This window comes from Sphingobacteriales bacterium (genome assembly GCA_016699615.1).
GTDB lineage: Bacteria > Bacteroidota > Bacteroidia > Chitinophagales > JADIYW01 > JADJSS01.
The window spans coordinates 519,042-576,712 of record CP064984.1; the positions used below are offsets into that span (position 1 = coordinate 519,042).

The window sequence follows — 57,671 nt, forward strand, 5'->3', positions numbered from 1 at the left end:
TGCTCCTTCTTGTATTGCATTTTCTAACACTGCATCATTATACCATGTAAAAAGCTGCATTTGCTATTCCTGTTGCTGTAATACTTGCACTTTGACCGCTACATACTGTAGTTCCACTTGCTGATGGTGTTGCTACTGTTGTAACATTTACTACAAAATCATCAAGTTCACTTTGACATGTGCTTCCTTCATTTCTTGCGTAATATGTTGCAGTTGCTTGTACATTGGTCAATGTCAATGTAGCTCCTGTTCCTACTTGTGTTATTCCCGCATCACTATACCATACTGTTCCTGAGTTGCCTCCTGTTATCGTTACATCTCCATTTTTACATACTGTAACATTTTCAATCTCTGGTGTAGGTAATACATTTGATACTTGTACTGTTACACTTGATAATGCGCTACAGCCAATTGTTGTATCTTGTGCATAATATGTTGTTGTACTTGTTGGCATTACGTCTATACTTCCGCCTGTACCTATTCTCGTTTGTCCTGCATCGCTATACCATATTGTCGCTTCACTGTTAGATGTTAATGTTCTTTGCATCTTCATTACAGATAACTGTTGGATCTGCACTTACTATTGGTGCATTACCACTTGGTGTTACTGTTATTACAACTTCTGTTGCATCACTCTCACATCCGTCTACTGTTTGTGTAACATAATATGTGGTATTGCTTGTTAATACTGGTGTATTTAACATTGCTCCTTCTTGAATCGAATTCTCTAATGCTACATCATTATACCATGTAAAAGCTGCATTTGCTATTCCTGTTGCTGTAATACTTGCACTTTGACCGCTACATACTGTAGTCCCACTTGCTGATGGTGTTGCTACTGTTGTAACATTTACTACAAAATCATCAAGTTCACTTTGACATGTGCTTCCTTCATTTCTTGCATAATATGTTGCTGTAGCTTGTACATTGGTCAATGTCAATGTAGCTCCTGTTCCTACTTGTGTTATTCCCGCATCACTATACCATACTGTTCCTGAGTTGCCTCCTGTTATGCTTAGATCTCCACCTTTACATACTGTAACATTTTCAATCTCTGGTGTAGGTAATACATTTGATACTTGTACTGTTACACTTGATAATGCGCTACAGCCAATTGTTGTATCTTGTGCATAATATGTTGTTGTACTTGTTGGCATTACGTCTATACTTCCGCCTGTACCTATTCTCGTTTGTCCTGCATCGCTATACCATATTGTCGCTTCACTGTTAGATGTTAATGTTGCTGCATCTTCATTACAGATAACTGTTGGATCTGCACTTACTATTGGTGCATTACCACTTGGTGTTACTGTTATTACAACTTCTGTTGCATCACTCTCACATCCGTCTACTGTTTGTGTAACATAATATGTGGTATTGCTTGTTAATACTGGTGTATTTAACATTGCTCCTTCTTGAATCGAATTCTCTAATGCTACATCATTATACCATGTAAAAAAGTCGCATTTGCTATTCCTGTTGCTGTAATACTTGCACTTTGACCGCTACATACTGTAGTCCCACTTGCTGATGGTGTTGCTACTGTTGTAACATTTACTACAAAATCATCAAGTTCACTTTGACATGTGCTTCCTTCATTTCTTGCATAATATGTTGCTGTAGCTTGTACATTGGTCAATGTCAATGTAGCTCCTGTTCCTACTTGTGTTATTCCCGCATCACTATACCATACTGTTCCTGAGTTGCCTCCTGTTATGCTTACATCTCCACCTTTACATACTGTAACATTTTCAACCTCTGGTGCTGGTAATATTTCTGATATTTTTACTGTAACACTTGATAAGGCACTACAACCTATTGCGGTATCTTGTGCATAATATGTTGTTGTATTTGTTGGCATTACATCTATACTTCCGCCTGTACCTATCCTAGTTTGTCCTGCATCACTATACCATATTGTCGCTTCACTATTTGATGTCAGTGTTGATGCATCTCCAAAACAAATAGCTGCTGGATCTGCACTTATTACTGGGGCACTACTTGAAGGAATAATTGTTACATTAAAAGAACTAGCTGGACTTACACAGCCTAGAACAGTTTGAGTAACATAATATGTTTTATCTTCTGTTAAAATTGGTGTAATTAATACTGAACCAACTTGAACTGCATTTTCTAAAGCTGCATCATCATACCAAGTTACGATTGCTCCTGGCTCTGTATTATCTAAAGAAATACTTGAACTTAATCCATTACAAACTTCCACATCACTTGCTTCTGGTGCTGGTGGAATTGGATTTACATTAACAGTAACTGAATCATATGCTGTACCACAACTACTTGGAACTTGTAAATAATATTTAGTAGTTGTTGTTAATGCTGTTGTTTGGTATGTAGAACCAATATGTAATGTATCTGTTAGTGCTGCATCTAAGTACCATTCTGTAGTTGCTGTACCACCAGACAATAAAATTGAATCACCTGCGCAGATTGTTTCGTCTAATACATTTGCTACATCTGGTGCTGGAGCGACATCTATTGTAATTGCTGCTAAAATACCTGGGCATGAAGCACTAGATGTATCAGCTGCATAAAATGTAGTTGTAAATGCTAAGTTTCCTGTAGAAACAGATGTTCCACTACCTAATCTGCTAGTTCTAGAATCATCTCTATAGAAAACTGTAGAAAGTACATTAGAGTTTAACATTGTACTTTGACCAGCACATATACTTTGATCGTCTGCAGTGATTATTGGCGCAGCTGGTGCAGGTAAGGCTGTAAGATTTACTCTTGTAGCTCTACTAATACAACCATCTATTTGTTGATTAACCCAAAAAGACGTATCTGAATTAATGGTAGGAGAATAAGTAACGCCTGTATTAACTAAATTTGTTAATGCTGCATCAGAAAACCATCTGATAGTTGAAGCAACTGGAGCATTTGCGGTTAAAGTAGTTTGGCTTCCAGTACAAACATCTAAATCACCATTTATTGTTGGTGCTGCTGTATCTGAAATTACAGTCCATATATATTGTGTCCAAGCACTTGCATCGCAACCATTTGTACATGCTTGAACTCTTAGTCTAATTCTATTATCTGTACCTGTAGAAGTTATAGCAGGAATTGTAGTTTGAGGAATTGCAGGCAACCATGTTCCTCCTCCATTTGTACTGTATTGATATTCAAAAGGACAAGATTTTCCTGGGTTAGTGCCATATTGTGGTGTAGTTAAAGTTAAATTTGTACCTAAACATACACTTGCAGAATTTGGCGATTTGCTTGCACTTGGTGGATTTGGATCTGCCACTACATCTATCTGAATAACATTTGAGAAAATTTCCTTATTAATTGCTGCACCTAATAAATCACCAGTACAGAATTCTATTTTTCTTCTAAATCTATAAGTGCCTGGTGTGAGTAATACTCCAGGATCGTATGTAAGTCCACCTGCACCGCCAATATCTCCCCAAATAAATAATGGCCCTTGAGCTGATTGCCATTGAATATTTTCAATTACAGCTGTACTTGGAATTGGGTCTCTAGGATTAACTGTGCTATTAATTACAGCAGGATTGCCACCAGCACATATTGTTGCATCTGACGCTGTTGATAAGGCAATAGCACCTCCACTATTGGCATCCGTAATTGAATTTGCATTCCAAGACCATTTCCATTGCCATCTTGTTAAAAATCTTTCCGTTGTAGCATCACCAGAACATTCTCTAAATGTTACTTGGTTTGATGAAAACTCACATGGAACTATAGATGTAACAGTATTTGTTCCACTAAGAGTTGATGGATCAAAAGCATTACCATCACCATCACCATCACCGCAAGTAGCATCGTCACCATCTATACCTAAAAAAACATCATCTTCTTCATAGCCTCTCATTGATAAATCAATAGTAGAACCAAATGCAATATTATTGGCAATGTAATTTGGTGCTCCTAATCCCCCTGTAAGTGGTGCCATAGGTGTACCACAAGCTACATCATTTAGCTATCTACAATTGGTGTAAGGTTAGAATACGTTTGTGACCAAGTACCTGTTCCGCTATGTTTTACACGAAAAAATATTCTTGGATCTGGTTGAGAACAACCAATACCGAGTACACAACCATCGTTATTGCCACAATTGGAGTTTCCAACACCTTCCATATAAAACTCTACCACTTTTACTTCTAGGTTAATGGTTTGGGCATGTGCTTGTTGTAGCAATAATAATGCTAGCATCATGCTAAAGATTTTTAATAATTTTGTTTTTGTTTGACGTATCATATAATCAATTTTTTACGTTATAATAGTATTAAGCACAATATAGATTAACTTAATATTATGCAAATATTGCGAAAATTGTTAAGAAATGTAAATTTAATTTTATAAAGATATGAACAAAAACTAGGTGGTTATCCACAAATTAATGTGCAAAAGAGTGTAATTATGTGTTATGAAAGTCTATTTTTATAATCTTGAAACCCAAATTGATTGATTATTTGATATTGATCATCTTTCCATATTCCGATATCTGGCAAATTAATACCATTAAAAGTAGTTGTTTTAACCATTGTATAATGAATCATATCTAAAAATATAATTTTTTGACCAACATGCAAGGCGTCATTAAAATACCAATCGCCCATAACATCTCCTGCTAAGCAACTTAACCCGCCCATCCTGTATTTGTGTTTTGGTTGTTTTACGCTACCGTAAATTTTGGGTTGGTAGGGCATTTCTAAACAATCTGGCATATGGCATGTAAAAGATACATCTAACATAGCTGTTTTTATATTACCATTTTCTACTATGTCTAAAATTGTTGCCACTAAATATCCTGTTTCCCAACCAATAGCACTGCCTGGCTCTAGAATAATTTCTTTGATATTTGGATATTTTTGCTTAAAATTTTGGATTACATTTATGCCATATTCAACATTATAGTTTTCGTTTGTAATAAGATGACCGCCGCCAAAATTTAGCCATTCTGCTTGTTGAATTTGATGATGATATAATTTTGAAAATGAGGTTAAAACATTTTCTAATGTGTTTGCATCATTTTCGCACATAGCATGAAAATGTAAGCCTGTGATACCTTTTGGTAAATTTTTAGGCAATAAACTAGCTTCTATACCTAATCTAGAATTGGGTGATGCTGGATTGTATAGCTCTGTTTGAATTTCGCTGTAGCCAGGATTTACTCTTAAACCGCATTTTACGCCATTAGGAATATTATTTTTATACCTTTCCCATTCTGACATTGAGTTAAAAGTAAGGTGCGATGATATTTTTGATATTTCTTGGAAATCTTTTGGAATATAGACTGCACAATAAGTGTGTGGTTTTGTTTTCATTTCTTCGTACACTAATTTTGCTTCGTGTAAAGAGCTTGCTGTGGCACCAGATAAATATTTTTTTAATAATGGAAAAGTTGCATGAAATGCATAACCTTTGAGTGCACAAATAATAGAAATACCTGCTTGCTTCTGAAAATATTGTAATTTTTCTAAATTCTGAATTAACAAATCTTCTTGTAATACAAAAGCTGGCGATGTGATTTTATCAACATCTATTTTAATTTCTTTTGGCATGTACAAATATAATAAAAAAGAAAATAATTTTAGTTTCTACTTAATTTTAAGTTGTAAATTTGAGCAAATGCACACATAATAGCACCAAAAATATTAATACTTTGTTGTATAGTATTATGCATATCAAATGCAAAATGTAAAATGGTTGATGTTGTTAAAAAACCAATGCCTAATACAAATAAATATGCTGGAATTTTGTTTTGATGGTGATATTTGTACCCATGCAAAATTGAATTTGTACCTAAGATAATGGTAGAAAAAACAATTAAGATTTCTACCCAATGATATTGCTCAAAATATACAGAAAGAAACGGTAGAAATACAACAACAAATGGCATCATTAAACAATGTATAGCACATGCTATAGACAAAAATATGCTTAATTTATTTGCTTGATGTTTGTGGTTATGCATGATTGTTGTATATTTACTTATGCTAAAATGTTTATGAAACTGAGTTGCAAATATACGTTTTAAAATGCATCAAATATGTTAAAAAATGGAAAATTTTGAAAAAAAATTAAAAGCGCATCATTTAAGAATTACGCCAATAAGAGTAGAACTACTTTCCTATTTTAGCAAAATAAAAAGAGCTATTTCGCACACGGAAATAGAAGCACATTATAATCATCAGTTTGATAGAGTTACGATATATAGAACATTAAATTCATTTATAGAAAATGGTATCATACATAAAGTTTCTGACAATAGTAATATAGCAAAATTTGCATTGTGTAATCATGATGCATGTGAGCATACACACGAAGATAATCATGTTCATTTTAAATGCTTGAAATGTGAACAGATTGAGTGTTTGCATCAGCTTGTAGTGCCACAATTTAAGTTGCCAAAAAATTATACAATTTCTACTGCAAATTTATTGATTGAAGGAACATGTGCCAATTGTGCGTAATATTTTAGTTTTATCCAAATGTCAAACATTACAAGAAATAATAAAGAAAAAATTTTTGAAGGAAAGATAGAACGTCGTTATAAAAACTACACTCTTTTGATGATTTTTTGTTTGGCATCAATTGGTTTATTATTCTTAAGTTTAAGTCTTTCATATTTTTTTAATGTGCGAACAAATAGACAAGCAAATCTGAATTTTCCAATATTGATATATGTAAATACAATTGTAATAATTTTTTCTAGTATTGCATTAGTGTTTCAAGAAAAATATTTTGCTCATAATATTTTCAAAAAATATATAATAACAAATATTATATTTTATATACTCGTATTCTTATTTATAACATTACAAATTACTATATGGTTTACTTTATCTAACAATGGTTTTAACTTTAAACATAATAGTTCTGCGTTTTTATTTTTAATATCTGGTTTTCATGTATTGCATTTGTTAGGTGGCATTATTTTTCTATCTTATTTTACGAAAAATCATTGGCATAATTTACACAATAACATTACTGCTCTTGTTTTTTTACTAATAAAACTGCTTATTTTCAATTAAAATTATTTGCCTATTATTGGCATTTTCTGACGCTTGTTTGGATATATTTATTTTTCTTTTTTCTAATTGTCAAATAATATAATTAGATTAGTAAAAAAAATGATATGAAAAGATTATTTAAGCTAATTCTAACTATTGCAGTAATTTATGTTTTAGCATTATTTTTTGCACCAAAGTTTGTGAGCAATGGATTAAAATATTGGTTTTCTAATGTAGATGATTATAAAAAATTCACAAACAATACAATTGAAAAATCGAGTACTCCAATAGCTTGGCAAAAAGCAGAAAACTACAATAAAAAAGAACTTGATAAAGCTACTGAACAATATATGAACGAACGAAAAACTTGTGCGTTTTTAGTAATTCAGAATGGAAAAATATTGACAGAAAAATATTATGATGACTATAACGAAAATACTATCTCTGCTTCATTTTCTGTAGCAAAAACTGTAAATGCAATGTTGGTTGGAAAACTAATTGAGCAAGGAAAAATACAATCTTTGGATGATGACGTAAAAAAATACATTCCTGAATTAACGCAGATTCCTGATGGGAAATTAAAAATTAGAGACATTATAACGATGAGTGGAAGTATTGATTGGAAAGAATCATATTGGAATATATTTTCATTGACAGCAGAATCATACTATGGTGAAGACTTAAATAAAATGATGAGCAAATTGAAACTTAAAAGCAATGAAAAACCTGGAACTATTTGGGAATACCAAAGTTGTTGTACACAAATGCTTGGTTACATTATAAAGAAAGCAAGTGGCAAAACTATAGCAGCATATACACATGAAGTACTTTGGCAACCATTGGGCATGGAAAATGATGCACTTTGGAGTACTGATAAAAAAGATGGTATAGAAAAATCATTTTGTTGTATTAATGCAACAGCAAGAGATTATGCAAAGCTTGGCTATTTTATGTTGAATAAAGGAAAAGTAGATTCAACACAAATCATAAACGAAGCATGGATAAATGCGATGACACAACCTGCTACGCACTTAAAAACTGCTGATGGTAGAATTTGTGATTGGTATGGCTATCAAACATGGATTATTAATCATGAAAATATGCAAATTCCATATTTTCGTGGTGTGCATGGACAGTTAATTTATGTTGTAAAAGAAAAGAATGCTGTAATTGTAAGATTGGGTAAAAAAATAGAGAAGAAAAACATTGATGCTCATGAGCAAAATGATGATATCAAAGCATATTTAAAATTTGGATTAGATATGTTGGAATAGATATTTACCATCTTCCGCTGGCACCACCACCACCAAAACTGCCTCCACCAAAACCTCCGAAGCCACCGCCACCTGAACTTCCGCCCCAAGATGAGCCACCACTCCAACCTGAGCCAGAACCTGAAGTCCATGTCCAGCCACCACTTCCGCCAGTGTAGTTTCCGCCACCACCATTTGTTTTTGATGATATAAATATAATAAAAATCAATATTATAATAAAAATTATTATAAATGTAGTAAAATCACCATTGTTAGAATTTAATTCATCATTCTGATAGGTACCTTGTAACATTGCTATTAAGTCTGATGTTGCAATATCAACACCAGTAAAATATTCACCTTGTTTAAAGTATGGTATCATTACATTGTCTATCAGTCTTTTTGCGTCTGTGTCTGTGATATAGCTTTCAATACCATAACCTAATTCTATACTTATTGCACGTTCTTCTTTCGATATTAAAACTAATATTCCATTGTTTTTTCCTTTTTGACCTATGCCCCATTTTCTTCCTAATCTTAATGCATAGTCGTCTTCTGCATATCCACTCAATGTTTCTACTGTTACTACAACAATCTGAGTTGATGTAGAATCATCATAAGCAACTAATTTTTGTTCTAACTTATAGACATCATAGTCATTAAACATATGTGCAAAATCATTGACAAGTTTTGGAGGATTTGGTCTTTCAGGAATATTTTTATCATCACTAAAATCTTCTTGTGCTTGTATTGATATTGAAAGAATAAGCATTAACATTGTAAAAAAAACTTTTACAATATTGCGCTCATAATTAATATTTAATTTTATTATATTCAATTATTTATTATTTATCCAAAAGATATATCATCTGATAACTCGTTATCATTTTTAAGCTCATTTATTGGAAAATATTGGTGTAGTGTTTGTCCTATTTTTTCAATAACATGTATGATTCCTGCTTCAAATTCTTGTTTACTGAAATAACCATTCATTTCAGCAGCAATGGTATCCCAAAATTGTTGATGTACAATTTGATTGATTGCTGTATCGCCAACAATGTAATAGGTTTTATCTTTGACTGCAATGTATAACAAAACACCATTATTGTACACTGTTTTATCCATTTTTAATTCATAAAAAACTCTTGTTGCATCATCCAAAATATTTTCAGTTTTTGTATGTGCATCTATTCTAATTCTAATTTCGCCAGTAGTATTTTTTTCTGCTATTTGTATAGCTTTTGTAATACGTTGCTGCGCATCTTTAGAAAGAAAATCTTTTACAGAATTGCTCATTTAGAATTGAACTTTAGGTGCTTTTTCTGCTCCAGGATCAGCTTTAAACATTTCTTTTTCTTTAAACTTAAATAGCATTGCTGTGATATTTGTAGGAAAAGAACGTATTGTTGTGTTGTATTGTTTTACTGCACTATTATAATCTCTTCGTGCAATATTTATTCTATTTTCTGTTCTGTTCAGTTCATTCATCAACTCAGCATATTGTGCAGTAGTTTTTAATTCAGGATATTTTTCTATCGTTACTAATAATCTTGAAAGTGCGCCACTCATTTGTGATTGAGCTTCCTGAAATTTTGCCATATTTTCTGGTGTAATATCATCTGCATTTAGTTGTACTGATGTTGCTTTTGATCTTGCATTGATTACTTCTGTTAGCGTTTCTTTCTCAAACTTTCCACTGCCTTTAATCGTTTCTACTAAATTACCAATTAAATCTAAACGTCTTTGATAGGCTGCTTCTACATTAGACCATGCTTCTTTTGTGCTTTCATCTAAACCAATAATGCTATTGTAAGAGCAACCAGATAGCATAGTGCTTGCCAATGCTATTATTAAAATTTGGAATATTTTTTTCATTTGTTGTAATTTTATGTGCTAATATAAATATTTTATCTTCTGATAAAGAATTAATTGTATAAAAAGTATATTTTGTGGTATGAATACTATAATCGACAAATTGATTAAAGAAGCTGAAAGTATTATTGCATCTGATGGAAAAATCTCGCAACTAATAGATGCTTTTTTTCTAAAATTGGGTGAAACTTCTGAGAAATTTTATTTATTACAAGATAATCTTATTGCTCTTGGAAGAATGTTAAAAGCATGGTTTGATGGTGAGTATAAAAATATTTCTACAACATCAATTATTGCTGTTGTAGCTGCAATGGTTTATTTTGTAAATCCTTTAGATTTAATTCCTGATTTTATTCCAATTATAGGACAAATTGATGACATGCTTATACTTGGCTATCTCATAAAAATATTAAACAAAGAGATAGAAAAATTTATGGCATGGGAGCAAGAAAGAGCTGTGTAAATAAATTAAACTAATCCTTTCTTGTAAGCTATTTTCAATAATGCTGCGGTGTTATTCACATTGAATTTTGATAACATATTTTTTCTATGTGTTTCAACTGTATTTTTACTAATGAATAATTTATTAGCAATATCTTGACTAGTTAATCCAAGTGCAATTAGTTGTAATACTTCCAATTCTCTTTGAGTAATTTGACTAACTAAATGGTCATATTGCTTGTCATCTTCATGTTCATCAACAGAAGATACTGCATTAATTAATTGTTCTTGTGCAATGCTATCTAAGAATGACTTATTATTGTACACATGTTGAATGGCATTTAATAAATCATCTTTAGAAATATTTTTAAGCACATATCCTTTTGCACCAATTTCAATACATTCTTTAATAAATCTTGGTTCGCTGTGCATTGTCAGCATTAAAATCTTAATATCTGGATGAGTAATTCTCAATTGTTTTGTTGCTTCGATACCATCCATTTCTGGCATATTGATATCCATAAGTACAACATTTATATTCTTAATATTATTTATTTTCTCTAATGCTTCTTTTCCATTATGCGCTGTACCAGCAATATGGATCATATCTTCATCTTCCAACAAAGAAACAATACCATCTAAAAATATTTGATGGTCATCAACAATAAAAACATTAATCATACTCATGTAGTTTTTTGTGCAAAGTTATGAAATATATTATAGGTATTTAAGAAAACTCCAAAAATTCCTGTTTTTTAAATATTCTAAATCATTTTCATTGACATAGGCTTCTCTCTCAAAAGAAATATTCTCATATGCCTTGTAAAATTTTTTATATTTAATTAGTTTAATCATAAATTCTATGATATACCAAGAATAGAAAAATACAATTATCAATTCAGCTTGCTGTCTAATGTGTATTTTCTCATGATTGATGAATACTTTATTCTCTTTAATTGTATTATTTGCTACAATAATAAATGGGAAAAGTGAGATGCCACCAATATATTTTGGCGTAAAATATTTTATAAAAAATTGACTCACTATAAGCATCTATATCTGAAATTACTAAAAAAGTATCTAACTAAAACATTCAAATTAATCATCTATTCTGTAGCTAGATATTATTTTTTATAAAAATATGCATTTCACATACAATGTTTTACATTTTTTTGTATTTTTACGGATATATTTAATTAAAAATAACTTTTTAACATGAAAAAAATACTATACTTAGTTTTATTTTTTGCTGTTATCGATGCACATGCAAAAATCACTTACAGTATCGGAATAAAAGGTGGTCCTGTGTTTGGTAGATTTAAAAACTACAGCTTAGAAGGCTCAAAAAAATCAAGTCTTGGTGGACAGTTTTCGTCTAGAATTGGTGGTGGTGGTGGAATCAATGGTAGAATTTGGTTCAACAAATTCATAGGTATTGATTTAGGTGTAGAATTTAATATGGGTGGAAATATCCAAAAAGCACAACAACAAATGCCAACTGGATTTAGAGAAAGAATTTTAACACATAAAATAAACTATATAACAATACCATTGGTAGCTCACTTAGGTTGGGGAAATGATAGATTAAGAGTTTATGGTACAGCAGGTGGATATTATGCATTGCCAGTACATGGTAGAGAAAATTATGATGAATATATAAATAAAAATCTAGTTACGTCTACTTCATATAAAAAAGACATTGATTTTGATAATGAATTTACTAAAAATGACATTGGAATAAGATTTGGTGCTGGTATTGAAGCATATGTTAGTAAAAATAAAAGACATGGTGTTACTTTTGATGCTACTTATGATTGGGGTTTAACAAAAGTGTACAGAGATGTAATTGACGATTTAGATGATAAAACAAAATTCACTAACTCAAGAACAAATATACAAGTAGGATACATTTATAGATTTGGTGTAGATGAAAAGAAAACTGCATCTACAAAAACAAAAACTGAAAAAGCAAAAACTGAAAAGGTAAAAGAAGAGAAAAAAGCTAAAGAGCCTAAACCTGAAAAAGTGAAAGAAGAAAAGGTAAAGGAAGAATCTAAAGCAAAAGAGAAAAAAGTAAAAGAAACTAAAGAAAAAATAATGACTGAATAGTAATTAGTCTACTAGATATTAAAGGCATAACTTAGGTTATGCCTTTTTGTTTTGTATAATGTTGCAAAATCTTTTGCTGCATAAGTAATAATAATATCTGCACCTGCTCGTTTAATACTTAATAAAGTTTCTTCCATACTTTTCTCATAGTTTAGCCAACCATTTCTTGATGCAGCATGCAACATAGCATACTCACCACTTACATGATAGGCAACTATTGGTAAATAGAAATTTTGTTTTAATACATGAATTACATCTAAGTAATTGATTGCTGGTTTTACCATCAAATAATCAGCACCTTCTTGTTCATCTAATGTGGCTTCACGCATAGCTTCTATTTTATTTGCTGGATTCATTTGATATGTTTTCTTATCGCCACTTTTTGGTGCAGAAGCTAATGCATCTCTGAATGGCCCATAAAATGCACTTGCATATTTTACAGCATATGACATAATTCCAACATTAATATATCCTGCATCATCTAATGCTTTTCTAATAGATGCTACTCTACCATCCATCATATCTGATGGACCAACAATATCAATACCTGCTTTTGCTTGTGCAACAGCCATTTTTTCTAAGATTGGCACTGTAATTTCATTATCTATTTCGCCTTTTTCATTTACGTAGCCATCATGACCATCAGAACTGTATGGATCCATAGCAACATCACTAATCAGACATACATTATTAAATTTAGCTTTAATTTCGCAATTGCTCTTAAATAAAAACAATCTGCTTGATAGCTATATGTTGCATATTTATCTTTTAATGTTTCTTCAAAACTGGAAATAAGATAAATGATTCGATGCCTAATTCAAGACAATTTTCTATTTCCAGCAATACATTATCTAAACTTAGTTGAAATGTATTTGGCAATGATTTTATTTCATTTTTTATATTACTACCATCTATAATGAATAATGGATACACCAATTGCTGTGGTAACAAATGTGTTTCTTGAACTAAATTTCTAATTGCTTGAGATTGTCTGTTTCTTCTTGGACGTTGTAACATGTAGCAAAGTTACAAAAAGCATTTATTTTTTTTCTATTGTTATCGTTACTTCAGTTGCAATAATTTCATTAACATCAATATTTATTGTCTGGGTTACTTCATCTTTAGTGATAATATATTTGTCTGTTCCATTGACTTGAACATTATATCCTGATGGATAGAAACGATTTGGAACAAATATTTCTGTTGGTTTGTTAATCGTTGGATTTGAAGAATAAGTCATCGTAAAAACTTTTGTTGAATTATCAAAGTTTAATGATATAATTTTGCCTGCAATTGCTTTTGGATATGTTCTTACTAAGTATTGTAAAATTGCTGTTTCAGTGCCATCGTCATTTAATGGACTCCAACCACCTCTGTCATTGCTCCAATATGTCCAATGCCATTGATTTCTATCTGACATATTCATAAAATCAGTTAGATACACATCAAATTCTGCATTATTTGGCGATAACCCAAACTCGCCAGTAACTAATGGAATGTTATTATTTTTTTGTGTTACATCTTTTTTTCGTTCACGTTCCCAATCTATCAGATTTTTTTTAGATGATGCTGAATAACCTAAACCTTCGTGTGTGTCGTATGGATAGCAATGTGGTGCATATACTAATTTTGATGGTGTTCTGGTATCTATAATTGCTGGCAAATTGCTTGGTGCTCCGAATGTAACTGGTGCTGGTGTTGGCTCAAAAAATAGATATTTATTTTGATCTATTGCTCTTATTTTTGGTATTAGTCTATTATAAAAATCGTATAGTTGTTTCCTTTCAAATTCGCCTGTAATAAATACTTTTAAAAGATCTCCGCCCCAAGGTTCGTTCATCAAATCGTAGCCAATTACATATGGGTTATCCTTAAATCTTTCTGCCACTTTTTGCCATGCTAAAGCATAATGGTCTTGTAAGTCTTTATGGTTTGTATAACTCCAAAAGTTAATCCAACTATTCACCACAGCTGGATCTATATTTTTTAACCACCAAGGTGTTTCAGCACCTAAGTCTATTGGTTCTTTGCCATTTGGTCTGATTGCCCAATCTGGTGCACCATCGCCACCAAATTTTAGTGCATACAAATCTTGATGCATGTCTAACATAACATACATTTTTCTATTGGTGTACCACTCAACTCTTTCTTGAATTCTATCTAAATAGGCTTCGCTAAAAACATCTTTTTCTGGTTCTATATTATCCCAAAAAATTAAATAACGAACAAAATTAAAACCAAATTCTTTTGCTTCTCTATCTACATCACTTTCAGCAATCCAAGGATTTCTTTGTGGTTCTGATTTGGCAGAACTTGATGTATTCAATCCATGTAATATTAATTGTCGTCCGTATTGGTCTTGTATAATACTTGGATCTTCTTCATATTTTGCAACTGTACGTTGTCCGTTATTTTCCTTTTTACAAGAAATGGATAAAAATATGATTGATACTATGAGTAACTTAAGTTTATACATTAGAAGAATTTATCTACTAAGATAATAAACTTCGGTATAAGTAATAGAAAATAATTAATTAGAATTAGTGAGTAAGCTATTTAATGCTAATTCGTCGTACGATTTATTAATATTTGAGCTTTGTTTGTATTGTGCATTTGGGTGATAGATAAAGAAGCATGAACCACCTTTGATTGTTTGGATTATTTTTTCGTATTTATCAAATGGTAAAGCAGGACAACCTTGGCTTCTGCCTAATCTTCCGTGTGCTTGAATAAAATCAAAGCTTACATAGTCTGCTGCATGGATAACAACGCCTCTTTCTCTTGCATTTGAATTTATTCCTGATTCTTGACCATCTAATTTTAAAGAATAGCCTTTTGAACCATCATAAGTTTCGCTTGCGACATACGCACCTAAGCTGCTTTGGTATGATTGATTGTTGTTTGAGAAATATTGTGCATAGTTTTCGCCACTATTTTTTCCATGTGCACACAAACTTTTTTGAATTAATTTTCTATTTTTTAAATCGATTACAAATAAACGCTCTGTGGTTGATGGTTTTGAAAAATCTACAATAGTGATGATATTTGGTTTTGAGATTTTATTGGATTCTAACAAATAATTGTAGCTATTTAATGTCATTTTAATTGCCTCTGGAGAAATGTACTTAAATTGTTGTATTAATGAATTTAGCGCATTTTCTTCAACTGGAATTGAATCTATTTTTTCTTCTGACTTAATCTCTTCAATATCAAATAAAAATTCTTGATTGGCTGAGATATCTATGGTTCTATTATTTAAAGTAGCGTTGTCAAAGTTATTTCCGAATGATGTAAATGTATTTAATGGAAACAACACAATTGACCAAACTAATGCAAACGATCTTACTTTCATTTTTTGACTTGGGTTTTATTCTTCTATAACGTTAAGTAATGTTTTTAAAGTGCCTAAAAATAAGCCAAAAGTCTTAGGCATCCTAAAAAACAGTGAGAAAAAACCCTAATTTTTTGTTAATCGATGTTTTTTTATAAAGTAATTAACAAAATTACATCATCAATCCTTTGAAATATGACTGATTTACGAGTTTAAATGTCTTGAAATTTAGATGATATTTTCCACTAAAGAAGAAACGTGCATTAAACCTAAAAAATAAAAAAATGATGAGTATGTATGATGACAACAGTTTTTGTTTTTTTAGATAGTAAATATGATTTCTGATATTTAACTTGATATGAAAATCGCTGAACTTAAATTTTGTAGGCGAACCATCGCGCATTTTTGATAAGCCACCTACTTTGTGAAAAAACTGTGCGTTGGGAAAATATAATAATTTGTGTTTTTTCTGCTTATAAATTCTATAGAAGAAATCTGTATCATCAAAATAAGCGAAATATTTTTCATCCATGTAGCCAATGTCATCAATCACTTCTTTTTTCATTAATACACATGCTGTTGGTGCGTAGTCTACAGTTTCAATATTGTTGTATTGTCCTTTATCTTCTTCGTGTATGCCTCTGTGATAGTTTAGATATCCATCTTTTTTGTGCAAAATTGTGCCTGCCCACCATATCATTGTAGTTTCTGGATGATACATCATTTTTGGTGCAATCATACTTGCATTCAGCAACTCCATGTTGTAGACCAATTTTTCGAATAGCGTATGTTCAAATTCTACATCATTATTTAATAGCATGATATAATCACATGCATCAGCTAATGCTTGTTTAATTCCTTGGTTGTTTCCTGCAGCAACGCCAACATTTTTGTTATTCTTTATAATTTTACAATTAAAATTATGTGGAATATCTATCATAGCTAGAGTTGCATCTGCAGAAATATTATCAATTACATATAATGTGAAATTTTTATACGTTTGATTGGAAACGCTTTGCAAAAATCCTGGTAAAACTTTTTCACTATTGTAAGTAATGGTAACAACTCCGATTTTTTTCATCTCAATTACAAAGATAGAATAATTTTAGAATTGAAAAATCGAACATCAAATTTACATTGATGCATACATACAATAGTAATGTCTACAAAACTATTGTTTCATTATTTTGAATAATGCATGTATAAAAAATATGTTAATAAAATAGTAAGTATTAAATTCTTACTTCAGTGAGTTGATGATTAGACCAGATTTTAGTTTCGGCTCAAACCATGTTGATTTTGGTGGCATTATTTTTCCTGCATCTGCAACTTGCATCAATTGTTCTATTGAAACTGGGTAAAACGCAAATGCTAATTGCATTTCATTGCTATCTACTCTTTGTTGTAATGCTTGTAATCCACGAATTCCACCAACAAAATCTATACGTTTGTCTGTGCGTTGGTCTTGTATGTTTAGTATATTTTCTAAAACATATTTTGTAAAAATACTGATGTCTAACACTTCTATTTCATCTGCAAATTCGTAAGTATTTTTCTTAGCTGTTAGTTTATACCAATTCTTGCCTAAATACATAGAAAACTCATGCAATTGTGTTGGTTTATATTGCTGCTCTCCTATTTTTTCAACAATAAAATTCTCTTCTATTTTTGAAATTAATTCTTCAGTACTTAAACTATTTGTGTCTTTAATTACTCTATTATAATCTTGAATTTGCAATTGTGTAGATGGAAATAAACATGATAAAAAATAATTGTAACTTTCATTTCCATCATGTTTTGGATTGGCATCTCTTAGTTGTTTTCCAACTTTAGCTGATGCAGCAGTACGATGATGTCCATCTGCTATATATGTAAATGGCACTTTGGTTGCAAAAAGTATTTGCAATGTATTTATTGTTATTTGATTTTCTATTTTCCAAAGTTGGTGCCTCACTTCTTGGCTATCGACAAAATCATATTCTGCTGTATGTTTTGATATATAATCTTGTATGATTAAATCTATTTCTTGTATTGCTCTATATGCTAAAAAAACCATGCCTGGCTGTGCCATTTTGGTTATCATATGTTTTATTCTATCATTTTCTTTAGCAACTAAAGTGTATTCGTGTTTTTTTATTTTGTCTTCAAAATAATCATCAATAGAAGAACCTGCAACCAAACCAATTTGTGTTCTGCCTTGCATAGTTTGTGCATAAATGTATAGACATGGTGCGTCTTCTTTGATTAAAACACCATCTTCTATTAATTTATCAAATACTTCTTTACCTTTCTGATATACTTTTTCGTCGTATTGTTCAATTGGTGTATCAAAATTTATTTCTGGTTTAGATACGCGCAAAAAAGATATTGGATTGTCTTTTGCTTCTTCTTTTGCTTCTTCAGAATTTAGAACATCATAAGGTTTTGCTGCAACTAAGTGTACTACATCTTTTCTTGGTCTTAGTGCTTGTAATGGTTGTATTGTTATCATAAATACTGGAAAATAATATTTGGTGAATGATTAAAAATAATAAAATATTATTTCATAGTTTATATTTTTGAGTTTTGTTCGTATGAAAGAACTTTATCTTTAATGCTCAACAAATAATCAATATCATCGTATCCATTTATCATACATGTTTTTTTGTATGGATTAATTTCAAAATTTTCTGATTGATTATTTAATGTAATAGTTTGCTTTTCTAAATCTACAACTAATTCTGTTGATGGATTTTCTTCTATGGCATTGAAAATTGATTGTAGAAAATCATCAGATACAATAACTGATAGTAGTCCATTGTTCAATGCATTGTTTTTAAAAATATCTGCAAAGAATGATGATACTACGACACTAAAACCATAATCGTGTATTGCCCAAGCTGCGTGCTCACGTGATGAGCCACAACCAAAGTTTTTTCCTGCTACTAATATTTTACCTTTATACTTTTTATCATTCAATACAAAATCTGGTTTTTCTGTATTGTCTGCATTATATCTCCAATCTCTAAATAAATTATCTCCAAAGCCTTCTCTGTTTGTAGCTTTTAGGAAACGAGCTGGAATAATTTGGTCAGTATCTATGTCTTCAATATTTAATGGAACTGCTGTTGAAGCTATGGTCTTAAATTTATCCATAAAAAAATAATATTCTTAGTTGTCTATAATAATGTTCTTACATCTACAATTTTCCCAGTAATTGCTGCTGCTGCTGCTGTTAATGGACTTGCTAATAATGTTCTGGAATTTGGTCCTTGTCTGCCTTCAAAGTTTCTATTTGATGTAGACACACAATATTTTCCTGCAGGAATTTTATCTTCATTCATTCCTAAACAAGCAGAACAACCTGGTTCACGAAGCTCCATTCCTGCTTCTTTTAGTATCACATCAATTCCTTCTTCTATTGCTTGTTTTTCTACTTGTTTGCTACCTGGCACTATCCAAACTGTAACATCTTTTGCTTTTGTTTTTCCTTTTACTACATCGGCAAATAACCTCAAATCTTCGATGCGAGAATTGGTACAGCTACCTATAAAAACATAATCTATTGGTTTTTGTAATAATGTTTCGCCACGTTCAAAATCCATATATTGCAATGCTTTATCTAAGCCTACATCTTCTTTTTCTGGATTTGGAATTTCATCAGAAATTTTAATTCCCATTCCTGGATTAGTTCCAAAGGTAATCATTGGTTCTATATCTTCGGCTGCAAAAGTATATTCTTTATCGAACACAGCATCGGTATCTGATACTAATAGTTTCCAACTTTCTACTGCTTTATCAAAATCATTGCCTTGAGGTGCAAATGGCCTTCCTTTTATATAATTAAAAGTTACCTCATCTGGTGCAATCATTCCTCCACGTGCGCCCATTTCAATACTCATATTGCAAATAGTCATACGTGCTTCCATGCTCAAACTGCGAATGGCACTTCCTGCAAATTCTATAAAATATCCAGTGCCTCCACTTGCTGAAATTTTTGATAAAATATATAATACAATATCTTTAGAAACGATTCCTTTACCAATTTTTCCTTCTATATTTATGCGCATTGTTTTAGGTCTAGTTTGCAAGATGCACTGTGTAGCTAATACTTGCTCTACTTCAGATGTGCCAATACCAAATGCTATTGCACCAAATGCACCATGTGTAGATGTATGCGAATCTCCACAAACCATAGTAAGTCCTGGTTGTGTAACGCCTAATTCTGGTCCAATGACATGCACAATTCCTTGAAATGGATGTCCTAAACCATACAATTCTATTCCATGATTTTCACAATTCTTAATCAAAGTGTCTACTTGATGTTTAGATAGTGCTTCACGAATTGGTAAATGTTGATCTTTTGTAGGTACATTATGGTCTGCTGTGGCAATAGTTTGCTTTGGTCTTAGTACCTTAATGCCTCTTTTATCTAATCCTGCGAATGCTTGTGGTGTAGTAACTTCATGAATCAGGTGTTTATCTATATATATTACATCTGGTCCATTTGGAATTGATTCCACAATATGTTTTTCCCATACTTTTTCAAACAATGTTTTTCCCATAAAAACGAATTGCCATAAAATTATTGAAAAAGGATTGAAGGATTTTTTATTTTCTATTAAGGTATTATTAAGAAGAGTGTTATATATTCAACTATTTTAATGCATTAATCATTGCCATTGCTTTTAGCTTACATTCTTCGTATTCGCTTTCTGCATCTGCATCAATGGTAATGGCACTTCCTGTTTGTATACATATATATTTATTTTCTTTATTATACAAAATACTTCTGATGACTACATTAAAATCAAAATTTCCTTTTGGTGTAATATAGCCAACGCAACCAGAAAATAAACCTCTTTGTGTATGTTCGTATTTTTCTATTAATTGCATTGCTGCAATTTTTGGTGCGCCAGTCATGCTTCCCATCGGAAATAATGCACGTATTATTTCTGCAAATGTTGTTTCTTTATCTACTGTGCATTTTACTGTAGATATTAGCTGATGCACTTGCTCAAATGTATATAATCCGAATAATTCTTCTACTTCTACGCTGTTTTTAGTAGCAATTCTTGACATGTCATTTCTTACCAAATCAACTATCATTATATTTTCGCTACGCTCTTTTTCATTAAAGTACAATTCGTTCTTTATTGCACTGTCTGTTGCTGTATCTGTGCCTCTTTTTCTTGTTCCTTTTATTGGCTGACAAATAAGTGTTTGCTGAGTTTTCTTTAAAAATCTTTCTGGGCTAGCACACATTAGATAATTATTTGTATGCTTGTAGTAACAACTAAATGGTGCTTTTGAAATTGTATTCAATTGCTCAAATACATTTGTAGTATCTATTGCTATATTTTCAGCAAAATATTCTTGGCAAAAATTGAGTTCATAAATATTTCCTATTCTAATTTCTTCTTTAATTTTATTTACAATATCAATATATGCTGTTTTATCAATTCTATTTCTTATCTCAATTTTTTGATTTGCAGTGTCTGTTTTATGTTTTCTATCTTGCTCAAATAATTTTTTAAATTTCTCAATTCCTTCAAAATTTGTAACTCCAATATCTACTTTTTCGTTTTCGATTCTGATAATATATTTTGGAACAAAAAATTGTATTAATGGATTGTTGATATTATCAATATTTTTAGAACTCAAATTTTCAAAAGTATTTTTCAAATCATAACTTAAGAAACCAAATAACCATGCATTGTGTTGTTGTGAAAAATTTTGAAAATCAGCTAGTAGATTTTTGCTTTCAATTGCACTTTCAAATACATGAAGTGCATCTATTGCAAAGAATGACCCAAAGGTAGAATATGGATAATTTGGGTAATTGTTTGAATCTAAATAACAGAAATAATTAAATTGTTCAGAAAGTTGCAACAGCTTGCGTTTAAACAAATTTATGTCATCAACTGCGTAAGGATAAAACTGGTGCATGTATTCGATTTACAGAACAATCAAAGATTCTCGTTCTGGTCCATTTGATACCATAGATACTTTTGTTTCCAAATATTGTTCTATAAAACTTATATAGGTAGACAAGGTTTCTGGTAGCGCTTGGCCATTTATTATCTTGCCCCAAGATTTAAAATTTTCTACAATAGGTTCAATTTCTGTGCTCAACAAATCAAAAGGCAATTCGTTTGTTGTTTTATCATCATATTGATATGCCGTACACACGCCAAATTCTTCAAATGCATTTAATACATCTGTTTTGGTAATTACCAAATCTGTTACACCATTTAACATACATGTATATTTTAGTGCTGGCAAATCTATCCATCCACATCGTCTTGGTCTTCCTGTAGTAGCACCAAATTCGCCACCTTCTTTTCTTAGTTTCTCGCCTACTTCATTATCCAACTCAGAAGGAAATGGCCCACTACCAACTCTTGTGCAATATGCTTTTGTAATGCCTATCACTTTGTTGATTGCACTTGGTGGTACACCCAAACCTGTACACACAGCTGATATTGTATTGGAAGATGTAACAAATGGATATGTCCCAAAATCAATATCTAACATAGAACCTTGTGCACCTTCTGCCAGAATTTTTTTACCAGCTTTTATTTGTTGATGGATAAAATAACTAGATTCTGTTTGTTGGTATTCTTTTAATCTTTCAATTGCCTCAAACCATATTTCTTCTTGAGGTTCTAACTCAAAATTATAATTATAAATTTGTAATAATTGCAAATGCTTACTTTTCAGCAATTCGTATTTTACTATAAAATCATCTTCAAGAATATCTCCTATTCTAAGTCCATTACGACCAGTTTTGTCCATATACGTTGGTCCAATTCCTTTGAGCGTAGAGCCAATTTTAGAATCGCCTTTTGATGACTCTGATGCAGCATCTAATATTTTATGTGTTGGTAGTATAATATTAGCACGTTTAGAAATAATCAATCTATCTTTTACACTTATACCATCATTTTCTAGGTTATCAATTTCTTTTATCAAAGTAACTGGGTCAATCACGACACCATTACCAATGAAGTTAATTTTTCCTTCTCTAAAAATTCCTGATGGTATTGTGTGTAACACTTGTTTTTTTCCATTTATCACTAATGTATGTCCAGCATTTGGTCCACCTTGAAACCTTGCTATAACATCATATTCTTCGGCAAGGTAATCAACGATTTTACCTTTACCTTCATCGCCCCATTGTAATCCTAAAATAACGTCTACTGACATAATATTGCTTTATATTTTTTCAATTTCTTTCTGTGGTCTGAAAATGAGAAATTTAATTAAAATAACCAATTTTATTGTGTCATTTTTTTGTTAGTGTTTTTCTTTCTCAATAATTTTACAATATTTTTATATTTTAGCCTAAAATATCTAAATGAAAATCAGATTAGCTACAATAGCAGTTTTAGTTGCTGTATTGTTCACCATAGGTTGCAAAACCAAACAAAAGGATAATCAATCAACAACTACAACGCTAGAAGAAAAAAAAGTTGAACGACCTACCTTTTCTTCTGATTCAGCTTACTTATATATTGAACAACAAATAGCATTTGGCCCCAGAATTCCAAACACTACACCACAAAAGAAATGTGCCGATTATCTTTCCAATAAATTAAAACAATTTGGTGCTAATGTAGTTGTGCAAGAGACAAAATTAACCATCTATGATGGACGTACAGTTCCTTGCTACAATATTATTGGCACATACAATCCTACATCAAAAAGAAGATTAATGTTGTTTGCACATTGGGATACAAGGCCATTTGCAGACAGAGATGTTTCGGAAGCTAGCAAACCCAATTTAGGTGTAGATGATGGTGCATCTGGCGTAGCTGTACTGCTAGAAATTGCAAGACAATTGCAAGCTAAACAAGCAGAAATTGGTGTAGATATTATGTTTTTTGATGTCGAAGATTTTGGTCCACCAATGGATAAAGAAACATCATATGCTGATGGAGATTATTATGCACTTGGCACACAATATTGGTGTCACAACAAGCATATACCAAATTACACTGCTGATTTTGGCATTTTGTTGGATATGGTTGGTGCTAAAAATGCCACATTTACCTACGAAGGTATATCTATGCAGTACGCAAGTAGCTTGATGAAAGATGTGTGGCAAACAGCACATCAGTTAGGTTTTGGCAGTTATTTTCAGAAAAGAAATACAGCACCTATTGTTGATGACCACTATTATGTAAATACCATAGCACAAATACCATCTATGGATATAATATATAGAACCTATGAAACCGAAACAGGATTTGCAAAACATTGGCATACGCAAGAAGATAAGTTGGAAAACATAGATAAAAACACTTTGCAAGCCGTAGGAGAAACTGTTTTAGCAACAATTTATAATTTTTAAAAAAATCTCTTTATTATTTGAAAATAAAAATGTACTTTTGCAGTCGCTATTCAGTTTTTGTATTGAGTATAGCAGGGTCTTATATCACATCCTGTTAGAGCACCTGACTCATAATCAGGGGGTCCCAGGTTCGAGCCCTGGTGGGACCACAAACTTTATAAAAGCACCTAATATATTAGGTGCTTTTTTTATTATATCTTGATGTTTTAACCTAAATTTGTAGTGTTTTTGCAATTTGTTAGATAACTTTTCCGATTTGTTATCTACTTTTTCCATTTTGTACGGATAACCGAACTCTTTATTACATAAAAGCTGTAAAGGTGGCTGTGCTTCTTTTGATGATTTAAAAATCTATATGCAAAGTGCAGTGCAAGATTATAATAACAGACCTTACCATGCATTGGGTGGACAAACGCCTTTAGAAGTTTTAGCTGGCAGTACTACCAATTATAAAATTTTAAAAGCTGATAGCATAAATGCAAGAACAGCACGCAAGCAATATAACCAACAACAATGTTGTATAGCTTAGATGCTGAATTGAAGCTATATTTTATAGCAAACAAATTAATAAATTTAAACTATTTATTTTAACCACGAAGTACGCAAAGTTGGCACTGAAATAAGACAAATAAATTAGCTCATACCAATAATTTTATACAACAAAAATACTAACATATAAATACTTGATTTTTATTTATGTACGGATAACCGAACATTTTATAGCATAATAGCTGTAGAGGTTGCTGGGGAAATTATCTCTTGATAGTTGGTACATATATGTTATCTACCTTAATAAAGTATTCACAAACGGTACTATCTTTTTCAATAAATAAATCATTGTCTAAATAAGAGTTGTAGAAAATAATATTTAATATCCGTCCGTTTGAATCATAAACTATAGAATAACGTTTTATGTTATCTATATAATAATCCCAAATGCTATCTCTAAGAAAATTTGTACAAACTGTTAATCTATATTCATCATAACTATTATAGTAATAAAAAGAATCAATTGTTTTCCTTATTTTTCCTTTTGATTCATATTTTGGTGAGCAGTTAGCATTATTGTTAGTACTACACAAAGTTATAAAAACTATTATTAACAATAATATTCTAAAAATAAAACTCATAATTTCACAATTTATCTATAAATAATCATCTTTTTACTTTCTTAGTACCTTGTTCAGCTGGTTTCACATTTGTATCTGTATTTTTATTATCAAATTTAGCACCATAATATATTTTCCCAAATGTAACCTCATCGAATTGTCCAGAATCTATTAGTTTTTTTCGTGTATCATTTAATTTATTCATTGCTTTTTCCCCTACAAATTCTTCATAAACTTCATTCAACTAATATAATATTTATTTTCTGGATTTATTACAAATATTTGTATTTACTTTCTTTGTCTTGATACAAGAGTGTAATACTTACTTTTTTTCTTGATAAAAAAAGTAACAAAAAAATCAAGTTCAAGCTGAGGCACTTTGCCATGCTCTTGGCTTCAGCTCTAAAAATCTTACTTCTTTAAATCATCTTGTTGGTTTTGTTTGTGCTTGTTTAATGTTTGTATTATAACATAAATATCTTGCTGTGTCTTTTTTGCACGATGATTTCAGCCGTTTCGATTTTTCTTCACCGCGTGCTGACGCTTGAACGTTCTTTATGCAAAACTTTCTTTACGCTCGACGCTTATTTTCTTAACACTATTTTTCTGATGCCATTTTTTTACCTAAAAACCGAACGTTTTATAATATAAATATTATTAACTATTTACTGTAAGCGTGTTGGCTTGCAGTTGTTTGTTTTTTTTTTTTGCAGGTGACGCTACGCTATAACACCTGCCAAAGGCGAGTTTTTGTTGTTGGTGAAGAACACCAACAATGGCGAGGTTGGGCGGTTGACAGGTGACGCTTGCCTACGCTAAAACAACGCTAAGCTAAACACCTGTCACGGGCGAAGGTTGCTGGGGTAAATAAGTGTGTCTTTAGATATTATTTTCCATGTATAACTACCATTTGGCAAATAAACATCATACTTATTTTTATCTACATTAAGAAAAATAAGCTCTGTAAAACCTACCTTTTTACCTAGTTTCATAAACTTTAAATGATAACCACCATCACTTTGATATGGTAATGATGAATCTGTTCGTTCACATACAAATATAGTATCATTGTATTTTTTACTATACATTTTTTTTAGTAATATAAATGTACACACTCCAAAAGGAGAATCTGCATATACTTCAATAGTAGATTTCAAATGCATATCAAAATTAAAAAATAATTGTTGATGCATATTTTTATATGGATATTTAGTTTCTTTTGATTTCTCTTGTAATCTTTTATAATCAATACTTAAACAATATAAATTTTGATTTTCTATTCTAAAATAACCTACTGTATCCAATAATGTTCTACCTCTGCCCTCCATAATTAACATATTAGAGTATATATTTTTATCTAATTTTTTATATATTGGCATATTTATAAACTGGTATTTATAAATGGTATCATATTTTAAATTCGAACTCCATTTGTAATATGCACTTTCAATTTTATCTACCTTTTCATAAGAATTAATATCTTTTCTCTTACACATAGAAAAAAACAATAGAATTGTTATAGCGATTTCTAATCTCATTTACTTTTCGCTGGGCTTTAAAATATTTTCTAATAATTTCCTCTGCCTTTGTTGGTTTTTAACCAACAAACTACAAATTCCCATAACCTTCATTCATCTAATTTAATATTTATTTTTTGTATTTGTTACATGTATTTGCTTTTTTCCTTGATGAAATTGTGTATTTACTTTCTTTGTCTTGATACAAAGAAAGTAACAAAGAAAAATCAAGGTTTACGAAAAATGACGCTAAAAATAATCGTCTTCGCTAAAAGTTTTTAAACTTGTTCTGCTTCTTCTAAGCAGAACTTCAAACAGCAAAACTTTCTTTACGCTCGACGATTATTTTCTTTACGCTATTTTTCTGATGCCATTTTTTTACCTAAAAACCGAACGTTTTATAATATAAATATTATTAACTATTTACTGTAAGCGTGTTGGCTTGCAGTTGTTTGTTTTTTTTTTGCAGGTGACGCTACGCTATAACACCTGCCAAAGGCGAGTTTTTGTTGTTGGTGAAGAACACCAACAATGGCGACGAAAAATTACGCTAAAAATAATCGTCTTCGCTAAAAGTTTTTAAACTTGTTCTGCTTCTTCCAAAGCAGAACTTCAAACAGCAAAACTTTTTTTACGCTCGACACTTATTTTCTTAACGCTATTTTTCTGATGCCGTTTCTTTTTTTTACAAAAAAAAGCACTGATAAAATAATTATCAGTGCTTAGTATAAATTGAATCAACTAAAAATATTTATTTAGAAATATCCATTCTTGAAAGTAATAATTTATCTCCTTTTTCAGTCTCTGATAGATAGATAATATACTTTCCTAATTCAACTACATTTTTTGATGGGAAAAGATAAAACTTTTTCTTCTCTGCTTCACCAAGCAATTTAAAATCTGATGCTGTACCTTTGTCTAAATCTAAGGTACCATATTGAACACTAAATAATGGAGCCCATGTTTTTGTTGTTGTTTTGGTGAACCAACTATAATCTTCATCCGTTTCTTCGTGAGTTGCTCTACATATATTCATCATCCAGTATAATTTGCTTTTATCAGCAGATTCTGTTAGATAACTCGTAGCTGGGAACATATCAGATGTCAATGGAGAACGATTGAAAAATCCTGCTGTTTCTTTTTGGTCTAAGAACACACCGTAGTTGTGTTTTAGATTACCTTGACCATCAAACTGAAACATATATACTCCTTGATATAGTCTTGAGCCTGCATTATAATCTGGACCAAATGGTTTTTGTTTTGCTACTTTAAAATCTTGTCCATTTATTAATATATCATTTTTACTTGTGAAGTATATATTGAATGTCTCGAATCTTTTACCATTAAAATCAACTATCTTCTTTTGTCCTTCTGGTTTTACTGCTTTAGAATTAAAATCAGCAACTGGAGTTTCTTTTATAAAGTCAAATTTTCCATTTACTAATTTTCCAAGTGTAAATCCAGTAAAATTCATTTCATCAAGCATGGCATCTATTGCCTCTTGTGTAACACCCATATCTTTGTTGCCTGCCAAAGTATTACCCATATTTTTTAATGCACTAAACATACCGCCAGATTTTGCAGTGGTATTTTCTGTAGCTTTCTCTTCTTCATCTGCTGATGTCGTAGCAACTAACTGTGTTTTATATATTTTATCAATATATGTTCCTGTTAAATCTTTTGTAATGCTTGGTCCATAGAAGAACAATTCATTATTCTTCTCATAAACTTCTAAAATTCTCCAGCCATTAGTTGGTGCATCAAAAATCACTTTCTCTTTAATGTTGCCTTCTGGACTAATTCTATAATATACTAATTTATTTGGAACAGCTGTTGTTTTCTTATTTATATTTCCTTGTGGAGCAAATACTACAATCCAATCTCTAGGTAAATCATCATTATTCAATGCATGATTTTCATCTTTAAGTGGTTCTGCAAAAATTGGTGCATGTGGCTCATTAAAATCTATTTTTGATAATACTGAGATATTGACTTCATTGTCACATTTTATTAGGTCGTAATGAAGATAAGAACCCAAAGCATCTTTTGGAGAATCTTGTCTTCCTGCGATTACTAATATTGAACTATCTCTATCTACTTCATAAGCACCTCCTCTGAAATAATATTTTTCACCTGCATCACTTGTTGGCTTCACCTTTTCCAACATTTTTACATTTTTTATATATGTACCATACCACCATCTATATTTCCATGTAATTAATTTTTTCTAAAAACTAATTTACCACCCATTGTTGTAGATGCTGTTAATCCATTTGTGTAGTATACATCTCCCTAAAATTAAACCATTTATATCTACTTCTTACTTTTTCTACATCCCATTCTTCTTTTTTAGTATCTTTTAATCCCAAATCAATATCATAAGTATAGGTTTCAATTTTTACTTTCTTTTGGCTAGATGGTAACACATATACCAAATCAAAAGTATTGTTTGCTTGGTTTGTTTCCACTCCACCTAGATATCCATTCTTGGCTTTTCTAGATATGTCATAAGAAACTTCTTTTACTTCATTTTGTGCAAAAATATTGTTAAATAAAACAATACTCAAAAAAAGACATGCAATTTTTACGTACTTCATAAGTAGTTTTTTTCCAAATATATACAAAAAAAAACAAAAATGCAAATAAAATTCTTTTAAAATACTAATATCTTGAGCAGAAAATTAGCTATTACCTTGAAGGAAATATTTACTTTCCATCTATATAAATTATATAAAATGAGTGTTATCGATAGAAAGAAAAAACAAATAAAATATACTATATAATAATTAAATTACCAGAGGCAATTATTTATTTTCTACTAATTACTTTTTCTACTTTTTCTATGATGTTTTTTGGCATTAGTCCATATTTTTCTAATAATTGGTCTGGTGTGCCACTTTCGCCAAAGCTATCGTTTACAGCAACAAACTCTTGTGGTACTAAATGGTTTTGGATTAATACACTTGCAACACTTTCGCCTAAACCACCAGCCATTTGATGTTCTTCTGCTGTAACCACACAACCTGTTTTCTTTACTGATTTTAATATTGCTTCAACATCCAAAGGTTTTATAGTATGCATATTAATAAGTTCTACAGAAATACCTTTTTTTTCTAATTCTTGTCCTGCCAAAACTGCATGCCATACTAAATGTCCGCAAGCAATAATTGTAACATCTGTACCTTCTGATAGAAATTGTGCTTTGCCTATCTCAAAATTTTGGTCTTCTGCTTCTGTAAAAATTGGCCAAACAGGACGACCAAATCTTAAATAAGTTGGTCCATTTCTTTCAATAATTGCTTTGGTTGCTAATCGTGTTTGGTTGTAATCGCATGGCACAACAACTGTCATGTGTGGCAACATTTTCATCAAACCTATATCTTCTAAAATTTGGTGTGTTGCACCATCTTCACCTAATGTTAGTCCTGCGTGTGAGCAACATATTTTCACATTTTTATCTGAGTAAGCTACAGATTGACGTATTTGATCATACACTCTACCTGTTCCGAAATTTGCAAAAGTTGTAGCTACTGGAATTTTTCCGCCAATAGTTAAACCAGCTGCTATTCCAATCATATTTGCTTCTGCAATACCTGTTTGGATAAAACGTTCTGGAAAATCTTCTATAAATTTTTCTAATTTTAGTGAACCCACTAAATCTGCACAAAGTGCAACAACATTTGGATTTTGTTTTCCTGCCTCGTAAATGCCTACACCAAATCCGCTTCTGGTGTCTTTTTTGTCTGTGAATGTAATATCTTGAAGACTCATTTTGTATGAAATTATGACACTAAAATAGTTTTTTATTATCAAAATCTATAATTAAGTATTGGTTATGCAATAAAATTGAACATAAAACGTTATGCTTATGTGTATTTTAACATTTTTTGATATTTTGGTATGATTATTGAATAAATTGAGTTAAATTTGTAATAATAGCATTGAAAAGTAAATTCTACATATTATTCTTTATCTTCTCTGTGTTGGCTTTTGCGCAGCAATTGCCACCTCGTGCATTTGAAAAATATGATAATAAAGGAAATAACGAACCTTGTGTTCAGGTTTATTTGAATACTACACCAATGGCTTGTGGCAATATGATTTCTAAAAAGACAAAAGGATTGATTACGGTATCTAAAGATAATATTAATAAAATTTATTTCAATATTACAGTAAAATCTAGTACTGGGAAAAATGAACCACCCGTTTATTTGCGTTTTATTAAAGTAAAACAAATGGACATTCAAGAATTATTGCAATATACACAAGATGGCGACGAAATTTTTATTGAAGAGTACGTGCCTGCTGTGAATAAGATAGATTTGAATTGTACACCAACTAATTTTGTGGTGCACAATCCATCTTAAATTTTATCCTAAGGAATTTAAGTCTGCGAATTGACAGATAAATCCACCCATTAGAATAAGACATACAATCCAATAACCTGAATTGATTGCAATATATTTGAAACCTTTGCGTTCAAACAATGCATTTGTGGTAACCATTGGCAATGCTAATCCTATTCCAGCAATTGCACCATGTAGTGCACCGTGTTTAAAAGTTCTGAACTCATTACCATAAGTTTGCATTACACTACCAAATAATTGTTGTGTAGCCTCTTCCGTAAAATGATTTTGCAGCATTCCGAAAAATCCCATTTGGTGTATAACTATTCCTGATAGAGCAAATGCTATGAAAACGCTTAGAACATATGCCAATCCAAATACTAATAATGGATTGAATCCTTCTCTGAGCTTTTCTTCTGACACTCCAACTGTTTGCATCCAAGCATTACCAAATACTTTTGGATTGTACCAAATTGAGCCTACAATCATTGGAATGATTCCTGCAATTGCCATAGTAAGAAAAAAGTTTATTTGCATAATTGTTAATTTAATTGATGCAAATTAAATAGAATATATGAGAAAGGCAAATTGGATGGTATTAAAACTTATATCCAAACCCAATTTTTAAAAATCCTAATGAACCAAATCCTAGTTCAGTAAAACCAAAACAATTTTTACCATGAACTTCTAGCCCTAAAGCATTTAATTGGAATGCAAAACCAATTGTTCTATCATTTGGAGTATTATTTTGAAAATTTTTATATTTTAGTGTATTTACTGTCACACCTATATCTAATCCAGAATACATTTTCAATCTATTTTTATCAAAAAAATAAAAATTTGACCCAATCAATATTCTATACAAATTATCAATTTTATTAAAACTCAAAGCTGGATTTACATTTGTATATCTCGCATTTATCCTATCAAAAGCAAATGATGTATTAACTGTAACAATTTTATTTATTCTTCTAAAATAACCTATATAAATAGTTGGAAAATATTGATATTTTTTTTTAAAGTTCTTATTATCAAATCCAACACTAAAGTCTCCGATACTCGCAATAGATTGAGTAATTGGTAAAACTGTAATAGGTAGAATTCCAACACCTATTTTGAATGAATTTTTCTTAATTGATATATCATTATTTTGGCTATAACTTTCTGAATCCTGCGAGTAGATAAGGACATAACCCATAATAAAAATAATAGTAGCTATATTGCTTTTCATAATATAAATTTAATAAAATTAGATGATTTAATTGCCATTACATGATGAAACTTTATCAACTTTAATTCTATTGTCTCCTAATGTACTTTCACAATATCTCGCATATGTACTATTACCCCTTTCATAAATTGCAACAATATTGTTAGATTGATTCCAAAGCGTATCGAATCTATAACTAGGTGGTGCTTGGATTATATACTCTGGTTCAATACCTCTAATTGATAGTTTTACTTGAATAATACCTTGAGAATTTGTCATCTTATTTCTGACAAAATATGATTTTGCAATTCCATTATCAATTTCCTCTAATGCCGAGTTTAAAGCTTCTCCAACATTTACATTTATTTTCATATCATTTAAGTTAATTCCTAGAAGCTTAAAGATATCTGATGGTAGATTAACACATAATTTAACTTCTGCTGATATTAAATCATCATCTCCATCAAGCCATGCGCCCAAAAATATTTGGGGTAACACCTAATTATCTATTAGGTTATAATGATAAATGGATATAGGTTATAATGATAAATGGATAATAAATACAATTTCAAACTGCCAAGGCGTTGCATCTGAGAATGTTTATCTTAATGACACTAAAATTATTAAAGAACTAATAGTATCATTTGAAAGGCATAATAATAATATTTTAGAAATACTATCAAAAATAAACAAACAATAGAATTCATTGTTTGTATTTATTTTTATATTTGTAATATTATGCTCCATAGAAATCTTTTCTTAATCTATTTTATAATATTGACTAATTATCATATAAAAGCACAAGAGGCGAGTATTTCTGACACCTCGCTTTGGATAAAAACTCCTTTGAAATTTGTGTCTGCTTCAGTAAAATTACCATATACATCTACTTTAGAAAAAAAAGATGTGTACACAGCAAAAGGTTTGCAAAGTTTGTATTATTTAAAAGCTGAACACAAAGCATTAGAACTGAGTTTTACTGCATCAATGCGACAAGTGAGTGCTAAAGAATATAAAAAAGCCTTGCAAGAAGAAATTAATAGATTGGCTGTACAGTTTGGTGGCTATCCAACTACTTATAAAGAAAAAGATAAAAATGGATTGAGTTATGAATATGTTCTCATTTACTTGTCTGATAGAAAAACAATTTTTAGCAGAATCTATTTTATTGATGACTATCTGGTGATGCTAACTGGCATTGCTCCTGAAAAAGATAAGTATAATAATATTGTACAATTCTTTTTGAATAGCATGATATATAAGAAAACAAATTCTACAGTAGTTAATCAAAAGTCAAAAAATGCAAAGAGTAAAAACAAATCATCTAAAAGTAAAAGTAAGAAAACACCAGAATGGTATCAATATAATGACAGTAGTTTTATTGCAAAATTTCCTGCTGAGCCAAATATAAAAAAATATTATATACAAAATAATTCAATTGAATCATACCTTGTGAATAATTATTATTTTCAATATAGTGAAGACAATAGTGCCTATTTAATTTCTGAGCGAAAGTATAATTTTGCTTTAGGTATTAGCTCTGATTCTTTGTTTAACTTGGCTATTCAGACTTTAACGAAAGAACAAAAAAGTAAAATTTTGTCTGAGCAATATTTGTATGCTTATCAATTTCCTACCAAAGAATATATTTTTAGTTCAAGAAAAGTGTACTATAGGTTGCGTTATTATTTTGCGAATAATACATTGTATCAAATTTTATATTCTGGAAGTAAGCAGCAAGTGTATGATTTAAAAAACGAACAGTTTTTTAGCAACTTTACTATCAAATAGTTTGTATTTAATTTTGAGTTTCGTCTAAAGTAATTTCTTCAAAATGAATTTCTTTGGGTAGCTCAAATTCGTTGGGTTTAAAGCTTGGATTTTCGTCTAATTTAACAAGATTACTTTTGATTGTTTTGCCTTCCATTTCCAATTCAAAACTCAATGGAATGTTTTTCCAAACATAATATTTAATTTTACTTTTTTCAATTTCCATTTGATAAACATCACATTTTTTTCCACCAACTGTTTTACTTTCTAGTGTTTCTAATTTATATTTTTCTCTAAAACTTTTATTTACTTTTTTGAAATTGAAACGTTGTGCTAAGATATCATCTTCTGTTTGGTCAAGTTTTATTTTTGTTCCACTCTTGCTGCCTTCTTCCCAAAAGTACATATAATCTTTATCTAAAATAGTTATTGTAGTAATCTTAGTATTACCATTTAAAAATCCAGATTCATCAGTTTTTATTTGCTTATACTTATCACCATAATCATCAAACATCAGAATGGTTGTGTTATTATTCAAACCAAGAACATCTAATGTAGATTCTACACTAGCTTTTTTAATTCCATACTTTCCATTTAATGCATTACTGTTTGATTTTGTATTATTTTTGCATGTAATAAAGATAATACAAATAATAAATATATATTTTTTCATTTTTATAATTTTATAGCTTTTGTCATTTCTCTTTTTCCTTTTGGTCCATGCAAAGCAATTACATTAAATCCTGCTGTTTTCAGATTTCGTTTTACACTACCTTTGGCACAGTAAGTTACTAAAAAACCATCGTCATTTAGAATGGCAAATATTTTTTCAAATATTTCTACTGTCCATAAATCTGCTTGCGCTGATGGTGCGAATGCATCATAATATATAATATCAAATTTATTTGTTGTTTGAAATTGATGTATATCTGTGATGTATTTTTTGAAAGTGAAATTATTATTTATATGCAATGTTTGTTCGTGCTTTGCTTGGTGCATTTCAAAGAAACTAGAATGTTTATAATTGTTATCACTATTATATAATTGTGTGTAAACATTTTCTTCAATTGGAAATTTTTCTATTGTGTGGTAGTCTACTTTTGTATTGTTTTGCATTGCAAAATCTATGGTAAGTAATGCATTGAGTCCTGTGCCAAAACCCATTTCCAAGATGGCAATATTGTTTTTTGATTTTGCTTTTTCTACTAAGCCAGCATTGATAAATACATGCATACTTTCTTGCACTGCACCATGTACTGAATGGTAGTGTTCGTCAAACTCTTCTACAAATAATGTGGAAGAACCATCTGCTGTGGTTTTTAACTCAGGATACAAAATTGGCAATTATGGTTTTAATAATTTAGAAAAATAGGTTTGAGAATTATTAAATATTTTAAGTAAGTATATATTTTTTGATAACAAATTTTTAGTAATATTTATATCATAATTTCCATTCTCAATATTTGATTTTTGTTGGTGTATTATTTTCCCATCAAGTTGTAAAAGCATCACATTATATGTACCTTTTAAAACATTTTTATTTTCTACTACAATATTATTGTTATTAGAAAAATATGATTTAATATATTGAGAATTTTGTGTTAATGCTGTTGGCAAATCAAACTTAATACTATCAACTAATGAATATGCAATTTTTCCGTCTATTGTATTTGCTTTTATTCTATAAAATAATATTGAGTTGTTCACTGCATTTATGTTATGAATAAAATTATACAGCATTCCATCTAATGAATATTGTACTACATAGTTTCTAATATTTGCATCTTTTTCAGTTTGCCACTCAAGATATGTATCATTATTTATTTGCTGTGCATCAATTTTAATTATATTTGGAATATTAGATATTACTGGATTTACCTGACTTCAACTAAATAAAATTCACCAAACTTATTAGTGTTTATTTCTACATAATATCCATTATCAAAAGGCACAAAATGTATACTATCTTGATGAATAAAATCGAACAATCCATTCACGTAATTATTATCTTTTAATACGTCAATATTAAACCCATTATACCTCAATGCTGCAATATCATTCATTGAGTTTGCATTTGGATCATTGTTTATCAATTTCAGGTATTCATTGTTCAACAAATACAATCTAATTTTATAATTTCCTTCAATGTTGTTTTGTGGTAGTATGCTCCAATTTCTTGGTACTATTGTTCTATCTAAATAGTAATCTATATTATTTGTTGTTTTATAACCTACATTAATATTTCCTAGATTTTTATTGTCGTCAAATATTTGTGCAATTAACAAATCATTTTTCAATATATCAATCCAACCATTGCCACTTGAGTTTGCTACTACAAAAACAGAATCTGATGGTGCTATTTCATGATTGCCTGCATATATATGTAAATCATCTATTGCTAAACCTTCTCCAACAACACTTGAGTTTGAGACAAATTTTATTCTCAGCAACACTTTAGATTTATCAATACTTGGATCAATAACAATTTTAGTTGATGCAACTTGCCAAGGTACCAATGTTCTGTCCCATTTATCTATTCCTGTTGTATTGTTGTACCAATTTGTGCCACAGTTTGCGCAACCTAATTTATTCCAAGTGATTGCATTTAAGGAATATTCTGCCCAAGCAGAATCATACAAACTTTGTATGTCTTGTAAATGATGCATTGCAATTGTTGGATATGTATTCAAGTTATTTAGATTGAAGCAACCTAAATACAATTCTGAATTTTCATTGAAATTATAATTTCCGTACAATGAATTTGTCCATGCTTTTTTATCTTCTGCTGCGGCTCTTGTATAATATTTTGATGGTGTACCATATGTCCAACTACTGTTGTTAATATTATAAGGAATAAGACTTGCTTCGCTTTCAAATGTATTTAAATATGGTAATGTTTGGATATATTGATTTGCAATGTAGGTCAATGTTTTTGATGTATCATTTGTTTTATACATATCTGGCTGGTGTTGTACAATAGTTCGTATATCATATTTTCCAACTTGCATAATATGTAAAGGTTGATTAAATACATAAGTCATTGTATCATATGGCAAAATTGGATTTGTTATAGTTTCTACAACTGTGTTTTGTTCATTAACTGAATATGCTACATCTATATTATTTTGAACCTGATTAGAATTGTTTTTTATAATTATTGTAATTGGTATAAATGTATCTTGCGCTAAACATATAGGAAATCTTAGTGTATTCGCAGAAATATTTTGTACATCATTGTTTGCTGTATACAAACAAATATCATCGAAAGAGTAGCCACCATTGGTAGATAATCCTGTTGCTGCATTTGTACTTTGTGTTTTTATTTTTAATTGCGTTGAAGTTGAAAAATTTTGATTGTTATTTGTTTTTAAAAGTTGCTGTAGATTGATGGCTTTTACATTTTTATATATACCATTGTCTAGCTTATTTTCAAATAGGTTGTAAATTGGAATCCATGCTAAAGTATCGTTTCCACGTGCAAATAGTGTATCTTCTGGATTTGTTTCATTATGGCTTAAATAACTAAAATCTAAATACACAATAGAATCTATATAGTTGTTTAAATTTAATGTAATTATGTGTTGATTTTGGGCAATCACAGTTGTACTAGTGTTGTCTAATGTCAATGCATTACTTCCTGAATGTGCAAATAAATTTCCTGCATTTGTTCTCCATCTTGCATATCTGCTTGCCCAATAATCAGCGTATTGCATATTGTTTATAGCAAAAGTATTTTCAGATAATATACTTGAATTACTTTCAAAATTTTCTTTCCAAGGTAATGTTATTGCATTATTTGGTACATGTTTTAATGTATATTTTAATGTGTCATTTCTTTTAATTGTATCTAAAACTGATGCTGTTCTTGCAACAATATTATATGTGCCAATACTGCTAAAATCAAAAATATTATTTGTTTTAAAATGTATTGTATCATTTGTATTAATGCTTCTTGATATTAATTCTGATAAAAGTGAGCCACCATTAACTTGATATACAATATTAAAATTACTAACTGTATTTGTTCCATAATTTTTATAATAAATGTGATATGTTCTTGATTGGTTAATGCAGTACTTGTTAATTGTCTTCCACCAATTGGATGTGCTATTTCATATACGCCAATATCATTTGTGGTATTGCAAACTGTGAAACTTGATGTAAACCCTTTTGCGTTACTTCTATTTCCTTCAATACCATTTGCTGATACTGTAATAGCAGCGTAATATGCATTTCCATTAACCAAGTTTGTTAAATCATATTTTAAATTTGATGTTGTATCTACTTTTCTCCAAACTTCATTTTCAAACAAATAGATTGTATAATATTGTGTTCCAGCAATTGCTGTCCAACTTAGATTTGCACTTTTATCACATGTAGTAATGGTTAGATTATTTGCATTTGGTCTACTTATTATATTAAAATATAAATCAGATGAATCTTGATATGTATCAGTAATTATTTTTACCATTGCTGATTTGCTAGCTACGTTCGCTGGCAATGTCCAAGCTAAAAAAGCACTAGTACTGTATACTTTATTAATAAAAGTCCAAGTTTGACCACTATCTAATGAATAATAAACACTCAAAGAATCGTTCACACCATATTGATTCCATGTTATGTTTGTACTTCCACCTGCATCTAAAGTTTCGCCACCATTTGGATAAACAATATCAATTCCTTTTTTTGATGTATAATAGGTCAATGCATATTCTTGATTACTAGAAATAACTTTTGCTCCTTTTACTATAATTTTATATTCACCAGCAAAAATATTTTCCAATGTAATATGTTCTATGTTATTGAGTTTATCAATGCCTCTTGTTGCTAATTGATGGTAATTGTTTGGATTAAGTACCCATGGTAAAATGGTGTCATTGTTTGGGTTAACTAGTTTTATATCTAAGTCATTTACCAATATTGTATCTTGAAATGGGAATGATGCCAAATCAGTCCAAGCTATTGTCAATGCTAAATAATCTTGATGTTCTGGCACAGTGAATGTATGAACTTTTATCTCATTGTTTTGTATATTATCTATCACAAATCTGTTATCTGCAATATTTTGTAATGCCTTTCCTACGTCTGGTCTACCAAATCCTGAGGCATAATCAATTCCTTTGTAAAATAAATCTTGAGCAGTATTGCACAATGTAGCTTTTACCAAACTTGATGGTGGTAATGAGCCAGTTTGTTGTTTATATTTTTGTTGTAAAATGCTTGCAATACCAGCAATTTGTGGTGCTGCAAAAGATGAACCATATACTGTAGTAAATCCATTTCCTGGTGAAGTTGCAGAATATGCAAAACCTTTAGTAACTAATTCTGGCTTTAATCTTCCATCTGTAGTTGGTCCTCTTCCACTTGTTTCTACTAATCTTTCATCTCTATAAAGATAGCCAACTGTAATTGTATTTTTTGCACCTTGAAAACCTATATCTGTTGAATAGAATGTATCATTTACTGCACAAAAATGTGCTGTATTGCCTACAGCAACAACATGTACTACATCTTTGTAAGTATTAGCTATTTTATCAATTTCGCTAGCTTCTGGAATATATAAACCTGAAGCACTTATACACTGTGTTTGACCAAAATTATAAGAATGGTTACTCACGTTGATTTGATAATCTTGAATTCCATTTCTTATTTCAGTAAGTATATCATTATCATAATCCCAAGCGTAGATTGTAGCTTTAGAAGCTGCTGATTTCTGAAAATAATTGCCATTATTATTCATAGCTGCTGCGCCAGCAACATAAGTTGGGTGATTGTAATATGGCGAAGTATTATACGCTTTATCAATATTGAATACTCTAGATTTTTCTAGATTGATATGTGGTGCAATAATGCCATCATCCCAAATACCAATTTTCATATCTTCTCCATTTAGATTATATCCATAAGGTGATGGAAAATTTGCTTCGCTAAGTCTGTTCATGATATATGAATCATAGTATAGTATATTTTTTTGTTGGTACTCTTTTGAAATACTATATATAAATGGTAGTTCAGCGAGTTTGTCTAAATATTTTGTAGCAATTTGTACTTTAATAATATTTCTATCTATATAATGTTCTGTGATGCTTGCTTCAAATTGTGTGAGTGTTTTTAGAAATTCATTATTGTCTATTAATTTAGAATAAATAATTTGAACTTGTTCTACGTTTTTACTTTTGTCTATATCTATTGCAATTTTTGAGTTTGGTATAATGTAATAATATGTTGAATTTGAATTAATTTTCTCATCTGGAATTGCGTATAGAAAATAATTATTGCCTAAGTAATATTCTTCGTATGATTTATAGTCATTGGATTTTTGTGTGATGATATAATTTATATTTTCATGTTTATATGATGTGGTGCTTACTCTTTGTTGTGCATTAAAAATTGGAGCAAACTTTATACTTGCGTATAAGTCAAATTTATAGCATAAAAAGACAAACGCTATAAATAAAATATATTTAGATTTCATTGATATTAATTTAGCACACAATGCTGTATATTACATTGTTATACTAAAAGTAATAAGATTATTTTTAATTAGCAAATTGCAAACTATCTTTCTATTGCTATTTTACTTCTAGCTGCAACAATTGAATTTACATTTGCGCTGTCTAATATCTCTATTCCTGCTAATAAATCATTATACGTTTGTCTTAATGTTGCATTTTTGTTTAATGCTTCACGTATTTGTACATTTAGTGCTTCTTCTGTTTCTTGATAAATGTATTGTAATAAAATTTCAGGTGTAAAAAATTCTGTCATAAGCTATGCTTTTATTACTATAACGAATAAATTAAAAATTTATTGTATGTCATTAATTTCCGCCTCCTGTGCCTCTAAAAAAGTCATCTTTAAATTTGAATAATACATTAAAGGTTGTTAATGAACCATATATTCTTGTTATGTATTGTTGTAGTTCTACTTTTTCTGCATCTGTTAGTTTGCTTGCGTTTATTTTTTGTTCCATTACTCTAAGTCTATCTCTTGTCATTACAATTTTATGAAAGAAGTCTTCAATAGGTAATTCTTTTGCTTGTAAATTTATATCAGCTGGTTGAATGATTAATTTGCCACCATCAAATTTGTCTGCAATTTTACAATCTTCTAATGGTTCTGTTAATGGTAAAACTAATTTAGCAATTGCTTTTTCTATATCATCAAAAGAAATGCTGTTGGCATCTTTTTCAATTGTTTTTATGATTAGCATTCCATCAAATGATTTTGATATTTCTTTTTCTCCTTGTCCATAAAAATATATAATGTAAGTGTATTCATCTTCATTATCTATAATTACACCTTTGCCAAATGTTGGATGCTCAATCTTAGTACCTATATTAAAGTTTGTCATAAAAAAATATTTATTGCAAAAAAAAGAAAAAAAAATCAATTTGCTTGAAAAAAATTAAATCATTTTTGGTATGATAAAAATTGATTGTGTTCCTTTTTTTATTTTTTCCCAGTTGTTTGTTTTAAATTCTACGCCAAATATAGCACATGTTGGAAATTTATCTACCACAACACCAGATAATTGTTCTATTAATAATGAAAGAACTGGCTCGTGACCAAACACAAATATCGTATTAAATTTATCATCAATAGTTTGTATGTACTTTATAATTTCTCTTTCGTCACCAAAGTATATTACTTTTGCTATGTCTATTTTATTGGTATCATACGTTACAATATTGGCAATTTCTATAGCTGTGTGCAATGCTCTTGTTGCAGGAGAACTTATTATATAATCTGGTTTTATGTTATTTTCTGCAATATAGTTTCCAATTCTTACAACATCTGTTTTTCCTCTTTGTGCAAGTGGACGCACCAAGTCATTAAGCTCTGGAAATTCCCAACTTGATTTTGCATGTCTTATTAGATATATTTGTTTCATCGGCTTGCTAAAGTAGCATATATTTACTATTTTTATTTTACTAAAAATACAAAATCGTGGATTTAAATAATAGAGAAAGCGGAAATATTGAAGACCGAAGAGGTGGTAGAGGAAAAATGATAGCTGGTGGTGGCATTGGTACACTTATATTAGCTGTTGTAATTTACTTCTTAGGTGGCGACCCATCCCAAGTGATAAATGTGGCGCAACAACAAAGCAATACGCAACAATATGAAAACAACGAAGGACTGGATGATGAAGGTAAAAAATTTGTATCTGTTGTATTGGCAAGTACAGAAGATGTGTGGAATAGTGCATTTCAAAAAATGGGTGATGCTTATAAAGAACCAGCACTTGTATTATTTACAGAACAAACACAATCTGGCTGTGGTGGTGCAAGCCATGCAACTGGACCATTTTATTGTCCTGCTGATAAAAAGATTTATTTAGATTTAAGTTTCTTTACAGAACTTAGTCAAAGACATGGTGTGCGTGGAGAATTTGCAAATGCATATGTAATTGCGCACGAAGTGGGACATCATGTGCAAGACTTGATGGGCATTACAACTAAGGTACATCAGATGCAGCAACAAACAAACCAAAAAGAAGCAAATAGATTGAGTGTAATGCTAGAATTGCAAGCAGATTTTTTGGCTGGCTATTGGGCGCATTATGCACAGAACTTAAAATTGAATAAAGAAGATATAGAATCTGCATTAATTGCAGCTAATGCAATTGGTGATGATAGACTACAAAAAAATGCTCAAGGCTATGTTGTGCCTGATGCATTTACACATGGTACATCGCAGCAAAGAATGTATTGGTTTATGAAAGGATATCAAAGTGGTGACTTAAATCAAAGCAATACATTTGAAGATCCAAATCTATAATTCGTTATCGATAGAAATCATAAACAATTCTGATTTTCCATTATCATTATCTGCTACTAAAATCAAATCTGTGCTGTGTTCGTTGTAACTAAGTACGCAAACTGATTCTATTTTTTGTTTTGATAATGTAACATCAATTTCTTCTAAAATAATTGGATTAGTTAATACTATTTTATCTTGTAAAAAAACAGAACTAGCATTGTGTATTATATATAATACTGAACCTACAATTTCTCCATCATCATAAGCATTATCTGTATCTTCTGCACTGGCTGTTAAATACATTATATCATTTTCTGGAAAGTATGTTGCACCAGAAATTCCAAGTTGATAACCTTTAAAATTTTCAATTTCAATTGGTACAAATTTTAATGCTGTGTTTGCTAAATCATTTGGATTAAAATCATCTAGGATTATTAATTTGTTTTGTTGTTTATTGTTGGCTCTATTAAAAAACAAAAATGAGTTATTAATTGTGGTAATACCTTCGATATTTAATTCTTGTATATCATTAGTTGCAATCATATTTTCGTATAGACTTTGCAGGCTTTTAATTGCTATCTGGTGTGTATCGATATCAAAAATATATAATAATGTACGTTGTGGTATTTTTGAGCCAGAACCAAAAATAAATAATTGATTATTTAGTATAGTGCAAGCCTCAAAATCTGGTTTATCTTTTTTTGGAATTCTATCACCATCAAAATCGAAAAGTTTTATTTGACTTGTGATATCTAATCCATTATTTAAGCATAGAATTTTATTGCTATCATCGCCAATAAGGTAAATTACATTATGATGAAATTCTAATGCAGAACCAGATGAATAATCTATTGACTTATATTTTTTTAGTGTAATATTCAATTATTAATTAGTTTTATATTATAATTTAAAATATATTTTAAATTATGGTGTTAGTGAGAACCTAAATGTGATTCCTCCACGGTGTGTGCGTGTTGGATAAGAAGAAAGTGTAGCTGGTAATATTTTTCTAAAATCATAGAATAACCTAACATTCAGCTTACTATTAATTACATAATCTATAGTTGCTGCTAATGATAATGTTTTTTGTCCACGCACTGGTTCTGCAATGTTTTGGTCTAATCTATAATTTACAGTTTTATCACTTCTTATAGAAAAATCTGCTCTTAGGTTGATGTCATTATCTAATGTAATTTTCTTTCCTTTTATCTTAAATGGTATTTTGAATTTTGCAAGTTTATAACCTAATGCAGCTGAAATTTCTGTTGTTCTTGTTTCACTCAATCTATAGTCCAACATACTTAAACTTAATGTTCTAGATTTTTTGAAATCAAAATTTGTAATCAAAGAGTTTTTCCATGTAATATCTACTCCAATTAGTGGCGACAATTGTTCTTGTATAGCTACTTGTGGTATTACATACAATGAATAATAGTTGCCTGATAATGTATCTAACTGTTGTGGTACATAATATAAATCTTCATTTACATAGCCTGGTGTATTAATAAAATTTAAGTTAGTAACATATGAGCCAATATTGAATGTAGAGTTGTAGCCGTGATTGATATTGAATGTGGTAAATAATTTTTGTCCCCATTTTGTTTTTGAGAAACCATTATAAGTCAATTTCCAGTTTGGCAATGGCAACATTCTAAGTGGATTTAATTTTACTTTTGATGGGTCTTTTCCTGTGTATGCTGCAATCAATGATGGTAATAAAACATCTTGTGAAAATGGTCCGTAACCTTCTTTAAAATTAGGTAGTTGAATACTGTCATTAACATAAATTCCTGTTGAATTTGGGTTTAGGCTTCCGAATTCTTGTGAGTATGATTCTCTGTATTTTTCAAAAGTTCTAAATGCATTTGAGAAATTGTTCGCATCTACTTTATCAAATATTGTTTTAAGCATTAAGAATGAAATTGAATAATTTCCAGATACTTGTGGTGTTAGGTGCATATAATCTCCATCTGCTGTTATCTTTTTAAAGAATTCTGAATAGTTTTCGCTTTGTGATTTTTGCATGCTAATATCTATTCTTAAATCTCTAAATGGTTCTAATGATAATCTGAAATTGAATGTAGTTTGTTTGGTTTGGATGAATTGGTAATTTAGTGTAGTATCTTGAGACATCCAACCTTTTTGTGCTATTGAGTTTAACCAATTAGTATCTTTTTGTGCGCCAAATAAGAATGCTCCACCTGGTGCACGCTGTGAGAAATTTTGACCAAATAATAATGGTTCTGGCGTTAAGCCAGGTAGTACTGTTGAGAAACTTCTTTCATATCCTATAGATGCTCTTTGTAACATCATTAATGGTCGTATGGCAATATCAAGTTTTGGATTTGCTGGTAAGTTTAAGTTTTTCTTAGCTGTTTTTAATGTTCTTAATTGATTTTTAATTCTTTTTCTGTAAAATCAATCCTTTTATTTCATCTTTTGTGAAGCTTGTATCTTTTTCTGCCTCCTCAATTTCTAATATTTTCTTCTCTATTTCTGCTTCTTTATTTTTTATTTTGTCTTCAGCACTTTCTAGTTGTTTGTTGTACACATCCATTGCCTTGGTGTAATCTTCCTTAGTTTTCTTTGGTTGGGCATTATTGTAAGGTTTTAAGAACTTGGCTTTGTTGTATATATTTTTAAAATTAATATCTGCATTAATTTGATAGTTCATTGTGTTTTGTGCATTATTTCCTAAGCTCTTCAATGCTAATGAAGATGCTGTCCATGTGTAAGTACTAGAATATCTTGTGCGCACAGTCATCCAATCTAAGAATGGAATGTGTTGCAATGGCAAGTTATAGCTTACATTAAAGTTGTGTGTATAATTTGTTGGTCTACCAAATTTCAAGAAATTTTTCCATAAAGTATCTTTCTTAGCTTTTGTGTCTAATGCTCCATATGGTTCATCAATTCTAGCATGGTTATTTGCAGTAAAATCTACGTTGATAGAACGTGTAAGATTGTATTTAACACTCCAAATTCTGTCCCAAGTAAAGAATTTAAAATAAGTAGGTGAGATAACCAAACCATCATCGCCAATATCACGTACTTTAGTACGATTGTATTGTCTATTCAAATCTGTTCTAAATGATAGAGAATTTGGCTTAAGACTTAAGTTAAATTCTTTTACAAATTTCAGATATTTATTATTGTTTTTTATTGATTTAAAAGGTTGCCAATACACTTGTTTTGGTGCAAATGTATAACTCAATGCGCCTGTATGTTTTGTTGTTTTATCGCTTTCAATAATTGGATTTCTTTTTTCTAATTCTGAATAGGCGTAGGTAAAAGCAAAGTTCTCAATATCATAAACTCTTGCTTGTTTTTCTGTATTTGTTCTAACTTTTTGAAGATTTGTAACATTTATACTTTTTATGGTTGTTACATCTTGTATAATATTTTTTATTGAATCGATTTTTTCTTTTTTCTCTGTTTTACTTAAATCACTGTCTGCTTTAATTTCATCAAATTTAGTTTTTGTTTTTACATCAAACTCATATGGATCATATTGTGGTGTACTTACTGCTTGTGAAAATTGTGCATATACTGGAATTTTAAGTCCTACTTTTTCTGGTAATAAATTGCCTAATTGTAAGTTTGCTGTTGCATCTATTTGATAAAAATTATCTCTAAATCTTTGGTCTACTCTTTGCTCCAAATCGCCATACCCAATTGTATGCATATTTCCAGAAAGTGTAATATTACCAAGATTTCCTAATTGTACATCTACCCTACCCAAAGCTGCCCATGCTTGTGTTTCATCCAAACCACTTAGTCGCAATTCATTGACCCAAACTTCTGCACATTTTGGATTTCCATCATCTGTTTGGTCATTTATGCCTGCTATTCTTTTTGGATTTCTTACACCAATCATAATCAAAGCTGCATTACCTAAATCTGGATTTCCAATTACCGAAATTGTACCTTGTGAAGTTTTGTATTGATATGGATAAATGTTTGATGCATTGCTAATATTACGCAACTTTTTTACATGTGTTAATGAATCAATAGCAACATTCAATACATTTGAATCTGGCCAAATTATTCTTTTATCTGATTCGCTTTCTACATTATAATTTCCTGGTGGTGTTACTTTTAATGGAATTTCATATTCGTAATAGTTTTCTGTAAAATCTGCTCCAATACGCATGAATAAAGAAATATCATTATCTTCTATTGGATAACTATCGCCTTCGCCACCAACAAAATTTTCTGCATGGGCAAACATTTTTATTCTTTTATAATTTCTGATATCTAAGTCAGTTACTTTATAAATTGCTCTTGCATCACCATCTTCTAATCTACAAACTTGCATACTCATAGATTGTTCATTAATCAATACATTGTTGTTTGATGTTGCACTTATATTTTGTTCACGTGTAACGCCTGGTGGCAATGCATATGGTATTGGCTGTCTTGTTGTATTTTCTTCAACATTTACATTTAATACATTAAATACTGTATTGTTATTATTGTCATTTGGTAGTTCCTCGCCTGGTTCATCTAATGATAATTGATATCTTCTCCATTGATTTCTGATTAATGACATTTGAGCAAATCTAAGTGTAACTGGTTGCTCAAAGTCTGTAAGTATCATTCTTAAAAAACGTATAGATCTAAAGTCTGCAATATTACCCACACGCTCTTCAAAATCTGCAATTGGTAATTTTATTTGATACCAAGTAAATGTTTGACTCACACCATCAACTACGATTGTTTTTTCAACTTTGTCTGTAATGAATGGTGATGTATTAATAAAATTATCATCAAAAGCAATTCTATATTGATAATATTCTTCATTTTCGTTTAGAGTATTATCATTATTTAAGTCTTCATTGTCTGGTGTACTGCTTGAGTTGCCATTTACACTACTGTTTCCTGCATTATTTGATGAGTTTCCTTGTGTACCACTAAAGTTCTTATATCGTGTAATAACATCAACATCTGGTGAAAATCTGTCATCTCTTGGGAAAATATAATTATCTGAAGATGGGTCGCTTTGTAGTTCTTGTAAAGCATTTGCATCTCCAACTACAGATTGTGCATTAATTAAAAATTGCTCGTAGAATGTTCTTTCTGTTTCATCATTTAAACCATCCAATCCAACGTCTTGATTTTTTATTACATCTGGATCAGCATCAAAGAAATTTGTAATTGCATTTGGTATTGTTGGTGTTAAACCCCAAGTTGAAGTTTCAACTGTCGTTCCACCATTAGGACGTGGCAATCCATTTTCATATTGTTTTCTTGAATCTTTTAATATATCTTCTGATATATTTCCTAGTTGGATATATAAATTTCCACTTTTATTTGCACCTGCATTTACAAATGGGTCAAGTACCCAAAGTTGTATGTATTCAATATTTGCTGCTTCAAAATCACTTGTTTCTATCGTACGCATGATACCTGACCAACGTGTTTCTGGATTATTTAATAATCCATTTGGTGCTGTACCTTTTGAGAATGCTGTAGGCGATGTTTCGAAATTATAAGGTCCACGTTCTGAAGGAAAATATGATAAATCTAATGTTGCTAATGCTGGATTAATGAAATTTGGGTCTTGTCTATTTAAAAATACTTCTTGTTGAAAAAATTGTCTTGTATATAGATTAGTCTTGGTGATATTTGTTTGATTATCACTTAATGGATTACCACTTCCACTTGAATAAAAAATTGGATCGATGGTGTACCATGCTAATTTTGCTCTATTAAAACCATATGGAAGACTATCGCTAAATTTTGCTTCTGGAAATTTTTCTTGTCCAAAAATATTTCTCATGCCACGTGGTGCTGATGCTAATTTCCATGTAAGGTAACTTCCTTTGATATCGTATGTTGTACTTGCTGCTTCAAAATCGTCTATATAAACAGTACCTTGATCATCCAAATTAATTGCACTATTGTGTCCTGGCATAAAATAAGCTGCTTCTGCTTGTGCTGTTATCCTAGATGGTGCTGATAAGTCTTGTGCTGTTACTTTATTAAAAATTTTAGTTAGCATTTTGGATTGACCTTGGTAATTCAAATCCATCCCAAATACATTATTTTTTATTGGGTCGCTTCCAAAATCTACTTTTTGTGTAAATGGTTTTTCAGATAGACGCATATGTGTGAATCCTAATGTTAGGTTTTTATTCACGGCATAATCTAATCTTGTTCCAAATAGAGATTTATTTACAACACCAAATAATAAGTTATTCTCAAAACTAATATCTATTGGTACACCAGAGCTAAGAATGCCTTGATTAATGATACTTACTTCACCAATGCTATAATTTACTGTATAGTCTGTATTTTCTGTAAGTACAGTACCTCCAGAACGTACAACAACTGAACCTTGTGGTAATTGGAATGCGTTGGGCAATCTGAATACAGAGTTGTCTGTTCCTCTATAGGTACCACGCATTATATATCTATTGAATTCAGGATATTGTTGTGCCCCTACTTTTGTTGTATCATACAATAAGTTGTATGCATATTTTGCTGATATTGCTGGGTTGTTGATGGCTTTTTCTAAGTAATGTCCAAATGGTTCTAAGACAGGAAATATGATTCTACCATTTTGTGGATTGATAGTTACGTTTGGAATAAAATCAAATTGTCCATCATTTTGTGGATCGTTTTGATTATTTAAATTATCTAATTGTAATACTTTTAATAGTTGTTTACCTGTAATGTCTCCACCATCTGGAAGATATCTTTTGTAACCACCACCTGGATCTCTGTAATAAATATCTAATACGAATTGCTCTTTATTTACATTGTATGCATTTAATGAGTATATATTTTTCATCATCAAATCCCAAATTGGATTTTTTACTCTGATTGATGTTGCTTTTAGCATTTTAAGTGCTAATATTCTTTCTTTTGCTCTAGTTGTATCTGCTAATGGTGGCAAATCATTTGAGAACTCTCCTATTTGATGTACTTGTCCATTTACAGTATACTGTACTGCAACGCCTAATACTTCATCTGGTCTTAATTGATAGTTTAGTGATATATATCCTAATTGTGCGTTGTATGTATATTCTGATGTTGCTAATTTTCTAGCACTTACTTTTTCATAATCATCAATTGGATTAAATCCATTTACTGTTAATAGATTGATTACTTTGGTTGGGTCTCTAAATTGTTCTGAATTGCTATTTATTATACCATAAATATTATTAGAATTATTATTTGTATAAATATCTCCATTACCGTTTAACACGATTGGATTTCGTACATTTTGTGCTTTATTTTCTCCAATATCTGCGAATGCTACAATCTCTCTTACGTTTTCTGTTTGTCTTGTTTTGTTGGTTACCCAAACTTCTAACCTAGTAACAATGGTCTGCGATGAGACATATGGCAATCTTGTTAGGCTGCTTTCGTAATTATCTCTAAAAATATGTGCTAAAAAGAAGTGTCGATTATCTTCGTATTCGTCTGCTTTTATTTCAAATTTTTTAGTTTGAGAGCCATTTTCAAATCTTACATTTTCTGTTTTTGATTTCTGTTGAGATAATACATTTGTTATGGTTAGTCTTCCAAATTTGAATTGTGTTTTTAGTCCGAATAAACTTTGTGGTCCTCTGATGAGTGCAGAACGTAATGGCATGCTAACATTACCAAATTCTATTAATTGTATAATATCATCTTCTTTACCTTGATAGCCTAATTTTAATTGATTATCGAATGCAAAGCCTGCTTTTGAGTTATAATTAATTCCTAACTTGAGTTTATCACCAATTGATGCTTGCAATCCAAGTTGGATATTCATATCAAAATCGAAATTTGTATTTCTTCTTTGATTTTCTAATAATACTGGATTGTCTACTCTTTGAGAATTGACGCCAACTGTTACATCAACATTCCCGGTTGGTTTTATTTCAATTTTTGTTCCTGCAAATAGTCTATCAAACAATTCTGGTCCTTGATATAAAAATGGTTGTTTGCTTTTTCTTTCTGCTAAATCTATTGCTGTAGATCTTTGTTGGAAATAGTTTTGCTCTGCATTTTTTTGTTGCAGTTTTGTATAATCATCATAAGTAAGAAAAGTAGGAATTCTATAATTGTCTTTGCCTATTTTTTCAGTAAAATAATATTGTTTTTTCTCGGCATCATATTGTACATCTTTTTGGATGATTTTTGGGTCATTTAGGTCTAATGCATTATTGGATGGTGGTGTAAATTCCATTTACGTTTCTATCTTGAATTGGATATTTTAATTTTATTGAATCAGTGTTTTGCGACCACGCACTATGATATGCTAGCAAAAACAAGACAGCAATTTTTGTATATGTTAATTTTCTATTCAAAATGTACTAAAAAAACGACTAAATTACAAATTTTTAAGACTTAATTTAATTAAATCTTCCACGGAATTGATACTTGGGTTATCTTTTAACACTTTTTGAATGGATTTTTCGGCTGGTGCTTTTGAAAAACCTAACATATTGAGTGCTGCTAATGCTTCTGAATAGATTTCTGAATTAGCAACAGTATTGAAAGTTGTACTTATTCCAGTATGTAGGTTTTCTTTTTTCACCTTATCTTTTAATTCTATAATTACTCTTTGCGCAGATTTTGGTCCAACGCCTTTCACTGATTGTATTAAACGTACATCTTCAGAAATTATTGCGTTTATCCACTCTGTTGAATTCATAGATGATAGCATAAGCCTTGCTGTATTTTATTCCAATGCCTGATACTGATATTAAATGATTAAACATATTTTTCTCATCTTCTGAAAAAAAACCATACATCGTATGTGCATCTTCTCTTATTATTTGTTGAGTGTATAGCTTCACATCGTCTAATGGCTCAATTTCAGAATAAGTTTGTAATGATATGTTGATTAAATAGCCAATTCCGTTGCATTCTAAATACACTTGAGTTGGAGATTTGAATGTTAATTTCCCTTTTATGTATGCGTACATTGTTGATTTTGTTTTTGATAGATTATTTACACTTTATTTTCCGTACTTTAATTTCATCACCAGGTTTGAGTACTGGCGTTTTTTTATAATCGTTCCATTGCATCAAATTTTGTACAGATACTTCATCATATTTCTGAGCTATAGTCCATAGATTCTCTCCATTTTTTATTTTGTATAACTCATAACAATCATCTTCTTTAAAATATTGAATAGGATTTAGCTTTTGAGTAAATGGTTTATTTTTCTTTTCCTTATTTTGATTTTTTTGAGCTTGAATTTCTTCTTGTGTTTGTATGTTTTCAGACAATATATTTTTTAATCTGAAAGATAAATTATTGAACTGTACAAATCTATTATAATCTACCTTATGTACATAAATTATAAGTTCTTGACCAATATCTATAAAATTACCATTCAACTCGTTCCATCTTCTTATCTCACTAACACTAACGTGAAACCATTTAGCAATAAATCCTAAATTATCTCCATGATTTACTTTATATACTATTGCTTTATAATTACCATCTTCTTCTTTTATAAATTCTGGTAATTCAATTTTAGCATTGTTTGTTTTATTATTACTAAAATTATTTTTTGGTGTTGTACTTGGTGCTTTTGCATTTTTCTGTGCTAGCTCTTCTCTTTTTTTCTTAAGATATTCTTCATTACTTATATTTTGCTTGCTGCTTTCTTTTTGTTTTTTTGCATCTTCAGCTGCTTTCTTTTTATCCGCTAATAATTTCTTTTCCTCTTCTTTTTTGAGCTTCTTTTCTTCTTCTTTTTAATTTTTCTTCTTTCTTTTTTGCTTCTAACTGTGCCTTCGTTTCTTTAGTCTTCGTATCTGTTTCTTTTTTCTTACTTTTTGGTTGCTTTTCTACAACAGGAATTGTTGTATAATCACCAGCATTATCTTGTTTCTTTGTATTGTCTACTGATGGTTTTACAGCAACTGGTGCAGCCAATTTTTCTCCAGATGTTACATCTTCTGCAAATGCATATAATGAATCTTGGTAATAGTTGAATGCTTGGATTCTATCTTTTGGAATATTTAATGTAAAATTTGCGGGTATTAATGTTGTTAACAAAGAAGGATTTTCTTCAATGATTACTGATTTTGGAATATTTATTATTTTCTCTAAATCTGTAACTGTAAGTTTTTCTCTAATAGTAATACGTTGTGTTGGTTCTCTATCTAATGGTAATGCACTGATGCCAAAATTCTTTGCATATTTCATGGCATATACAATTGCAATGAATGATGGAACGTATGCTTGAGTTTCTTTTGGCAAAAATGGTTTTATATCCCAATAACTTTTAGAACCACCTGCTTTGTTTATTGCTTTATTTACATTACCTGGCCCACAATTATATGATGCAATTGCTAAGTGCCAATTGCCATAAACATTATACATATACTTTAAATACCTTGCTGCTGCATCGCAACTTTTGTATGGATCTTTACGTTCGTCTACACGTTTATTAATTGTTAGTCCATATTGCAAACCTGTGCCATACATAAATTGCCATGGGCCAGTGGCACCAACTGGAGATTTTGCAAATGGATTTAATGCTGACTCAACAACTGCAAGATATTTCATCTCATCAGGAATACCATATTGCGCAAATATTGGTTCAAAAATTGGAAAAAACTTCTCTGCTCTTCCTAAAACTTTTGCTACATGTTGCGTTTTTGAAGTATAAAAATCTATATATTTTTGTACGTGTGCATTATAATCTAAAGGAATGATTTTTTGGATTTTCTTTAATCTTACATTTATCTGAGCACTCATCACTGCTGGATCTGGGTCCGTTTTAAATAACTGCTCTTCTGTAGGAACAACTAAATCGGATGACTTATCTTGCCACTGATTGGGTGTATTTTGAGCAAACGATAAATAAATATTTATATATATAATAAAAAATAATAATAATCTTACAATCATTACGCAATATAATAGTTTTTTTAAGAAATTAAGCCTTGTTAAGATTTATTTAGATTTTTTCACATCATTTTTTTAGCAAATGCTAATAGCTTAGATTCATCAAATTTATTTGCCATGATTTGGATTCCAATTGGCAAATTATTTTTATCTTTTGCTAATGGCAATGATATTGCTGGTATTCCTACAATATTTGCTTGTACTGTAAAAATATCTCCTAAAAATGATGCTACTGTATCCTGTACTGCACCTATTTTGTAGGCTGTGGTTGGTGCTGTTGGACAAAGTATAAAATCATATTCTTTAAATATTTGGAATGTTTTCTCTGAAACTATTCTTCTTACTTTTTGTGCTTTTGCATAATATGCATCATAATATCCTGCACTCAGAACAAATGTACCACTCATTATTCTACGTTGTACTTCTTTGCCAAATCCTTGTGCGCGTGATAAGGTGTATGTTTCTTCTAAGTCTTTTGCTTCTTGTGCATGGAAGCCATATTTTACTCCATCAAATCTTGATAAATTACTTGATGCTTCTGCTGTTGTTAAAACATAATATGCTGGAACAATATAATCTAACTCATCTAAAGAAACATCAACTAATGTATGACCTTCATTTTGCAATTTATCAATAATATCAATACATGCTTGTTTTACTTCAACATCTATGCTGTTGTGATGAATTGCATTTCCAAAATATGCGATTTTATATTTTTTATTTTCTAAAGTATTGATATCTGATATATCTATATGTTTTTGTGAGCATGTAGCATCAAAATCATCACTACCTGCTATTACTTCATATATTGATATGGCATCATCAATATTATTTGTAATTGGACCAATTTGGTCGAAAGATGAAGCATATGCTATCAATCCCCATCTTGATACTCTACCATATGTTGGTTTAAAGCCAATATTGCCACAAAATGCTGCAGGTTGTCTGATAGAACCGCCTGTATCTGAACCTAGTGATGCGATACATAATCCTGCTGCTACTGCCGCCGCAGAACCACCTGAAGAACCACCTGCTACTCTAGTAATATCTATTGGGTTTTTAACTGGTCCAAAAGCACTATTTTCATTGCTTCCGCCCATTGCAAATTCATCGCAATTTAATCTTCCAATTATAATTGCATCTTCTGCTAGTAATCTCTCAACTACTGTTGCTGAGTATGGTGAAATATAGTTTTCTAAAATTTTAGATGCTGCAGAACTTTTATGATTTTTGTAGACTATATTGTCTTTGATACCAATAATTAGACCAAATAATTTGCCTAATGTTTGGTTGTTTTTTATTTTATCATCTATAAGTTTTGCTTGCTCTAAAGCACTTGCTTCAAACACTTCAAGAAATGCATTGTAAGTATCATTATCTTGAATATTTTTAATATAAGACTTAGTAATTTGCGTACAAGTATATACTCGATTTGCAACATCTCTCTGTAGCGTTTCTAAAGAACGATATATCTCCACAAATTAAAATTAGTATTTACTCAGTGATTTTCTTTTTCTCTTCTTCGCTCAATCCTTTCTCAAACTCGTCTTTGATATTATTTTTTGCGGCATTAAATTCTCTGATTCCTTTTCCTAATCCTTTCATTAGTTCAGGAATTTTTTTGCCACCAAAAAGTAATAATACAGCTAAGAATAATAGAATCCATTCTCCTCCACCTGGCATACTAAATAACAAAACAGTGTTCATAATTTACTTTTAATTACAAATTTACTATTTTTTATACTAAAAATAGGTTTATAAAAAGTTAATTTAGGTATTATTTAGTCATATTACTAATTTCTAGTCTGGGTCTTTGAATTGTTCTATAGCTCTACGTTCTTTTTTTGTTGGTCTTCCAACGCCTTTGTCTCTTACTTCAAAGTTATAAAAGAAGCTATCTTGTTTTTTATCGTGTATGCTTGGTGGTGATAAATCTTCGTAACATTCAGCAGCAATAGATGCGCCAACTCTCTTTTCAATTATTTTTAATACTTTATAGATTTTCTTTTCTCCTTGTATTGTTAGATGAATTTCATCATTTATTTTTATTAACTGAGATGGCTTTACAGTTTGTGATTGTATTTTTACTTTTCCTGCATTACATGCATCTGTGGCTAGTGTTCTGGTCTTAAAAATTCTAATAGACCACAACCATTTATCTACTCTTGTTTTTTGTATTTCAGACATTGGCAAAGTTTTTGTATAATAAAAATAAAAAAAGTAATTTAGCATGATGAAAAATATTTTTCTAATTATTTTAACTTTAGTAATTATTATTTCTATAGCAAAGCCGCCTAAGAAGAATACTAATACAAACAATACTTCTTCTTGGGTAGAAAACAAAACTATCTATGGAAAATGGGAATGGCTAAAGACAGAATGTTGTGGAAAGAAAAAAGGCACTACAACACCAGACACTTATGGTGACAAAATTATTTTAGAATTATTGCCAAATAATACATTTGCTGAGAATGCAAATAAATATAGAGTACCGAGAAGTGGCAATATTACTTTATCAAAAGTTAATTCTTATGATAAACAAGTGAAAACTATCCAATTTAATGACGAAAGACCAGCTTATTACTCATTATCTCAGAATGGTGATACACTTATTCTTAGTTGGGAACATCTAGAATTACAGAAAGAATATTATTTAAAAACGAAATAACTATAAATCTATTTCTTTGAATAATTGAATTGTTTGATGAATATCATCAAGTGTATTGTATTTGCCTATACTAAAACGCAAGGCAGATTGAGCTTGCAAATCGCTATAATCCATAGCTTTTAATACATGTGATGGTTTATTTTCGGCAGAAGTACATGCAGAACCAGTGGAAATTGCAATTTTATGTTTAATTCTTTTTATTATATTTTCAGATTTAGTTGGGAAAATAATATTGGATGTATTATAAATTCTTGATGTATTTTTTCCAACTATTTCAATTTTATTTTCTAATAATTCTTCAAATTTATTTTCAAGTAAATTTCTCATACTAGAAATATGTGTTGTATTCTGTAACAAGTTTTCATACGCAATTTGTGTTGCCTTACCTAAAGCAACAATTCCTGGAACATTAAGTGTTCCACTTCTCTTTCCGTTTTCATGACCACCACCATGCAATAATGCTTCTATTGTTACTCTTGGATTTTTTCTTCTAATATATAATGCTCCAACTCCTTTTGGTGCATAAAATTTATGTCCTGATATTGACATTAAATCTATTCCAAAATCATCTACATTAATTGGCATTTTCCCAAATGCTTGAGTTGTATCACAACATAGTATTGAGTTTTTCTGATGTACTATTTTACTTATTTCTTTTATTGGCAAAATAACTCCTGTTTCATTATTTACCAACATTGCAGCTACAAGTACTGTATTATTAGTAATACTATTTTCAAGTTCATTCAAATCTATTTGACCATTTTTATCTACTTTAAGGTATGTAATATCTGCTCCTTTTTGTGCTAAATATTTACAAGTATCCAATACTGCATTGTGCTCCGTTTGAATGGTAACTATGTGATTTCCTTTAGAATGATATGCATTATACACGCCAATAATTGCTGTATTTAATGCCTCAGTAGCACCTGATGTAAATACTATTTCTTGTGGTGTACATGCTATACTATCTGCAATTATCAACCTTGCTTGCTCTACTGCATCTTTTGCAATCCAACCTTGTGTGTGCAAATTGCTTGATGCATTGCCAAATTTTTCTCTAAAATATGGTAACATTGCTTCTAGTA

General features: G+C 30.3%; 57 protein-coding genes, 1 tRNA gene and 2 pseudogenes (2 of these 60 cut by a window edge). 13 read left to right on the forward strand and 47 right to left on the reverse strand.

Translation table 11 applies throughout. The features are described from left to right. The 7 genes from IPK18_02540 to IPK18_02570 all read right to left on the reverse strand — a co-directional run. Positions 1-60 carry the beginning of a hypothetical protein gene (locus IPK18_02540; protein QQR98429.1) on the reverse strand. 1,920 nt of this gene lie to the left of the window's left edge, so the window shows 60 of its 1,980 coding nt (coding positions 1-60); the start codon lies at positions 58-60; the stop codon falls past the left edge of the window. After that, positions 38-547 carry a hypothetical protein gene (locus IPK18_02545; protein ID QQR98430.1) on the reverse strand — a complete coding sequence of 170 codons (510 nt, stop codon included), beginning with the start codon at positions 545-547 and terminating at the stop codon, positions 38-40. Before IPK18_02545 ends, IPK18_02540 begins: the two co-directional genes overlap by 23 nt. Then, positions 525-1,406, reverse strand: coding sequence for a hypothetical protein (locus IPK18_02550; protein QQR98431.1), 882 nt, complete (start codon positions 1,404-1,406; stop codon positions 525-527). The genes IPK18_02545 and IPK18_02550 overlap by 23 nt, the downstream gene beginning before the upstream one ends. A 29-nt stretch (positions 1,407-1,435) precedes the next feature. Beyond that, positions 1,436-3,931 carry a hypothetical protein gene (locus tag IPK18_02555; protein ID QQR98432.1) on the reverse strand — a complete coding sequence of 832 codons (2,496 nt, stop codon included), beginning with the start codon at positions 3,929-3,931 and terminating at the stop codon, positions 1,436-1,438. 23 nt (positions 3,932-3,954) lie between these two features. After that, positions 3,955-4,236: a hypothetical protein gene (locus IPK18_02560; protein QQR98433.1), complete on the reverse strand. Its 282-nt coding sequence runs from the start codon at positions 4,234-4,236 to the stop codon at positions 3,955-3,957. A gap of 167 nt (positions 4,237-4,403) precedes the next feature. Continuing rightward, positions 4,404-5,543 (reverse strand): carboxynorspermidine decarboxylase, encoded by a 1,140-nt coding sequence (gene nspC / locus IPK18_02565; GenBank protein QQR98434.1) that lies wholly within the window; start codon positions 5,541-5,543, stop codon positions 4,404-4,406. Positions 5,544-5,572: 29 nt separating this feature from the next. Next, positions 5,573-5,956 carry a MerC domain-containing protein gene (locus IPK18_02570; GenBank protein QQR98435.1) on the reverse strand — a complete coding sequence of 128 codons (384 nt, stop codon included), beginning with the start codon at positions 5,954-5,956 and terminating at the stop codon, positions 5,573-5,575. An 85-nt stretch (positions 5,957-6,041) separates the two neighbouring features. Between IPK18_02570 and IPK18_02575 the strand changes: the two genes are divergently transcribed. Next, positions 6,042-6,455: a transcriptional repressor gene (locus IPK18_02575; protein QQR98436.1), complete on the forward strand. Its 414-nt coding sequence runs from the start codon at positions 6,042-6,044 to the stop codon at positions 6,453-6,455. Between the two features lie 665 nt (positions 6,456-7,120). Continuing rightward, positions 7,121-8,269, forward strand: coding sequence for a serine hydrolase (locus tag IPK18_02580; protein QQR98437.1), 1,149 nt, complete (start codon positions 7,121-7,123; stop codon positions 8,267-8,269). Positions 8,270-8,273: 4 nt separating this feature from the next. On the opposite strand, the gene IPK18_02585 is transcribed toward IPK18_02580, so the two are convergent. The 3 genes from IPK18_02585 to IPK18_02595 form a co-directional block, all read right to left on the reverse strand. Then, entirely contained in the window at positions 8,274-9,026 is a 753-nt protein-coding gene (locus IPK18_02585) for a TPM domain-containing protein (protein QQR98438.1), read from the reverse strand. Between the two features lie 71 nt (positions 9,027-9,097). Next, complete coding sequence (locus tag IPK18_02590) at positions 9,098-9,544, reverse strand: TPM domain-containing protein (GenBank protein QQR98439.1); 447 nt, start codon at positions 9,542-9,544, stop codon at positions 9,098-9,100. Then, positions 9,545-10,123, reverse strand: a complete 579-nt coding sequence (locus tag IPK18_02595) for a LemA family protein (protein QQR98440.1) — start codon at positions 10,121-10,123, stop codon at positions 9,545-9,547. A 79-nt stretch (positions 10,124-10,202) separates the two neighbouring features. Here IPK18_02595 and IPK18_02600 point away from each other — a divergent pair, with 79 nt between their 5' ends. Beyond that, the gene (locus IPK18_02600; protein QQR98441.1) at positions 10,203-10,583 is read left to right on the forward strand and encodes a DUF1232 domain-containing protein; all 381 of its coding nucleotides are present in this window, start codon (positions 10,203-10,205) and stop codon (positions 10,581-10,583) included. Positions 10,584-10,588: 5 nt separating this feature from the next. On the opposite strand, the gene IPK18_02605 is transcribed toward IPK18_02600, so the two are convergent. Beyond that, positions 10,589-11,248 carry a response regulator transcription factor gene (locus IPK18_02605; protein ID QQR98442.1) on the reverse strand — a complete coding sequence of 220 codons (660 nt, stop codon included), beginning with the start codon at positions 11,246-11,248 and terminating at the stop codon, positions 10,589-10,591. 30 nt (positions 11,249-11,278) lie between these two features. Beyond that, positions 11,279-11,614: a hypothetical protein gene (locus IPK18_02610; GenBank protein QQR98443.1), complete on the reverse strand. Its 336-nt coding sequence runs from the start codon at positions 11,612-11,614 to the stop codon at positions 11,279-11,281. Positions 11,615-11,776: 162 nt separating this feature from the next. Here IPK18_02610 and IPK18_02615 point away from each other — a divergent pair, with 162 nt between their 5' ends. After that, positions 11,777-12,670, forward strand: a complete 894-nt coding sequence (locus IPK18_02615; GenBank protein ID QQR98444.1) for a PorT family protein — start codon at positions 11,777-11,779, stop codon at positions 12,668-12,670. Between the two features lie 11 nt (positions 12,671-12,681). On the opposite strand, the pseudogene hemB reads toward IPK18_02615, so the two are convergent. The 9 genes and pseudogenes from hemB to IPK18_02660 form a co-directional block, all read right to left on the reverse strand. Next, positions 12,682-13,687: pseudogene (gene hemB, locus IPK18_02620) on the reverse strand (porphobilinogen synthase). Between the two features lie 22 nt (positions 13,688-13,709). Beyond that, on the reverse strand, positions 13,710-15,146 hold the full coding sequence (locus IPK18_02625; protein QQR98445.1) for a cellulase family glycosylhydrolase: 1,437 nt from the start codon (positions 15,144-15,146) through the stop codon (positions 13,710-13,712). Between the two features lie 54 nt (positions 15,147-15,200). Further along, the gene (locus IPK18_02630; GenBank protein ID QQR98446.1) at positions 15,201-16,022 is read right to left on the reverse strand and encodes a murein L,D-transpeptidase catalytic domain family protein; all 822 of its coding nucleotides are present in this window, start codon (positions 16,020-16,022) and stop codon (positions 15,201-15,203) included. A gap of 151 nt (positions 16,023-16,173) precedes the next feature. Next, the gene (locus IPK18_02635; GenBank protein ID QQR98447.1) at positions 16,174-17,082 is read right to left on the reverse strand and encodes a glycosyltransferase family 2 protein; all 909 of its coding nucleotides are present in this window, start codon (positions 17,080-17,082) and stop codon (positions 16,174-16,176) included. Between the two features lie 159 nt (positions 17,083-17,241). Then, a complete protein-coding gene (locus tag IPK18_02640) occupies positions 17,242-18,492 on the reverse strand; it encodes a DUF1015 domain-containing protein (GenBank protein ID QQR98448.1) in 1,251 nt (416 codons plus the stop codon). A 59-nt stretch (positions 18,493-18,551) separates the two neighbouring features. Then, positions 18,552-19,136 (reverse strand): 3-isopropylmalate dehydratase small subunit, encoded by a 585-nt coding sequence (gene leuD / locus IPK18_02645; GenBank protein ID QQR98449.1) that lies wholly within the window; start codon positions 19,134-19,136, stop codon positions 18,552-18,554. A 23-nt stretch (positions 19,137-19,159) separates the two neighbouring features. Beyond that, positions 19,160-20,545, reverse strand: coding sequence for a 3-isopropylmalate dehydratase large subunit (gene leuC / locus IPK18_02650; protein ID QQR98450.1), 1,386 nt, complete (start codon positions 20,543-20,545; stop codon positions 19,160-19,162). A gap of 91 nt (positions 20,546-20,636) precedes the next feature. Beyond that, the gene (locus IPK18_02655; GenBank protein QQR98451.1) at positions 20,637-21,929 is read right to left on the reverse strand and encodes an anthranilate synthase component I family protein; all 1,293 of its coding nucleotides are present in this window, start codon (positions 21,927-21,929) and stop codon (positions 20,637-20,639) included. A gap of 9 nt (positions 21,930-21,938) precedes the next feature. Then, the gene (locus IPK18_02660; GenBank protein ID QQR98452.1) at positions 21,939-23,189 is read right to left on the reverse strand and encodes an adenylosuccinate synthase; all 1,251 of its coding nucleotides are present in this window, start codon (positions 23,187-23,189) and stop codon (positions 21,939-21,941) included. 151 nt (positions 23,190-23,340) lie between these two features. Here IPK18_02660 and IPK18_02665 point away from each other — a divergent pair, with 151 nt between their 5' ends. From IPK18_02665 to IPK18_02675, 3 genes are all read left to right on the forward strand, one after another. Then, positions 23,341-24,336: a M28 family peptidase gene (locus IPK18_02665; GenBank protein QQR98453.1), complete on the forward strand. Its 996-nt coding sequence runs from the start codon at positions 23,341-23,343 to the stop codon at positions 24,334-24,336. A 75-nt stretch (positions 24,337-24,411) separates the two neighbouring features. Next, positions 24,412-24,485 (forward strand) — tRNA-Ile (locus IPK18_02670). A 206-nt stretch (positions 24,486-24,691) separates the two neighbouring features. Further along, positions 24,692-24,865 (forward strand): hypothetical protein, encoded by a 174-nt coding sequence (locus IPK18_02675; GenBank protein ID QQR98454.1) that lies wholly within the window; start codon positions 24,692-24,694, stop codon positions 24,863-24,865. A gap of 626 nt (positions 24,866-25,491) precedes the next feature. Here the strand turns inward: IPK18_02675 and IPK18_02680 are convergent. The 5 genes from IPK18_02680 to IPK18_02700 all read right to left on the reverse strand — a co-directional run bounded on the left by IPK18_02680 (position 25,492) and on the right by IPK18_02700 (position 30,733). Continuing rightward, positions 25,492-25,650 carry a hypothetical protein gene (locus IPK18_02680; protein QQR98455.1) on the reverse strand — a complete coding sequence of 53 codons (159 nt, stop codon included), beginning with the start codon at positions 25,648-25,650 and terminating at the stop codon, positions 25,492-25,494. 637 nt (positions 25,651-26,287) lie between these two features. After that, entirely contained in the window at positions 26,288-26,983 is a 696-nt protein-coding gene (locus tag IPK18_02685; protein ID QQR98456.1) for a hypothetical protein, read from the reverse strand. A gap of 730 nt (positions 26,984-27,713) precedes the next feature. Beyond that, on the reverse strand, positions 27,714-29,129 hold the full coding sequence (locus IPK18_02690; protein QQR98457.1) for a hypothetical protein: 1,416 nt from the start codon (positions 29,127-29,129) through the stop codon (positions 27,714-27,716). Positions 29,130-29,226: 97 nt separating this feature from the next. Beyond that, positions 29,227-29,559 (reverse strand): hypothetical protein, encoded by a 333-nt coding sequence (locus IPK18_02695; GenBank protein ID QQR98458.1) that lies wholly within the window; start codon positions 29,557-29,559, stop codon positions 29,227-29,229. 211 nt (positions 29,560-29,770) lie between these two features. Then, positions 29,771-30,733 (reverse strand): transketolase family protein, encoded by a 963-nt coding sequence (locus IPK18_02700; GenBank protein ID QQR98459.1) that lies wholly within the window; start codon positions 30,731-30,733, stop codon positions 29,771-29,773. A 170-nt stretch (positions 30,734-30,903) separates the two neighbouring features. Here IPK18_02700 and IPK18_02705 point away from each other — a divergent pair, with 170 nt between their 5' ends. Continuing rightward, the gene (locus IPK18_02705) at positions 30,904-31,329 is read left to right on the forward strand and encodes a hypothetical protein (GenBank protein QQR98460.1); all 426 of its coding nucleotides are present in this window, start codon (positions 30,904-30,906) and stop codon (positions 31,327-31,329) included. 3 nt (positions 31,330-31,332) lie between these two features. Here the strand turns inward: IPK18_02705 and IPK18_02710 are convergent, their stop codons facing one another. From IPK18_02710 to IPK18_02720, 3 genes are all read right to left on the reverse strand, one after another. Next, positions 31,333-31,845, reverse strand: a complete 513-nt coding sequence (locus tag IPK18_02710) for a DUF1761 domain-containing protein (GenBank protein ID QQR98461.1) — start codon at positions 31,843-31,845, stop codon at positions 31,333-31,335. 61 nt (positions 31,846-31,906) lie between these two features. Then, entirely contained in the window at positions 31,907-32,539 is a 633-nt protein-coding gene (locus tag IPK18_02715; protein QQR98462.1) for a hypothetical protein, read from the reverse strand. A gap of 27 nt (positions 32,540-32,566) precedes the next feature. After that, entirely contained in the window at positions 32,567-32,998 is a 432-nt protein-coding gene (locus IPK18_02720) for a hypothetical protein (GenBank protein QQR98463.1), read from the reverse strand. A gap of 46 nt (positions 32,999-33,044) precedes the next feature. Between IPK18_02720 and IPK18_02725 the strand changes: the two genes are divergently transcribed. Both IPK18_02725 and IPK18_02730 read left to right on the forward strand, forming a co-directional pair. Continuing rightward, positions 33,045-33,218 (forward strand): hypothetical protein, encoded by a 174-nt coding sequence (locus IPK18_02725; protein ID QQR98464.1) that lies wholly within the window; start codon positions 33,045-33,047, stop codon positions 33,216-33,218. 77 nt (positions 33,219-33,295) lie between these two features. Beyond that, on the forward strand, positions 33,296-34,309 hold the full coding sequence (locus IPK18_02730; protein ID QQR98465.1) for a hypothetical protein: 1,014 nt from the start codon (positions 33,296-33,298) through the stop codon (positions 34,307-34,309). Positions 34,310-34,316: 7 nt separating this feature from the next. Here the strand turns inward: IPK18_02730 and IPK18_02735 are convergent, their stop codons facing one another. From IPK18_02735 to IPK18_02750, 4 genes are all read right to left on the reverse strand, one after another. Continuing rightward, the gene (locus IPK18_02735) at positions 34,317-34,961 is read right to left on the reverse strand and encodes a hypothetical protein (protein QQR98466.1); all 645 of its coding nucleotides are present in this window, start codon (positions 34,959-34,961) and stop codon (positions 34,317-34,319) included. A 2-nt stretch (positions 34,962-34,963) separates the two neighbouring features. Then, on the reverse strand, positions 34,964-35,632 hold the full coding sequence (mnmD, locus tag IPK18_02740; protein ID QQR98467.1) for a tRNA (5-methylaminomethyl-2-thiouridine)(34)-methyltransferase MnmD: 669 nt from the start codon (positions 35,630-35,632) through the stop codon (positions 34,964-34,966). Next, the gene (locus tag IPK18_02745) at positions 35,633-36,028 is read right to left on the reverse strand and encodes a hypothetical protein (protein QQR98468.1); all 396 of its coding nucleotides are present in this window, start codon (positions 36,026-36,028) and stop codon (positions 35,633-35,635) included. Positions 36,029-36,162: 134 nt separating this feature from the next. Continuing rightward, positions 36,163-38,001, reverse strand: coding sequence for a hypothetical protein (locus IPK18_02750; protein ID QQR98469.1), 1,839 nt, complete (start codon positions 37,999-38,001; stop codon positions 36,163-36,165). A gap of 1 nt (position 38,002) precedes the next feature. On the opposite strand from IPK18_02750, the gene IPK18_02755 reads away from it, so the two are divergent. Beyond that, the gene (locus IPK18_02755) at positions 38,003-38,281 is read left to right on the forward strand and encodes a hypothetical protein (GenBank protein ID QQR98470.1); all 279 of its coding nucleotides are present in this window, start codon (positions 38,003-38,005) and stop codon (positions 38,279-38,281) included. Here the strand turns inward: IPK18_02755 and IPK18_02760 are convergent. From IPK18_02760 to IPK18_02775, 4 genes are all read right to left on the reverse strand, one after another. After that, entirely contained in the window at positions 38,247-40,763 is a 2,517-nt protein-coding gene (locus IPK18_02760) for a S8 family serine peptidase (GenBank protein ID QQR98471.1), read from the reverse strand. The two genes, IPK18_02755 and IPK18_02760, sit on opposite strands and share 35 nt — an antisense overlap. A gap of 83 nt (positions 40,764-40,846) precedes the next feature. Next, entirely contained in the window at positions 40,847-41,056 is a 210-nt protein-coding gene (locus IPK18_02765; protein QQR98472.1) for a hypothetical protein, read from the reverse strand. A 52-nt stretch (positions 41,057-41,108) separates the two neighbouring features. Then, positions 41,109-41,642, reverse strand: coding sequence for a hypothetical protein (locus tag IPK18_02770; protein QQR98473.1), 534 nt, complete (start codon positions 41,640-41,642; stop codon positions 41,109-41,111). 54 nt (positions 41,643-41,696) lie between these two features. Further along, on the reverse strand, positions 41,697-42,182 hold the full coding sequence (locus IPK18_02775; protein QQR98474.1) for a histidine phosphatase family protein: 486 nt from the start codon (positions 42,180-42,182) through the stop codon (positions 41,697-41,699). Positions 42,183-42,235: 53 nt separating this feature from the next. Between IPK18_02775 and IPK18_02780 the strand changes: the two genes are divergently transcribed. After that, entirely contained in the window at positions 42,236-43,072 is an 837-nt protein-coding gene (locus tag IPK18_02780) for a neutral zinc metallopeptidase (protein QQR99284.1), read from the forward strand. Here IPK18_02780 and IPK18_02785 read toward each other — a convergent pair. The 9 genes and pseudogenes from IPK18_02785 to IPK18_02825 form a co-directional block, all read right to left on the reverse strand. Next, a complete protein-coding gene (locus tag IPK18_02785) occupies positions 43,067-43,936 on the reverse strand; it encodes a hypothetical protein (GenBank protein QQR98475.1) in 870 nt (289 codons plus the stop codon). The genes IPK18_02780 and IPK18_02785 overlap by 6 nt on opposite strands. A 42-nt stretch (positions 43,937-43,978) precedes the next feature. Next, positions 43,979-45,457 carry a cell surface protein SprA gene (sprA, locus tag IPK18_02790; GenBank protein QQR99285.1) on the reverse strand — a complete coding sequence of 493 codons (1,479 nt, stop codon included), beginning with the start codon at positions 45,455-45,457 and terminating at the stop codon, positions 43,979-43,981. Beyond that, positions 45,453-51,236 (reverse strand): cell surface protein SprA, encoded by a 5,784-nt coding sequence (gene sprA / locus IPK18_02795; GenBank protein ID QQR98476.1) that lies wholly within the window; start codon positions 51,234-51,236, stop codon positions 45,453-45,455. The genes sprA (IPK18_02790) and sprA (IPK18_02795) overlap by 5 nt, the downstream gene beginning before the upstream one ends. A 144-nt stretch (positions 51,237-51,380) precedes the next feature. After that, positions 51,381-51,978: pseudogene (gene ruvA / locus IPK18_02800) on the reverse strand (Holliday junction branch migration protein RuvA). Between the two features lie 22 nt (positions 51,979-52,000). Continuing rightward, on the reverse strand, positions 52,001-52,447 hold the full coding sequence (locus IPK18_02805) for a LysM peptidoglycan-binding domain-containing protein (protein ID QQR99286.1): 447 nt from the start codon (positions 52,445-52,447) through the stop codon (positions 52,001-52,003). Between the two features lie 256 nt (positions 52,448-52,703). After that, complete coding sequence (locus tag IPK18_02810) at positions 52,704-53,921, reverse strand: lytic transglycosylase domain-containing protein (GenBank protein ID QQR98477.1); 1,218 nt, start codon at positions 53,919-53,921, stop codon at positions 52,704-52,706. 59 nt (positions 53,922-53,980) lie between these two features. After that, positions 53,981-55,396, reverse strand: a complete 1,416-nt coding sequence (gene gatA, locus IPK18_02815) for an Asp-tRNA(Asn)/Glu-tRNA(Gln) amidotransferase subunit GatA (protein ID QQR98478.1) — start codon at positions 55,394-55,396, stop codon at positions 53,981-53,983. A gap of 16 nt (positions 55,397-55,412) precedes the next feature. After that, entirely contained in the window at positions 55,413-55,625 is a 213-nt protein-coding gene (locus IPK18_02820) for a twin-arginine translocase TatA/TatE family subunit (protein ID QQR98479.1), read from the reverse strand. Between the two features lie 93 nt (positions 55,626-55,718). Beyond that, positions 55,719-56,105, reverse strand: coding sequence for an RNA-binding S4 domain-containing protein (locus tag IPK18_02825; protein QQR98480.1), 387 nt, complete (start codon positions 56,103-56,105; stop codon positions 55,719-55,721). Between the two features lie 43 nt (positions 56,106-56,148). Here IPK18_02825 and IPK18_02830 point away from each other — a divergent pair, with 43 nt between their 5' ends. After that, positions 56,149-56,586 (forward strand): hypothetical protein, encoded by a 438-nt coding sequence (locus IPK18_02830; GenBank protein ID QQR98481.1) that lies wholly within the window; start codon positions 56,149-56,151, stop codon positions 56,584-56,586. Here the strand turns inward: IPK18_02830 and IPK18_02835 are convergent, their stop codons facing one another. Next, positions 56,587-57,671: the 3' portion of a cysteine desulfurase gene (locus IPK18_02835; protein QQR98482.1), read on the reverse strand. The gene runs 46 nt beyond the window's last position; the window shows 1,085 of its 1,131 coding nt (coding positions 47-1,131); the start codon falls outside the window, past its right edge; its stop codon occupies positions 56,587-56,589.

What these genes read in the sequence shown, in the direction of transcription:
- IPK18_02545 (QQR98430.1), bottom strand. Translation starts at nt 547, where the DNA reads ATGCAAAGAACATTAACATCTAACAGTGAAGCGACAATATGGTATAGC.
- IPK18_02550 (QQR98431.1), bottom strand. Translation starts at nt 1,406, where the DNA reads ATGTTAAATACACCAGTATTAACAAGCAATACCACATATTATGTTACA.
- IPK18_02555 (QQR98432.1), bottom strand. Translation starts at nt 3,931, where the DNA reads ATGGCACCACTTACAGGGGGATTAGGAGCACCAAATTACATTGCCAAT.
- IPK18_02560 (QQR98433.1), bottom strand. Translation starts at nt 4,236, where the DNA reads ATGATACGTCAAACAAAAACAAAATTATTAAAAATCTTTAGCATGATG.
- nspC (QQR98434.1), bottom strand. Translation starts at nt 5,543, where the DNA reads ATGCCAAAAGAAATTAAAATAGATGTTGATAAAATCACATCGCCAGCT.
- IPK18_02570 (QQR98435.1), bottom strand. Translation starts at nt 5,956, where the DNA reads ATGCATAACCACAAACATCAAGCAAATAAATTAAGCATATTTTTGTCT.
- IPK18_02575 (QQR98436.1), top strand. Translation starts at nt 6,042, where the DNA reads ATGGAAAATTTTGAAAAAAAATTAAAAGCGCATCATTTAAGAATTACG.
- IPK18_02580 (QQR98437.1), top strand. Translation starts at nt 7,121, where the DNA reads ATGAAAAGATTATTTAAGCTAATTCTAACTATTGCAGTAATTTATGTT.
- IPK18_02585 (QQR98438.1), bottom strand. Translation starts at nt 9,026, where the DNA reads ATGTTAATGCTTATTCTTTCAATATCAATACAAGCACAAGAAGATTTT.
- IPK18_02590 (QQR98439.1), bottom strand. Translation starts at nt 9,544, where the DNA reads ATGAGCAATTCTGTAAAAGATTTTCTTTCTAAAGATGCGCAGCAACGT.
- IPK18_02595 (QQR98440.1), bottom strand. Translation starts at nt 10,123, where the DNA reads ATGAAAAAAATATTCCAAATTTTAATAATAGCATTGGCAAGCACTATG.
- IPK18_02600 (QQR98441.1), top strand. Translation starts at nt 10,203, where the DNA reads ATGAATACTATAATCGACAAATTGATTAAAGAAGCTGAAAGTATTATT.
- IPK18_02605 (QQR98442.1), bottom strand. Translation starts at nt 11,248, where the DNA reads ATGAGTATGATTAATGTTTTTATTGTTGATGACCATCAAATATTTTTA.
- IPK18_02610 (QQR98443.1), bottom strand. Translation starts at nt 11,614, where the DNA reads ATGCTTATAGTGAGTCAATTTTTTATAAAATATTTTACGCCAAAATAT.
- IPK18_02615 (QQR98444.1), top strand. Translation starts at nt 11,777, where the DNA reads ATGAAAAAAATACTATACTTAGTTTTATTTTTTGCTGTTATCGATGCA.
- IPK18_02625 (QQR98445.1), bottom strand. Translation starts at nt 15,146, where the DNA reads ATGTATAAACTTAAGTTACTCATAGTATCAATCATATTTTTATCCATT.
- IPK18_02630 (QQR98446.1), bottom strand. Translation starts at nt 16,022, where the DNA reads ATGAAAGTAAGATCGTTTGCATTAGTTTGGTCAATTGTGTTGTTTCCA.
- IPK18_02635 (QQR98447.1), bottom strand. Translation starts at nt 17,082, where the DNA reads ATGAAAAAAATCGGAGTTGTTACCATTACTTACAATAGTGAAAAAGTT.
- IPK18_02640 (QQR98448.1), bottom strand. Translation starts at nt 18,492, where the DNA reads ATGATAACAATACAACCATTACAAGCACTAAGACCAAGAAAAGATGTA.
- leuD (QQR98449.1), bottom strand. Translation starts at nt 19,136, where the DNA reads ATGGATAAATTTAAGACCATAGCTTCAACAGCAGTTCCATTAAATATT.
- leuC (QQR98450.1), bottom strand. Translation starts at nt 20,545, where the DNA reads ATGGGAAAAACATTGTTTGAAAAAGTATGGGAAAAACATATTGTGGAA.
- IPK18_02655 (QQR98451.1), bottom strand. Translation starts at nt 21,929, where the DNA reads ATGCACCAGTTTTATCCTTACGCAGTTGATGACATAAATTTGTTTAAA.
- IPK18_02660 (QQR98452.1), bottom strand. Translation starts at nt 23,189, where the DNA reads ATGTCAGTAGACGTTATTTTAGGATTACAATGGGGCGATGAAGGTAAA.
- IPK18_02665 (QQR98453.1), top strand. Translation starts at nt 23,341, where the DNA reads ATGAAAATCAGATTAGCTACAATAGCAGTTTTAGTTGCTGTATTGTTC.
- IPK18_02675 (QQR98454.1), top strand. Translation starts at nt 24,692, where the DNA reads ATGCAAAGTGCAGTGCAAGATTATAATAACAGACCTTACCATGCATTG.
- IPK18_02680 (QQR98455.1), bottom strand. Translation starts at nt 25,650, where the DNA reads ATGAATAAATTAAATGATACACGAAAAAAACTAATAGATTCTGGACAA.
- IPK18_02685 (QQR98456.1), bottom strand. Translation starts at nt 26,983, where the DNA reads ATGAGATTAGAAATCGCTATAACAATTCTATTGTTTTTTTCTATGTGT.
- IPK18_02690 (QQR98457.1), bottom strand. Translation starts at nt 29,129, where the DNA reads ATGTTGGAAAAGGTGAAGCCAACAAGTGATGCAGGTGAAAAATATTAT.
- IPK18_02695 (QQR98458.1), bottom strand. Translation starts at nt 29,559, where the DNA reads ATGAAGTACGTAAAAATTGCATGTCTTTTTTTGAGTATTGTTTTATTT.
- IPK18_02700 (QQR98459.1), bottom strand. Translation starts at nt 30,733, where the DNA reads ATGAGTCTTCAAGATATTACATTCACAGACAAAAAAGACACCAGAAGC.
- IPK18_02710 (QQR98461.1), bottom strand. Translation starts at nt 31,845, where the DNA reads ATGCAAATAAACTTTTTTCTTACTATGGCAATTGCAGGAATCATTCCA.
- IPK18_02715 (QQR98462.1), bottom strand. Translation starts at nt 32,539, where the DNA reads ATGAAAAGCAATATAGCTACTATTATTTTTATTATGGGTTATGTCCTT.
- IPK18_02725 (QQR98464.1), top strand. Translation starts at nt 33,045, where the DNA reads ATGGATATAGGTTATAATGATAAATGGATAATAAATACAATTTCAAAC.
- IPK18_02735 (QQR98466.1), bottom strand. Translation starts at nt 34,961, where the DNA reads ATGAAAAAATATATATTTATTATTTGTATTATCTTTATTACATGCAAA.
- IPK18_02745 (QQR98468.1), bottom strand. Translation starts at nt 36,028, where the DNA reads ATGCTGTATAATTTTATTCATAACATAAATGCAGTGAACAACTCAATA.
- IPK18_02750 (QQR98469.1), bottom strand. Translation starts at nt 38,001, where the DNA reads ATGCAATACGCTGATTATTGGGCAAGCAGATATGCAAGATGGAGAACA.
- IPK18_02760 (QQR98471.1), bottom strand. Translation starts at nt 40,763, where the DNA reads ATGAAATCTAAATATATTTTATTTATAGCGTTTGTCTTTTTATGCTAT.
- IPK18_02765 (QQR98472.1), bottom strand. Translation starts at nt 41,056, where the DNA reads ATGACAGAATTTTTTACACCTGAAATTTTATTACAATACATTTATCAA.
- IPK18_02770 (QQR98473.1), bottom strand. Translation starts at nt 41,642, where the DNA reads ATGACAAACTTTAATATAGGTACTAAGATTGAGCATCCAACATTTGGC.
- IPK18_02775 (QQR98474.1), bottom strand. Translation starts at nt 42,182, where the DNA reads ATGAAACAAATATATCTAATAAGACATGCAAAATCAAGTTGGGAATTT.
- sprA (QQR98476.1), bottom strand. Translation starts at nt 51,236, where the DNA reads ATGGAATTTACACCACCATCCAATAATGCATTAGACCTAAATGACCCA.
- IPK18_02810 (QQR98477.1), bottom strand. Translation starts at nt 53,921, where the DNA reads ATGATTGTAAGATTATTATTATTTTTTATTATATATATAAATATTTAT.
- IPK18_02820 (QQR98479.1), bottom strand. Translation starts at nt 55,625, where the DNA reads ATGAACACTGTTTTGTTATTTAGTATGCCAGGTGGAGGAGAATGGATT.
- IPK18_02825 (QQR98480.1), bottom strand. Translation starts at nt 56,105, where the DNA reads ATGTCTGAAATACAAAAAACAAGAGTAGATAAATGGTTGTGGTCTATT.
- IPK18_02830 (QQR98481.1), top strand. Translation starts at nt 56,149, where the DNA reads ATGATGAAAAATATTTTTCTAATTATTTTAACTTTAGTAATTATTATT.